At 71.5% G+C, this 55,322-nt stretch carries 52 protein-coding genes and 1 pseudogene (1 of these 53 running past the window's edge); 34 read left to right on the forward strand and 19 right to left on the reverse strand.

Translation table 11 applies throughout. The features are described 5' to 3' along the window. Positions 1–936, reverse strand: a pseudogene (locus ACILR4_RS16910) (helicase); the annotation flags it as partial. A 115-nt stretch (positions 937–1,051) separates the two neighbouring features. Here ACILR4_RS16910 and ACILR4_RS16915 point away from each other — a divergent pair. The 4 genes from ACILR4_RS16915 (at position 1,052) to ACILR4_RS16930 (ending at position 4,757) form a co-directional block, all read left to right on the forward strand. Continuing rightward, positions 1,052–2,476 (forward strand): diguanylate cyclase domain-containing protein, encoded by a 1,425-nt coding sequence (locus tag ACILR4_RS16915; protein WP_395702083.1) that lies wholly within the window; start codon positions 1,052–1,054, stop codon positions 2,474–2,476. Positions 2,477–2,678: 202 nt separating this feature from the next. Beyond that, positions 2,679–3,281 (forward strand): PEP-CTERM sorting domain-containing protein, encoded by a 603-nt coding sequence (locus ACILR4_RS16920; RefSeq protein ID WP_395702029.1) that lies wholly within the window; start codon positions 2,679–2,681, stop codon positions 3,279–3,281. After that, the gene (locus ACILR4_RS16925) at positions 3,253–4,107 is read left to right on the forward strand and encodes a DUF429 domain-containing protein (protein WP_395702030.1); all 855 of its coding nucleotides are present in this window, start codon (positions 3,253–3,255) and stop codon (positions 4,105–4,107) included. Before ACILR4_RS16920 ends, ACILR4_RS16925 begins: the two co-directional genes overlap by 29 nt. A gap of 29 nt (positions 4,108–4,136) precedes the next feature. Further along, positions 4,137–4,757 (forward strand): GNAT family N-acetyltransferase, encoded by a 621-nt coding sequence (locus tag ACILR4_RS16930; protein WP_395702031.1) that lies wholly within the window; start codon positions 4,137–4,139, stop codon positions 4,755–4,757. 22 nt (positions 4,758–4,779) lie between these two features. On the opposite strand, the gene ACILR4_RS16935 is transcribed toward ACILR4_RS16930, so the two are convergent. Then, positions 4,780–5,376: a 2-hydroxychromene-2-carboxylate isomerase gene (locus tag ACILR4_RS16935; RefSeq protein ID WP_395702032.1), complete on the reverse strand. Its 597-nt coding sequence runs from the start codon at positions 5,374–5,376 to the stop codon at positions 4,780–4,782. Then, positions 5,376–6,218 carry a CmcJ/NvfI family oxidoreductase gene (locus ACILR4_RS16940; protein WP_395702033.1) on the reverse strand — a complete coding sequence of 281 codons (843 nt, stop codon included), beginning with the start codon at positions 6,216–6,218 and terminating at the stop codon, positions 5,376–5,378. Before ACILR4_RS16940 ends, ACILR4_RS16935 begins: the two co-directional genes overlap by 1 nt. 160 nt (positions 6,219–6,378) lie before the next feature. On the opposite strand from ACILR4_RS16940, the gene ACILR4_RS16945 reads away from it, so the two are divergent. From ACILR4_RS16945 to ACILR4_RS16965, 5 genes are read left to right on the forward strand one after another with little or no spacing between them, the layout of a single operon-like run. Continuing rightward, entirely contained in the window at positions 6,379–8,943 is a 2,565-nt protein-coding gene (locus ACILR4_RS16945; RefSeq protein ID WP_395702034.1) for a ligase-associated DNA damage response DEXH box helicase, read from the forward strand. Between the two features lie 34 nt (positions 8,944–8,977). Then, complete coding sequence (locus ACILR4_RS16950; protein ID WP_395702035.1) at positions 8,978–9,940, forward strand: TRAP transporter substrate-binding protein; 963 nt, start codon at positions 8,978–8,980, stop codon at positions 9,938–9,940. Between the two features lie 6 nt (positions 9,941–9,946). Further along, positions 9,947–10,438, forward strand: a complete 492-nt coding sequence (locus ACILR4_RS16955; RefSeq protein WP_395702036.1) for a TRAP transporter small permease — start codon at positions 9,947–9,949, stop codon at positions 10,436–10,438. 3 nt (positions 10,439–10,441) lie between these two features. Continuing rightward, positions 10,442–11,770 (forward strand): TRAP transporter large permease, encoded by a 1,329-nt coding sequence (locus ACILR4_RS16960; RefSeq protein WP_395702037.1) that lies wholly within the window; start codon positions 10,442–10,444, stop codon positions 11,768–11,770. A gap of 4 nt (positions 11,771–11,774) precedes the next feature. Further along, on the forward strand, positions 11,775–12,194 hold the full coding sequence (locus ACILR4_RS16965) for a YkvA family protein (protein WP_395702038.1): 420 nt from the start codon (positions 11,775–11,777) through the stop codon (positions 12,192–12,194). A gap of 28 nt (positions 12,195–12,222) precedes the next feature. On the opposite strand, the gene ACILR4_RS16970 is transcribed toward ACILR4_RS16965, so the two are convergent. The 8 genes from ACILR4_RS16970 to ACILR4_RS17005 are packed head-to-tail and all read right to left on the reverse strand — an operon-like array spanning position 12,223 to position 20,589. Next, positions 12,223–12,654 (reverse strand): MerR family DNA-binding transcriptional regulator, encoded by a 432-nt coding sequence (locus ACILR4_RS16970; protein WP_395702039.1) that lies wholly within the window; start codon positions 12,652–12,654, stop codon positions 12,223–12,225. Continuing rightward, a complete protein-coding gene (locus ACILR4_RS16975; RefSeq protein WP_395702040.1) occupies positions 12,651–13,550 on the reverse strand; it encodes a M48 family metallopeptidase in 900 nt (299 codons plus the stop codon). The genes ACILR4_RS16970 and ACILR4_RS16975 overlap by 4 nt, the downstream gene beginning before the upstream one ends. An 11-nt stretch (positions 13,551–13,561) precedes the next feature. Beyond that, positions 13,562–14,335 (reverse strand): lysophospholipid acyltransferase family protein, encoded by a 774-nt coding sequence (locus tag ACILR4_RS16980; protein WP_395702084.1) that lies wholly within the window; start codon positions 14,333–14,335, stop codon positions 13,562–13,564. A gap of 5 nt (positions 14,336–14,340) precedes the next feature. Next, entirely contained in the window at positions 14,341–14,940 is a 600-nt protein-coding gene (gene gmhB / locus ACILR4_RS16985) for a D-glycero-beta-D-manno-heptose 1,7-bisphosphate 7-phosphatase (protein WP_395702041.1), read from the reverse strand. Positions 14,941–14,977: 37 nt separating this feature from the next. Beyond that, positions 14,978–17,116 (reverse strand): glycine--tRNA ligase subunit beta, encoded by a 2,139-nt coding sequence (gene glyS / locus ACILR4_RS16990; protein ID WP_395702042.1) that lies wholly within the window; start codon positions 17,114–17,116, stop codon positions 14,978–14,980. 3 nt (positions 17,117–17,119) lie between these two features. Next, entirely contained in the window at positions 17,120–18,049 is a 930-nt protein-coding gene (gene glyQ / locus ACILR4_RS16995) for a glycine--tRNA ligase subunit alpha (protein ID WP_395702043.1), read from the reverse strand. Positions 18,050–18,109: 60 nt separating this feature from the next. Continuing rightward, on the reverse strand, positions 18,110–19,708 hold the full coding sequence (gene lnt, locus ACILR4_RS17000; protein ID WP_395702044.1) for an apolipoprotein N-acyltransferase: 1,599 nt from the start codon (positions 19,706–19,708) through the stop codon (positions 18,110–18,112). Next, positions 19,705–20,589, reverse strand: a complete 885-nt coding sequence (locus ACILR4_RS17005) for an HlyC/CorC family transporter (protein ID WP_395702045.1) — start codon at positions 20,587–20,589, stop codon at positions 19,705–19,707. Before ACILR4_RS17005 ends, lnt begins: the two co-directional genes overlap by 4 nt. Before the next feature lie 199 nt (positions 20,590–20,788). Here ACILR4_RS17005 and ACILR4_RS17010 point away from each other — a divergent pair, with 199 nt between their 5' ends. The 6 genes from ACILR4_RS17010 to ACILR4_RS17035 all read left to right on the forward strand — a co-directional run bounded on the left by ACILR4_RS17010 (position 20,789) and on the right by ACILR4_RS17035 (position 27,494). Then, the gene (locus ACILR4_RS17010; RefSeq protein ID WP_395702046.1) at positions 20,789–21,844 is read left to right on the forward strand and encodes a CobW family GTP-binding protein; all 1,056 of its coding nucleotides are present in this window, start codon (positions 20,789–20,791) and stop codon (positions 21,842–21,844) included. Positions 21,845–21,980: 136 nt separating this feature from the next. Further along, entirely contained in the window at positions 21,981–22,763 is a 783-nt protein-coding gene (gene dksA, locus ACILR4_RS17015; RefSeq protein ID WP_395702047.1) for an RNA polymerase-binding protein DksA, read from the forward strand. Positions 22,764–22,788: 25 nt separating this feature from the next. Beyond that, positions 22,789–24,615, forward strand: a complete 1,827-nt coding sequence (locus tag ACILR4_RS17020; protein ID WP_395702048.1) for a hypothetical protein — start codon at positions 22,789–22,791, stop codon at positions 24,613–24,615. Between the two features lie 78 nt (positions 24,616–24,693). Further along, positions 24,694–25,242 carry an ATP-dependent protease subunit HslV gene (gene hslV / locus ACILR4_RS17025; RefSeq protein ID WP_395702049.1) on the forward strand — a complete coding sequence of 183 codons (549 nt, stop codon included), beginning with the start codon at positions 24,694–24,696 and terminating at the stop codon, positions 25,240–25,242. Beyond that, positions 25,239–26,573 (forward strand): ATP-dependent protease ATPase subunit HslU, encoded by a 1,335-nt coding sequence (gene hslU / locus ACILR4_RS17030; protein WP_395702050.1) that lies wholly within the window; start codon positions 25,239–25,241, stop codon positions 26,571–26,573. The genes hslV and hslU overlap by 4 nt, the downstream gene beginning before the upstream one ends. 63 nt (positions 26,574–26,636) lie before the next feature. Beyond that, a complete protein-coding gene (locus ACILR4_RS17035; protein WP_395702051.1) occupies positions 26,637–27,494 on the forward strand; it encodes a potassium channel family protein in 858 nt (285 codons plus the stop codon). Here ACILR4_RS17035 and ACILR4_RS17040 read toward each other — a convergent pair. Then, positions 27,474–28,247 (reverse strand): type III pantothenate kinase, encoded by a 774-nt coding sequence (locus ACILR4_RS17040; RefSeq protein ID WP_395702052.1) that lies wholly within the window; start codon positions 28,245–28,247, stop codon positions 27,474–27,476. The genes ACILR4_RS17035 and ACILR4_RS17040 overlap by 21 nt on opposite strands. 152 nt (positions 28,248–28,399) lie before the next feature. Between ACILR4_RS17040 and ACILR4_RS17045 the strand changes: the two genes are divergently transcribed. The 9 genes from ACILR4_RS17045 to ACILR4_RS17085 all read left to right on the forward strand — a co-directional run bounded on the left by ACILR4_RS17045 (position 28,400) and on the right by ACILR4_RS17085 (position 36,563). Continuing rightward, positions 28,400–29,191, forward strand: a complete 792-nt coding sequence (locus ACILR4_RS17045) for a GntR family transcriptional regulator (protein ID WP_395702053.1) — start codon at positions 28,400–28,402, stop codon at positions 29,189–29,191. Positions 29,192–29,196: 5 nt separating this feature from the next. Continuing rightward, positions 29,197–29,994 (forward strand): transporter substrate-binding domain-containing protein, encoded by a 798-nt coding sequence (locus ACILR4_RS17050; protein WP_395702054.1) that lies wholly within the window; start codon positions 29,197–29,199, stop codon positions 29,992–29,994. Between the two features lie 16 nt (positions 29,995–30,010). Beyond that, positions 30,011–30,673 carry an amino acid ABC transporter permease gene (locus ACILR4_RS17055; protein WP_395702055.1) on the forward strand — a complete coding sequence of 221 codons (663 nt, stop codon included), beginning with the start codon at positions 30,011–30,013 and terminating at the stop codon, positions 30,671–30,673. A gap of 19 nt (positions 30,674–30,692) precedes the next feature. Further along, a complete protein-coding gene (locus tag ACILR4_RS17060; RefSeq protein ID WP_395702056.1) occupies positions 30,693–31,346 on the forward strand; it encodes an amino acid ABC transporter permease in 654 nt (217 codons plus the stop codon). Positions 31,347–31,354: 8 nt separating this feature from the next. Beyond that, complete coding sequence (locus ACILR4_RS17065) at positions 31,355–32,089, forward strand: amino acid ABC transporter ATP-binding protein (protein WP_395702057.1); 735 nt, start codon at positions 31,355–31,357, stop codon at positions 32,087–32,089. Positions 32,090–32,152: 63 nt separating this feature from the next. After that, positions 32,153–33,682, forward strand: coding sequence for an AMP nucleosidase (locus tag ACILR4_RS17070; RefSeq protein ID WP_395702058.1), 1,530 nt, complete (start codon positions 32,153–32,155; stop codon positions 33,680–33,682). Beyond that, entirely contained in the window at positions 33,679–34,344 is a 666-nt protein-coding gene (locus tag ACILR4_RS17075) for an SDR family oxidoreductase (protein WP_395702059.1), read from the forward strand. Before ACILR4_RS17070 ends, ACILR4_RS17075 begins: the two co-directional genes overlap by 4 nt. Positions 34,345–34,354: 10 nt before the next feature. Beyond that, on the forward strand, positions 34,355–35,440 hold the full coding sequence (gene hisC, locus ACILR4_RS17080; RefSeq protein WP_395702060.1) for a histidinol-phosphate transaminase: 1,086 nt from the start codon (positions 34,355–34,357) through the stop codon (positions 35,438–35,440). Beyond that, positions 35,427–36,563, forward strand: a complete 1,137-nt coding sequence (locus ACILR4_RS17085; RefSeq protein WP_395702061.1) for an acyl-CoA dehydrogenase family protein — start codon at positions 35,427–35,429, stop codon at positions 36,561–36,563. The genes hisC and ACILR4_RS17085 overlap by 14 nt, the downstream gene beginning before the upstream one ends. A 12-nt stretch (positions 36,564–36,575) precedes the next feature. Here the strand turns inward: ACILR4_RS17085 and ACILR4_RS17090 are convergent, their stop codons facing one another. Beyond that, positions 36,576–37,721: a diguanylate cyclase gene (locus ACILR4_RS17090; protein WP_395702062.1), complete on the reverse strand. Its 1,146-nt coding sequence runs from the start codon at positions 37,719–37,721 to the stop codon at positions 36,576–36,578. 169 nt (positions 37,722–37,890) lie between these two features. Here ACILR4_RS17090 and ACILR4_RS17095 point away from each other — a divergent pair, with 169 nt between their 5' ends. Beyond that, positions 37,891–38,496, forward strand: a complete 606-nt coding sequence (locus ACILR4_RS17095) for a 2-hydroxychromene-2-carboxylate isomerase (protein WP_395702063.1) — start codon at positions 37,891–37,893, stop codon at positions 38,494–38,496. Positions 38,497–38,599: 103 nt separating this feature from the next. Beyond that, a complete protein-coding gene (locus ACILR4_RS17100) occupies positions 38,600–39,829 on the forward strand; it encodes a methyltransferase (protein ID WP_395702064.1) in 1,230 nt (409 codons plus the stop codon). On the opposite strand, the gene ACILR4_RS17105 is transcribed toward ACILR4_RS17100, so the two are convergent. After that, positions 39,807–40,793, reverse strand: a complete 987-nt coding sequence (locus tag ACILR4_RS17105; protein WP_395702065.1) for a GlxA family transcriptional regulator — start codon at positions 40,791–40,793, stop codon at positions 39,807–39,809. The genes ACILR4_RS17100 and ACILR4_RS17105 overlap by 23 nt on opposite strands. Before the next feature lie 109 nt (positions 40,794–40,902). Between ACILR4_RS17105 and ACILR4_RS17110 the strand changes: the two genes are divergently transcribed. The 4 genes from ACILR4_RS17110 to ACILR4_RS17125 all read left to right on the forward strand — a co-directional run bounded on the left by ACILR4_RS17110 (position 40,903) and on the right by ACILR4_RS17125 (position 44,960). After that, positions 40,903–41,373, forward strand: coding sequence for a nuclear transport factor 2 family protein (locus tag ACILR4_RS17110; RefSeq protein WP_395702066.1), 471 nt, complete (start codon positions 40,903–40,905; stop codon positions 41,371–41,373). 52 nt (positions 41,374–41,425) lie between these two features. Further along, a complete protein-coding gene (locus ACILR4_RS17115) occupies positions 41,426–43,243 on the forward strand; it encodes a DUF885 domain-containing protein (RefSeq protein WP_395702067.1) in 1,818 nt (605 codons plus the stop codon). Between the two features lie 5 nt (positions 43,244–43,248). After that, positions 43,249–43,824 carry a DinB family protein gene (locus ACILR4_RS17120; protein ID WP_395702068.1) on the forward strand — a complete coding sequence of 192 codons (576 nt, stop codon included), beginning with the start codon at positions 43,249–43,251 and terminating at the stop codon, positions 43,822–43,824. 65 nt (positions 43,825–43,889) lie between these two features. Beyond that, the gene (locus ACILR4_RS17125) at positions 43,890–44,960 is read left to right on the forward strand and encodes an NADP-dependent oxidoreductase (RefSeq protein WP_395702069.1); all 1,071 of its coding nucleotides are present in this window, start codon (positions 43,890–43,892) and stop codon (positions 44,958–44,960) included. A 15-nt stretch (positions 44,961–44,975) separates the two neighbouring features. Here ACILR4_RS17125 and ACILR4_RS17130 read toward each other — a convergent pair whose 3' ends face one another. Then, complete coding sequence (locus ACILR4_RS17130; protein WP_395702070.1) at positions 44,976–47,642, reverse strand: LuxR C-terminal-related transcriptional regulator; 2,667 nt, start codon at positions 47,640–47,642, stop codon at positions 44,976–44,978. A gap of 71 nt (positions 47,643–47,713) precedes the next feature. Between ACILR4_RS17130 and ACILR4_RS17135 the strand changes: the two genes are divergently transcribed. After that, positions 47,714–48,649 carry a DMT family transporter gene (locus tag ACILR4_RS17135; RefSeq protein WP_395702071.1) on the forward strand — a complete coding sequence of 312 codons (936 nt, stop codon included), beginning with the start codon at positions 47,714–47,716 and terminating at the stop codon, positions 48,647–48,649. 39 nt (positions 48,650–48,688) lie between these two features. On the opposite strand, the gene ACILR4_RS17140 is transcribed toward ACILR4_RS17135, so the two are convergent. Further along, positions 48,689–49,264, reverse strand: coding sequence for a diheme cytochrome c-553 (locus tag ACILR4_RS17140; RefSeq protein ID WP_395702072.1), 576 nt, complete (start codon positions 49,262–49,264; stop codon positions 48,689–48,691). Further along, on the reverse strand, positions 49,261–50,334 hold the full coding sequence (locus ACILR4_RS17145) for a hypothetical protein (protein WP_395702073.1): 1,074 nt from the start codon (positions 50,332–50,334) through the stop codon (positions 49,261–49,263). Before ACILR4_RS17145 ends, ACILR4_RS17140 begins: the two co-directional genes overlap by 4 nt. 201 nt (positions 50,335–50,535) lie before the next feature. Here ACILR4_RS17145 and ACILR4_RS17150 point away from each other — a divergent pair, with 201 nt between their 5' ends. Continuing rightward, the gene (locus ACILR4_RS17150) at positions 50,536–51,393 is read left to right on the forward strand and encodes an EF-hand domain-containing protein (protein WP_395702074.1); all 858 of its coding nucleotides are present in this window, start codon (positions 50,536–50,538) and stop codon (positions 51,391–51,393) included. 85 nt (positions 51,394–51,478) lie between these two features. Here the strand turns inward: ACILR4_RS17150 and ACILR4_RS17155 are convergent, their stop codons facing one another. Further along, entirely contained in the window at positions 51,479–53,239 is a 1,761-nt protein-coding gene (locus ACILR4_RS17155; RefSeq protein WP_395702075.1) for a SulP family inorganic anion transporter, read from the reverse strand. Between the two features lie 90 nt (positions 53,240–53,329). Here ACILR4_RS17155 and ACILR4_RS17160 point away from each other — a divergent pair, with 90 nt between their 5' ends. Next, entirely contained in the window at positions 53,330–53,911 is a 582-nt protein-coding gene (locus tag ACILR4_RS17160; RefSeq protein WP_395702076.1) for a ferritin-like domain-containing protein, read from the forward strand. Here ACILR4_RS17160 and ACILR4_RS17165 read toward each other — a convergent pair whose 3' ends face one another. After that, a complete protein-coding gene (locus tag ACILR4_RS17165) occupies positions 53,912–55,069 on the reverse strand; it encodes an ABC transporter substrate-binding protein (RefSeq protein ID WP_395702077.1) in 1,158 nt (385 codons plus the stop codon). It abuts the gene before it with no gap. A gap of 219 nt (positions 55,070–55,288) precedes the next feature. On the opposite strand from ACILR4_RS17165, the gene ACILR4_RS17170 reads away from it, so the two are divergent. Next, a protein-coding gene (locus tag ACILR4_RS17170; protein WP_395702078.1) for an ABC transporter substrate-binding protein crosses the window boundary here: on the forward strand, positions 55,289–55,322 show its 5' portion. Its footprint extends 1,547 nt past the window's final position; only the first 34 of its 1,581 coding nucleotides appear in the window; the start codon lies at positions 55,289–55,291; the stop codon falls past the right edge of the window.

Genomic DNA, 55,322 nt, shown 5'->3' on the forward strand with positions numbered 1-55,322 from the left:
GGGCGCCAGGTAGGCGCCGTCGCGCGCCTGGGCCAGGCGTTCGAAGGCGGCGTGGGTCTTGCCGCTGTTGGGCGGCCCGACGTAGAGCGTGACGCTGCGCTGCAGCGTGCGCGCGGCGGTGAAGCTGTCCGGGTAGCCGTGGAAGGCCAGGTCGCTGCTCAGGCCCTTCAGCGCCAGCAACTCGCCGACCTGGTGTTCCCAGCGGTCCTGGGCCCGGGTGCAGGCTTCGAGCAGCGCTTCCAGGGCCTGGGGTTGCGCGCATTCGGCGCGCAGCCGCGGCAGCAGCGATTCCAGGTGCTCGGGGTAGCCCGAGCGGCTGCGCGCCAGCAGGCGTTCGAGGTGGCCGCGCACCGCGGCGGCCTGCGGGCAGGCCGGTGCCACGCCCAGTGCGGCCTGCAGCGCGGGCAGGTCGCCGGTGCGGAAGAAGGCCCACACAGCGTCGGCCGCCACCGGCTGGCGCCAGGCCAGCGCGATGGTGTCGCCGTCGGCCAGCGCCAGCGGCTCGCTCAGCTGGCGCAACCACTGCGTGCCCTGGCGCACCAGTCCCAGGCCGTCGAGCTGCAGCGCGCGCTCGTGCATCAGCACGCGCACCGCGGGGCCGTTGCGCAGCACGTCGACCACCGCGTCCAGCTGCTGCAGCGCGGCCGGCAGGTCCTCCGGCGCGATCCAGCGGCTGGGCTTGGCGCCGGGACCGGCGCGCTGCAGCTGGATCAGGCCCAGGCCGTCGAGCAGCTTGTCGGTGCCGGGATGCTCGTCGGTGCTGAAGTCGTCGGGCTGCAGCACCTGCGGCAGCAGTGCGGCGGCCTGGCGGATGCGCGCCACCTGCAGCGCGCTGATGCCCGCCGGCACGCGGCGCGCATGCTGCGGGTGCGGCAGCTTGATCTGGCTGTCGGGGGCCGTCGGGGCGGCGGGAGTATCGTGCAGGCTTTCGGACATGGACCGGGGCCCAGCGGCCGCACCGTGTTCGTGATTCGTCAACCCGCATTGTCCGCCAGCTGCCGTGAGCCATCCCGCCCTGCCCCTGTCCCTCGACGAACGCGACCTGAGCCAGATGTTCGAGCTGGCGCCGGTCTCGCTGTGGCTGGAGGACTTCAGCGGCCTGGCCGAGCTGTTCGCGCGCTGGCGCGCCGAGGGCGTGCAGGACCTGCGCGCGCACCTGCGGGCCGACCGCTCGCGCATCGCGCAGTGCACGCGGCAGCTGAAGGTGCTGCAGGTGAACCGCCGCACGCTGGAGCTGTTCGGCGCGGCCGACCTGCCGCAGCTGCTGGCCAACCTGGACAAGGTGTTCCGCGACGACATGCTGGACCACCATGTCGAGGAGCTGGTGCAGCTGTGGAGCGGCGCGCTGGCCTACGGCAGCCAGACCGTGAACTACACGCTCGACGGCCGGCGCCTGGACGTGGCGCTGCAGGTGCGCGTGCTGCCCGGCCATGAGGCGCGCTGGGACCGCGTGCTGCTGTCGCTGGAAGACCTGAGCGGCCGCGAGCAGGCGCGCCGCGCGCTGCAGCGCAGCGAGCGCTACGCGCAAGGGCTGTTCGAGCATTCGCCGGTGTCGCTGTGGGTCGAGGACTTCTCCGGCGTCAAGCGCCTGATCGACGAGGTGCGGCTGCAGGGCATCACCGACTTCCGCGTGTTCACCGACGTGCACCCCGAGTTCGTCGAGCGCTGCATGGCCGAGATCCGCGTCGTCGACGTCAACCGCCAGACCTTGACGATGTTCCGCGCACCGGACAAGCCCACGCTGCTGAAGCGCCTGCCCGACATCTTCCGCGACGAGATGCGGCGCCCCTTCACCGAGCAGCTGATCGAGCTGTGGAGCGGCAAGCTCTACCAGCAGCGCGAGACGGTGAACTACGCGCTCGATGGCGAGACGCTGCATGTGCACCTGCAGTTCGCGGTGCTGCCGGGGCATGAGGAGGACTGGTCGCTGGTGCAGGTGTCGCTGACCGACATCACCGCGCGGCGCAAGGCCGAGGCCTACCTCGAATTCCTCGGCAAGCACGATGCGCTGACCAAACTGCGCAACCGCTCGTACTTCGACGACGAGCTGAACCGGCTGGAGCGCAAGGGCACGCAGCCGGTGGCGCTGCTGGTGATCGACCTGAACGGCCTGAAGCAGGTGAACGACGAGCGCGGCCACCGCGCCGGCGACGCGCTGCTGCGCCGCATGGGCGAGGTGCTGGCCAAAGCGGTGGAGGCGCCGGCCACCGCAGCGCGCATCGGCGGCGACGAGTTCGCACTGCTGCTGCCTGCGGTCGACCAGGCACAGGCCGAGCAGGTGGTGGCGCAGATCCACGCACTGGTCGAGCTGAACAACCAGTTCCACAGCGGCGACCCGCTGCGCCTGGCCATCGGCCTGGCGATCTCGCAGCCCGGCGAGCGGCTGGAAGCGGCGCTGCACCGTGCCGACAAGCTGATGTACGCGCAGAAGAAGGCCTTCCACGCGCAGAGCGAGCACGACCGGCGCCAGGGCTGAGCACGTGCTGGCGCAACGCCAGCCCGCATGACCTTTGGCCCTGCCGGCCACGCCGGTTGCGGTACTTCCGTCACGCCTGCCCGGACTCCTTTCAGCACGCCGGAACCGGTGCCGCTGGCGGGCCACAGAAGCGTTGTCCGGCCGATGCGGCCCGAATCCTTCCGAGACCCGCCTTCCCCCTCTTGCCGACTGGAGTTCGACCATGAAACGCATCCTCTTCCTGCTGCTGAACTGGCTGCTGGCCGGCCTGGCCTGCGCCGTGCCGACAACGCTGCACTTCCACGCCGACGGCTTCGAGAATGCCGGCACGCAGTACCCGGGCTTCAGCGGCCCGATCGACGGCTCGATCAGCTGGAATGGCAGCGGCAACGCCTACGACCCGATCGGCGCGCTGACCGCGATCGACCTGACCATCGCCGGCCACCAGTACGGCCTGAACGAGATCGGCATCGCCAACCAGGGCTCGACACAGACCGCGCTCGGCGGCCTGTTTCGCGGTGCCAACGCCGTGGTCGGCGACGGCGCCGGCGACGACTTCCTGCTGGTCTTCGACCGCGTCAACCCGCTGATCAACGCCTTCGCGTTCTCGATCGCCGGCAAGACCAATGCGATCTGGTGGTCACCGACCACCACCAGCGCGACGATCGACGTCAACAACGTGCCCGAGCCCGGCTCGCTGCTGCTGGTGGCCGCGGCGATCGGCGGGCTGATGCTGGCCGCGCGGCGTCGTAAGCTGCAGCCCAACGATGACACGACCCGCAGCCCCTCCCCCTTCGGTGCCCCCGGCGTCCCGACCCACGCCTGAACCCCGCGCCGACGCCCCGCGGCTGGGGGGCGTCGACTTCGCCAGCGCGCCGAGCCGGCGCAAGCCCATCGTCGTCGCGCTCGGCCAGCCGCGCGGCGCGCTGGTGCAACTGCAGGGCCTGCAGCGCTTCGAGACGCTGCAGGCCTTCGGTCTCTGGCTGCAGGCCACGCCGGCGTGGACCGGCGGCTTCGACCTGCCCTTCGGCCTGCCGCGCGAGCTGGTGCAGGCACTGGGCTGGCCGACCGACTGGCCGGCCTGCATCGATCATTACGTACAAATGACGCGGCCATCGATCCGCGACCGCTTCGCCGCGTTCTGCGACGCGCGGCCGGCCGGATCGAAGTTCGCGCACCGCGCCTGCGACGGACCCGCCGGCTCCAGCCCGTCGATGAAATGGGTCAACCCGCCGGTGGCCTGGATGCTGCACGCCGGCGTGCCGCTGCTGCGCGCGGCCGGCGCGCATTTCCCGGCGCACGAGCCGGCGCGGCCCGCCGCGACCCGGGTGGCGCTGGAGGCCTACCCCGGCCTGCTGGCACGCGAAGTGATCGGCCGCCGCTCGTACAAGAGCGACGACGCCGCGAAGCAGACGCCCGATCGGCTGATCGCGCGCAAGGACATCACCGAGGCGCTGGAGCAGGGCCGCACGCGCCTGGGCCTGCGCCTGAAGCTGAGCGCCGCGCAGCACGACAGCCTGGTGGCCGATGCCTCGGGCGATGCGCTGGACGCGGTGCTGTGCCTGCTGCAGGCGGCCTGGGCCGCGCGCCAGCCCGGCTGGGGGCTGCCGGCGGGCGTCGATGCGCTGGAGGGCTGGATCCTCAGTGCCTGAGCGCCCTGGCCTTGCGCTAAGGTTGGCGCATGACATCGCCCGACACCCCCGCCTGGCCCCCCGCACTGCCCGCGGTGCTGGAGATCGACACCCCGCGGCTGCGCCTGCGCCGCTGGACCGATGCCGACCGCGCGCCCTTCGCGGCGCTGAATGCCGACCCCGCGGTGATGCGCTTCTTCCCGGCGCTGATCCCGCGCGAGGCCAGCGACCGCAGCATCGACGCCTGGCTGGCCGACTTCGATGCGCGCGGCTGGAGCAACTGGGCGGTCGAGACGCGCGAGTCCCATGCGGAAGGCCGCTTCATCGGCTTCGTCGGCTTGAGCGTGCCGCGCCGCACGCTGCCCTGCTCGCCCTGCGTGGAGATCGGCTGGCGCCTGGCCCGCGCGGCCCATGGCCAGGGCTATGCCACCGAGGCGGCGCGGGCCGCGCTGCGCGCCGGCTTCGTCGACATCGGCCTGGACGAGATCGTCTCGATGACCGCGGTGCTGAACACGCCCTCGGAAGCGGTGATGAAACGCCTGGGCATGGTCGACAGCGGCGAGAACTTCGACCACCCCGGCGTGCCCGAAGGCAGTCCGCTGCGGCCGCATGTGCTGTACCGGCTGACGCGGGCGCAGTGGCTGGCCGGCCAGCAGGCCACCCGCGCCTGAGCCGCACGCGCGCGGCCGCGCTTCAGCACGCGGCGGCGCAGGCCAGTGCCTCCTCGAGCCGGTCGTTGCCCCAGAACAGCTGATCGCCGACGAGGAAGCTGGGCGCGCCGAACAGCCCGCGGGCGCGCGCTGCTTCGGTCTGCGCCCGCAGCCGCGGCCGCTGCGTCGGCGACAGCGCCTGCGCGACCAGCGCCTCGGCGGGCTGCCCCAGCGCGCGCAGCGCCTCGGCCACCGCCTCGGGCGTGTCGATCTCGCGGTCCTCGGCGAAGTTCATCGCCATCAGCCGACGGCAGAACGCGCCGGCCCAGGGCTCGGCCGCCACCAGCAGGGCCACCCGCGCCGGCAGCACCGAGCTGCGCGGAAAGCGGCTGGGCCGCTGCCACGGCAGGCCCAGGCGGCGGCACTGCCGCGGCATGTCCTGCGCGAACACCCAAGCGCCCTTCTCGGGCTGCAGCACGAAGGGCGAGTTGTCCCAGCCGAAGGCCTGGAACAGCGGCCCCAGCAGGAACGGCCGCCACGCCACGGCCACGCCGGCCCGCGCGGCCTCGGCTTCCAGCCGCATCACCGCCAGGTAGCTGTAGTTGCTGGCGAAGTCGAACCAGCATTCGAGCGTGGCCATCAGTCCTGCTCCAGCACCACCAGGCAGCGCAGCTCGATGCTTTCGCGCAGCGGCGCATCGGGCGGCACCGCCGGCAGGTCGAAGGCCGCGTGCGGCGTGAAGCGCGTGGTGCCGCTGAGCTGCGAGTCGTACTGCTTGAACACCAGCGCCTCGTGGCGGTCCATCGCCGGGAAGTAGTGCCAGCGGTGGCGCGGCGAATGAGTCGCCAGGTAGATCTCGCCCACGCGCTGCGGGTAGCGCACCTCGGCTTCCACCAGGTCGGTGGCCGACACCGAGCGCGCGTCGCACAGTGCCAGCGGCGTGTCCAGCACCGGGCCGCGGATCGAGCGCCAGACGTTCAGGATGCAGTAACGCCTGATGCGAGCGGCCTGCTCCGGCGGCAGCACCAGGCCCAGGCGGCGCCGGCCGGAGGCCTCGGTGTAGTCGTTGTGGATGCGGCCGTTCGCCGCGGCGCGGCCGTCGGCGCCGCGGCGGCCGAAGCTCAGCGCCGCGCGGTCGGCTTCGCGCCGGCGCACCAGGTGGTCGAACACGCGGGCGCGGCGGCCGCCGGTCAGGGCCAGCGCCAGCGCCTCGACCTCGGGGTAGAGCCGCGCGCGCACCGCGTCGGCATCGTCGACATCGCCCAGCGCTGCCGGCGCGTCGCACAGCACGAAGCCCTCGCGCTCCAGCGCCGGCGGCTGCGCGGCCAGGCGGGCGTCGGCGATGGTCGTCTCCTGCGCGGCGTACTGCGCGTTCTCCCAGGGCACGCCCTCGGGCGGCGGGCAGGCGTAGCTGCAGGGCCTGTCGGTACCCGGCAGCAGGTAGCTCAGCGGGGCGCGCACGTCGCGGCGGATCGGCATCATCGAACCAGGTCTCCGGCCGCCGCGGGCCGGGAGATCCGGCCACCGCGCGGCGGCATGCCCCCATTGCAGCCTGCGGCGCGCCGCGGTTCAAACGACTTCGTGGCACGCTCGCATGCCTGCGGCGCATGCGAGGCGACGCACCCGCCCCAATAATCGGCGCATGCAAGCAGCGCCCTGGCCGCCGGCCGACGCCTGGTTCCAGTCGCGCGGCTGGACGCCGTTTCCGTTCCAGCACGAGGTCTGGGCCGCGATGGCCGAGGGCCGCAGCGGCCTGCTGCATGCCACCACCGGCGCGGGCAAGACCTATGCGGTGTGGATCGGCGCGCTGGCGCGGGCCGCGCGCACCGGCGTGCCGCTGGCCGGCCGCCAGTCCCCGCCGCTGACCGTGCTGTGGGTGACGCCGATGCGCGCGCTGGCGGCCGACACCGACCGTGCCCTGGCGCTGCCACTGCCGGCGCTGGCACCGGCCTGGACCCACGGACTGCGCAGCGGCGACACGCCCGGCGCCGAAAGGGCGCGGCAGGACAAGCGCCTGCCCACGGTGCTGGTGACCACGCCCGAATCGCTGACCCTGCTGCTGACCCACGCGCAGGCCCGCGAGCGGCTGGCGGCGGTGCAGACGGTGATCGTCGACGAATGGCATGAGCTGGTCGGCAACAAGCGCGGCGTGCAGCTGCAGCTGGCGCTGGCGCGCCTGTCGGGCTGGAACCCGAAGCTGGTGACCTGGGGCCTGTCGGCCACCCTGGGCAACCTGGACCAGGCGATGGCGATGCTGCTGGGCCCGGCGCGCCGCCGCCCGGCCGCACGCCTGGTGCGCGGCGCGACGCCGAAGGCGCTGCGCGTGGACACGCTGCTGCCGCGCGAGCCCGGCCGCTTCTCGTGGGGCGGGCACCTGGGCCAGCAGATGCTGCAGCCGGTGGTCGAGGAGATCGCGCGCAGCGGCACCACGCTGGTCTTCACCAACGTGCGTTCGCAGGCCGAGGCCTGGTACCAGATGCTGCTGGACGCGCGGCCCGACTGGGCCGGCGAGATCGCGCTGCACCATGGCTCGCTGGACAAGGGCGTGCGCGAATGGGTCGAGGCGGGCCTGAAGGCCGGCAGCCTGCGCGCGGTGGTGGCCACCTCGTCGCTGGACCTGGGCGTGGACTTCCTGCCGGTCGAGCGCGTGCTGCAGATCGGCTCGGCCAAGGGCGTGGCGCGGCTGCTGCAGCGTGCCGGCCGCTCAGGCCACCAGCCCGGGCGCGAGAGCCGCATCACGCTGGTGCCGACCAACACGCTGGAGCTGATCGAGGCGGTGGCCGCCCGCCGCGCGGTGGCGGCTCGCCGCGTCGAGGCCCGGCACGCGCCGGACAAGCCGCTGGACGTGCTGGTGCAGCACCTGGTGTCGATAGCGCTGGGCGGCGGCTTCACCGCCGAGGCCTTGTACGAGGAGGTCTGCCGCACGCACAGCTACCGCGAGCTGACGCGCGAGGAATTCCAGTGGGCGCTGGACTTCGTCTGCCGCGGCGGCGATTCGCTGCGCGCCTACCCCGAGTACCACCGCGTGGCCGAGCGTGATGGACGTTATGTCGTCGAGGACCGCGGCATCGCGCTGCGCCACCGGCTGCAGGTGGGCACCATCGTCGCCGAGTCCTCGATGCTGGTGAAGTGGCTCTCGGGCGGCACGCTGGGGCAGATCGAGGAAAGCTTCATCGCGCGGCTCAACAAGGGCGACTGCTTCGTGTTCGGCGGCCGCGTGCTGGAGTACGTGCGCACGCAGGACATGGCGGCCTACGTGCGCAAGGCGTCGGGCCGGCGCGGCATCGTGCCCAGCTGGGCCGGCGGCAAGATGCCCTTGTCCAGCGAGCTGGCCGACGCCACGCTGGAGGTGCTGGACGACGCGCGGCAGACCGACTGGCTGCGCGCCGACATCGACCCCGAGCTGCAGGCCGCGCAGCCGATGCTCGACGCGCAGTTGCGCCTGTCGCGCCTGCCGACGCCGGACACGCTGCTGGTGGAGCAGTTCCGTTCGCGCGAAGGGCACCACCTGTTCGTCTACCCCTTCGCCGGCCGGCACGTCCACCTGGGCCTGGCCAGCCTGCTGGGCTGGCGCCTGGCGCAGGCGCGGCCCAACACCTTCAGCATCAGCATCAACGACTACGGCTTCGAGCTGCTGGCCGCCGAAGCCGTGGACATCGCGGCCCTGCTGGACCACAGCGCCTTCGAGGCCGGCGACGCCCTGCTGCAGCATGTGCTGGCCAGCCTGAACAGCAGCGAGCTGGCGCTGCGGCGCTTCCGCGAGATCGCCCGCGTGGCCGGCCTGGTGTTCACCGGCTACCCCAGCGCGCCCAAGAGCACCAAGCAGCTGCAAGCCTCGTCGAGCCTGTTCTACGAGGTGTTCCGCAAGTACGACCCGGCCAACCGGCTGCTCGGCCAGGCCGATGCAGAGGTGCTGGCGCAGGAGCTCGACCTGCGCCGACTGCGCGCCGCGCTGCAGCGCATGCAGCGCCAGCGCCTCGCGCATGTGCAGCTGCGCGCGCCCAGCCCCTTCGCGCTGGCGCTGATGGTCGAGCGCTTCCGCGAGCAGCTGACGACCGAGAAGCTGGCCGACCGGCTGGCGCGCATCGTCGCCGATGCCGAGCGGGTGCTGGCCGAACCCGCCGAGCCCGCCGCCCCTGCCGCCAGCCCCCCGCGCCGCAGGAAAACCCCGCGTCCGCGGCCGGCCGCGCATTTGTATGATGATTGACGCCCCCCCGAAAACCTACGAGATGGAGACCCCGATGAAGCAAGCCCTGATCGCCGCCGCCCTGCTGAGCCTGGTGGCCGGCGCCTCCGCCCAGACCGTGCTGAAGATCGGCTACGCCACCAGCAAGGAATCGCACTACGGCGTGGGCGCCACGGTGTTCTGCGACGAGATCGAGAAAGGCACCGCCGGCCGCTACAAGTGCCAGCAGTTCCCGAATTCCGCGCTCGGCGGCGAGCGCGAGCAGATCGAGGCGGTGCAGCTCGGCACACAGGACCTGACCAACACCTCGACCGGTCCGCTGGGCAACTTCCTGCCCGACGTGAAGATCTTCGACATCCCGTTTCTGTTCCGCGACTACGACCACGCGCGCCACACGATGGACGGCCCGATCGGCCAGGACGTGCTGAAGAAGCTGCAGACCAAGGGCCTGGTCGGCCTGGCCTGGACCGAGAACGGCTTCCGCCACATGACCAACAGCAAGCGCGCCATCGTGCACCCGTCCGACGCCGCCGGCCTGAAGCTGCGCACGATGGAGAACAAGGTCCACATGGAAGGCTACAAGAGCTTCGGCCTGCTGCCCACGCCGATGCCCTTCCCCGAGCTGTTCACCGCGCTGCAGCAGGGCACGGTGGACGGCCAGGAGAACCCGATCCCGGTGATCCTGTCGTCGAAGTTCTCGCAGGTGCAGAAGCACCTGTCGCTGACCGGCCACGTCTATTCACCCGCGGTGCTGCTGATGTCGCCCGCGGTCTGGAACAAGCTCTCCGACGCTGACAAGTCCGTGTTCACCGAGGCCGCGAAGAAGGCCGGCGCGGCCCAGCGCAAGAAGGTCAACGACGACGAGGCCAGCGGCATCGCGCAGCTGAAGAAGGAAGGCATGCAGGTGGTCGAGAAGGTCGACGGCGAGGGCTTCCGCAAGGCGGTGGCGCCGGCCTACGCGAACTTCGCGAAGGAGTTCGGTGCCGACAAGATCGCCGCGATCCAGGCGGTGAAGTGAGCGGCCATGCGTGACGCACTGCTGGCGCTGGATCGCCGGCTGAGCGGGCTTGCGCTCGCCGTGGCCTGCGCGCTGCTGGCCATCATCTGCGTCCTCGGCCTGTGGCAGGTGGTCGCGCGCTTCGTGCTGTCGCAGCCCTCGGTCTGGACCGAGGAGGCGATGCGAAGGCTGCTGATCTGGTGCGTGATGCTGGGCGTGGTGGTGGCCTTTCGCCGCGGCGCGCTGGTGTCGGTGGACCTGATGCTGCGGCTGTCGCGCGGGACCTGGCACCGCATGGTGCGCGGGCTGATCACGCTCAGCTCGCTGGCTTTCCTGGGCGTGCTGCTGTGGTTCGGCATCGACCTGGCCTGGCGGGTGCGCTTCCAGACCTTTGCCAGCATGGAGCTCTCGATGGCCTGGGCCTATGCGGCGCTGCCGGTCGGCGCGGCGCTGTCCATCGTCGCGGTGCTCGCGCACCATGTCGACCCGATGAACGAAGAACTCGAGAACGCGCAGTAGACCATGCCGCTCACTTTGCTGATCACGATGCTGCTGGCCTTCGCCTTCAGCATCTCCATCGCGGTGGCCATCGGCGGCTCGGCGATGCTGGGGCTGGCGCTGTTCGACGCGCAGCGCCTGGTGCTGGCGCCCAAGGAGATGTTCACCGCGATCGACAAGTTCCCGCTCGCGGCGGTGCCCTTCTTCATCCTGGCCGGCAACCTGATGGAGACCGGCGGCATCTCGCGCCGGCTGGTCGATTTCGCCAAGAGCCTGGTCGGCGGCGTGCAGGGCGGGCTGCCGATGACCTGCGTGCTGACCTGCATGATCTTCGCGGCGGTGTCGGGCTCGTCGGTGGCCACCACCTTCGCGATCGGCGCGATCCTGATCCCGGCGCTGATCCAGCACGGCTACCCGCGCGACTACGCCGCGGCGCTGCAGGCCACGGCGGCCGAACTCGGCGTGATCATCCCGCCGTCGATCCCGATGATCCTGTTCGGCGTCTCGGCCGAGGTGTCGATCGGCGAGCTGTTCATCGCCGGCTTCGGCCCCGGGCTGCTGATCGGCGGCGCGCTGATGCTGTTCGTGCACCTGTGGTGCCGCTTCAAGGGCTGGGGCCTGAAGGACGGCGACGGCCGACTCGGCGTCGGCCGCGCGGCGCTGCAGGCCGGCTGGGCGCTGCTGATGCCGGTGATCATCCTCGGCGGCATCTACGGCGGCGTGTTCACGCCGACCGAGGCCTCGGTGGTGGCGGTGTTCTATGCGCTCATCGTCGGGCTGCTGATCCACCGCGAGCTCGGCTGGCGCGACCTGCTGCCCGTGCTGCGCAAGTCGGTGATCTCCAGCGCGGTGATCATGTTCATCATCGCCAATGCCGGGCTGTTCGCCTTCATCATCACCCGCGCCGGCGTGCCCGATGCCATCGGCGCCTGGCTCGGCACGGTGCTGCAGTCGCCGGGCTGGTTCCTGCTGGGCGTCAATGCCGCGCTGTTCGTGATCGGCATGTTCATCGAGACCTCGGCGGCCATCATCGTGCTGGCGCCGATCCTGGTGCCCGTGGCGCGCCACTTCGGCATCGACCCGGTGCACTTCGGCACGATCATGGTGGTGAACCTGGCGCTGGGCATGATCACGCCGCCCTTCGGCGTCAACCTGTTCGCGGCCTGCACGGTGGCGCGCATCTCGCTGGACCGCATCGTGCGGCACCTGGTGCCCTTCGTGCTGGTGGTGCTGTCGTGCCTGATGGTGATCACCTACGTGCCGGTGATCTCGCTGGGCCTGCGCGACCTGGTCTATGCGCCGAACGCCGCCGTGCCCGGCCCCACCCCGGCGCCCGCGATCGGCCCACAATGAGCAGGTGAACCTGCCGACACCCCGCCGGCGCTGGACCGGCGCCTTCAGCAAGCTGCAGCTGCGCGTGCGGCTGCTGGCGCTGTGGAAGCTGTTCCGGCACCCGCAGACGCCCTGGCTGCCGAAGCTGATCGCGCTGCTGGTGCTGCTCTATGCCTTGAGCCCGATCGACCTGATCCCGGACTTCATCCCGGTGCTGGGCCAGCTCGACGACCTGGTGCTGGTGCCGCTGGGCATTGCGCTGGCGGTGCGGCTGACGCCCGATCACCTGTGGCAGGCCCGGCTCGCGGAGGCCGAGGCCAGCAGCGAGCGGGCGCCGCGGCTGCTGTGGGGCGCGCTGCTGGTCGTGCTGCTGTGGCTGGCCATCGCGGCCGGCTTCGGCTGGTGGCTGCTGCGCCAGTTCGGCAGCGGCATCGCCGCGAGCTGAAGGCGGCTTGGGGCGGCTTGGGGTGGCTTCAGGCCGCCGCCGCCTTGCGCCGCGGTGCTGCCGGCTTGGCGCCGGCACGCTCGCGCAGCAGCCGGTTGCAGCGGTCCTCGTGCTGGCGGATCTCGGCCAGCGTGATCTGCAGGTCTTCGAGCTGCTGCTCGAGCTGGCGCCGGTGCTGCGCCAGCGCCTGCTGGAAGGCTTCGAGCTGCGGCGTGGTGTCGGCCGGCGATTCGTACATCGTCACCAGCTGCAGGATCTCGGTCAGCGAGAAGCCCAGGCGCTTGCCGCGCAGCGTGAGCTTCAGCCGCGTGCGGTCGCGCTGGCTGTAGACGCGGTTGCGGCCCTGGCGCGCGGGGGCGAGCAGGCCCACGTCCTCGTAGAAGCGGATCGCGCGCGGCGTGATGTCGAACTCTTCGGCGAGCTCCGAGATGGTGAAGCTGCCTTCGGCCTTCTTGTTCATTCGAGCACCGGCAGCACCTCGCTGCGCAGCAGGCCGCGGCTGTGCTCGTAGTCGGGCAGCACCGAGCGCACGACGTCCCAGAACGCCGCGCTGTGGTTCATCTCGCGCAGGTGGGCCAGTTCGTGCGCGACGACGTAGTCGATCACCGGCAGGCCGAAGTGGATCAGCCGCCAGTTCAGCCGCACCGAACCGTCGGCGCTGGCCGAGCCCCAGCGCGTGGAGGCCGAGCTCAGCGTGAGCCGCTTCAGGCGCACGCCCAGGCGCGGCGCGAAGACATTGCAGCGCTCCTCGAACACGCGCCGGGCCTGGCGCTGCAGCCAGCTTTGCACCGCCTCGCGGATCTGCGCCTGCGTGGCCGCCTGCGGCAGGCCCACGTGCAGCGTGAGCCGCGGCACGCCGGGCAGCGTTTGCGCGTCGGCATGCAGCACCGCGCCGGTGGTGCGCGGGTCCAGCACCACGATCACCGTGTCGCCGAGGAAAGGCAGGCTGGTGCCGTCGTGCCACTGCACGCGGTTGGCCTGGATGCGGTCGGCGCGCTCGCGCTGCTCGTGCAGCTTGCGCAGGATCCAGTCGGCCTTGGCCTGCAGCGCCTGCTCGACCTCGCCGACGCCGACCCAGCGCGGCGCGCTGACCGAGAGGCCCTCGGCGCTGACGACGAAGCCGATCGAGCGGCGCCGCGCGCGGCGGAATTCATAGGCCACGCGGTGCTCGCCCAGCAGGATCTGGCGCTGCGCGCGCGGGTGCTGGAAGCGCGGTGGCACGGGCGGTGGCGGCGGCGCGGCCGGCAGGGCCGTCAGCGGCGGCTCAGCGGCGCGCGCTGCGGGCTCGGCCGCGGGCGCCGCGGCGTCGAACAGCGAGAGCTGCTGCGGCTGCGGTGGCTGGACCTGGGACGCCATGACCTGAGATTTTAGGCAGAGCGCTGCGGCGTGGCCGCTGGCGATGGCGGGTAGGCCTCGGGATCGAGGCGGCGCATCTCGGCCTCGATCCAGCGCTCGACCTCGCGCATCAGCTCGTCCGCCTCGCGGCCGACCGACGGAATCGGCCGGCCGATCGAGATGTCGATCACGCCGGGTCGCAGCAGGAAGCTCTTGCGCGGCCAGCATTTCGCCGAGCTCACCGCGATCGGCACGATCGGCGTGCCGGTGGTCACCGCGAGCCGGCTGGCCCCGCTCTTGTACTGCCCCTGGCCGCCACGCGGCGTGCGCGTGCCTTCGGGGAACATGATGACCCAGCTGCCTTCGCTCATCAGCCGCCGGCCCTGCTCGGCCACCTTGTTCCAGGCCTCGGCGCGCTTGCTGCGGTCGATGTGGATCATGTCCAGCCGGCTCATGGCCCAGCCGAAGAACGGGATGTACAGCAGCTCGCGCTTGAACACGTAGGCCAGCGGATGCGGCATCAGCGTGGGGAACGCGAAGGTCTCCCAGGTCGACTGGTGCTTGGGCGCCAGCAGCACCGCGGCCTTGGCATCAGCGGCCGTCGGCACGTTCTCCATGCCCTGGATGCGGTGGCGCACGCCGCAGATCACCCGCGCGCCCCAGATCGCCACGCGCAGCCAGCCCGCGCACATCCAGTACAGCGGCGTGCCGCGCACGAAGATCGAGCTCAGCACCACCGCCAGGCCCCAGGGCACGACGGTGACGGTGAGCCACAGCACGAACAGCAGCGAGCGCAGCGCGTACAGCGCCTTCAACGCAGCTCTCCCGGCGCGGAGATCGGCAGGTGGTCGCGCCGCAGCAGGTACTCGGCGAACGCCGCCAGGTCGGGATGCACCACGGTGCCGGGCACCTGCGCGCAGATCTGCGCCAGTTGCTCGGGATTGAGCGAGGCCGCGCGGCCGGTCAGCACCAGGTGCGGCTCGCAACTGGCGGCGTGCGCGGCCTGCAGGTCGCGCAGCGTGTCGGCCACCATCGGCACCTGGCGCAGGTCGATGCCGTAGCGCTTGCCGATCTCGCGCATCAGCCCCGGCTGCGGCTTGCGGCAGTCGCACTGGTCTTCGGGCGTGTGCGGGCAGAAGAACACCGCGTCGACGCGGCCGCCCACGGCCATCAAGCGCTGGTTCATGAAGGCATGCACCGCGTTGACCGAGGCCATGTCGATCATGCCGCGGCCGATGCCGGACTGGTTGGTGGCCACCACCGTGTGCCAGCCGGCATGGTTGAGCCGCGCCACCGCCTCGAGCGCGCCGTCGATCGGCTGCCATTCGGCCGGTGCCTTGACGTGGTCGTCGCGGTACTCGTTGAGGATGCCGTCGCGGCCCAGGATCACCAGCTTGACCACCGGTTGCATCGCTCGTCCTCCTCGTGCGTCGCGGCGCCGGCGGGGATCAGGCCGCCAGCTTCGACAGATCGGCCACGCGGTTCATCGCGGCATGCAGCGAGCCTAGCAGCGCCAGCCGGTTCTGGCGCAGCGCCGGGTCTTCGGCATTGACCATCACGTCGTCGAAGAAGGCATCGACCGGCGCCTTCAGCGCGGCCAGGGCCTGCAGCGACGCGGTGTAGTCGCCGCGGGCGAAGGCCGCGTCGGCCGCCGGCTGCACCGCCAGCAGCGCCTGCTGCAGCGCGGCCTCGGCGGCTTCCTTCAGCAGCGCGGGCTGCACGGCACCAGGCGCGGCGCCCTCGGACTTCTTCAGGATGTTGCCCACCCGCTTGTTGGCCGCGGCCAGCGAGGCGGCCTCGGGCAGCGTGGCGAACGCGCGAACCGCGGCCAGCCGCTGCGGGAACTCGGCCCAGCGCTCGGGGCGGGCCTCGATCACCGCTTCGACCTCCTGCACGCTGTAGCCCTGCTCGCGCAGGTAGCCGGCCAGGCGCTCGCGCAGGAAGAAGCCGACCTCGGCCTGCGCCTGGCCATGGCCGGCCGGGAAGGCCTCGAACGCACGCTGCACCAGCTGGTGCACGTCCAGCGGCAGGCCGCCTTCGATCAGCATGCGGATCACGCCCAGCGCATGGCGGCGCAGCGCGAACGGGTCCTTGTCGCCGGTGGGAATCTGGCCGATGCCGAACAGGCCGGCCAGCGTCTCGAGCTTGTCGGCCAGCGCCAGCGCCAGGCCTACCGCGTTGCGCGGCAGCGCATCGCCGGCGAAGCGCGGGCGGTAGTGGTCTTCGATCGCCAGCGCGATGTCCTCGTGCTCGCCATCGTGGCGCGCGTAGTAGCCGCCCATCGTGCCCTGCAGCTCGGGGAACTCGCCGACCATGTCGGTCAGCAGGTCGGCCTTGGCCAGCAGCGCGGCGCGCTCCGCGCTCGCCGCGAGCGCAGCGCCGCCCAGCGCCTCGCCGATGCCGCGCGCGATGGCCCGCACCCGCGCCATGCGCTCGCCCTGGGTGCCGAGCTTGTTGTGGTAGACCACCTTGTCGAGGCCGGCGACGCGGGCTTCGAGCGTCTTCTTGCGGTCCTGGTCGAAGAAGAACTTCGCATCAGCCAGGCGCGGGCGCACGACGCGCTCGTTGCCGCCCGTCACCGCCGAGGCATCGGCCGGGCGGATGTTGCTGACGACCAGGAACTGGTTCGTCAGACGGCCTTCGCCATCGAGCAGCGGGAAGTACTTCTGGTTGGCCTTCATCGTCAGGATCAGGCACTCCTGCGGCACGGCCAGGAACTCGGGCTCGAAGCGGCACAGCAGCACGTTGGGCCGCTCGACCAGCGCGGTCACCTCGTCGAGCAGGGCCTCGTCGTCGATCGGCTTCAGGCCCGCGCCGGCCTGCGCGGCCACGGCCTGCAGCTGGCGGACGATCTCGGCGCGGCGCGCCTCGAAGCCGGGGATCACCGCGCCTTCGGCCTGCAGCTGCGCGGCATAGCTGTCGGCATCGCGCAGCGACACCGGGTTCACGCTGGCTTCGAAGCGATGGCCTTGGGTGCTGCGGCCCGACGCGAGGCCCAGCACCGACACCGGCACCACCGCATCGCCGTGCAGCGCGACCAGGCCGTGCGCCGGGCGCACGAAATGCACGGTGGTCCAGCCCGGCTGCACCTGCGGCCCGGCCGATGCGTCCAGCTGGTAGCTCATCACCTTCGGGATCGGCAGCTTGGCCAGCGCTTCATCCAGCGCCTTCTTCAGCCCTTCGGCCAGCGTGGCGCCGGGCACCGTGCTGTCGAGGAACAGTGCCTCGGCCTTGCCATCGGGCGCGCGCTTGAGCTGCGGCAGCACCGAGGCATCGGCGCCCAGCGCGGCCAGCTTCTTCAGCAGCGCGGGAGTCGGCGCGCCGCTGGCGTCCAGCGCCACGGTCACCGGCATCAGCTTCTGCTGCACCGCCTTGTCGGCGGCCTTGGCCGCCACGGCCGTGAGGTGCAGGGCCAGCCGGCGCGGCGACGCGTAGCCGGTGGCAATGCTCTGCTCGGCCGCCAGCCCCAGCGCCTTCAGCTGGGCCGCGAGGGTGGTGGCGAACGCGTCGCCGATCTTCTTCAGCGCCTTGGGCGGGAGCTCCTCGACGAAGAGTTCGACCAGCAGGTTGCGGGTGTCGGTGCTCATGCTTCAGGCCGCCTTCTTGTTGTTCTTCTCGGCCAGGTCGGCCAGCACCTCGGCGCTCCAGGCCTTCGGTGCCATCGGGAAGCCCAGCCGCGCGCGGCTGTCGACATAGCTCTGCGCCACCGCCCGCGCCAGGTTGCGGATGCGGCCGATGTAGGCGGCCCGTTCGGTCACGCTGATCGCGCCACGCGCATCGAGCAGGTTGAAGGTATGGCCTGCCTTCAGCAGCTGCTCGTAGGCCGGCAGCGCGAGCTGCTGGGCCATCAGGTGCTGGCTTTGCTTCTCGTGCGCGCCGAAGGCCTGCAGCAGGAAGTCGACGTCGCTGTGCTCGAAGTTGTAGGCGCTCTGCTCGACCTCGTTCTGGTGGTAGACATCGCCGTAGCTCAGACCCTCCGTCCACTTCAGCTGATAGACACTTTCGACGCCCTGCAGGTACATCGCCAGCCGCTCGAGGCCATAGGTGATCTCGCCGGTGATGGGCTTGCAATCGATGCCGCCGACCTGCTGGAAGTAGGTGAACTGCGTCACCTCCATGCCGTTGAGCCAGACCTCCCAGCCCAGGCCCCAGCAGCCGAGCGTGGGGTTCTCCCAATCGTCCTCGACGAAGCGGACGTCGTTCTTCTTCAGGTCGAAGCCCACCGCTTCGAGCGAACCGAGGTAGAGCTCCAGGATGTTGGCCGGCGCGGGCTTCAGCACCACCTGGTACTGGTAGTAGTGCTGCAGGCGGTTGGGGTTGTCGCCATAGCGGCCGTCCTTCGGGCGACGGCTGGGCTGCACGTAGGCCGCCTTCCAGGGCTCGGGGCCGAGCGCGCGCAGGAAGGTCGCGGTGTGGCTGGTGCCGGCGCCCACTTCCATGTCGTAGGGCTGCAGCAGGGCACAGCCCTGCTCGGCCCAGTACGACTGCAGGCGGAGGATCAGTTGCTGGAAGGTGAGCATCGGCGCCGGTTTCGCGTCAAAAGGTAAACCCGCAAGTTTACCGGGCGACCCGGCAGCCGGTCAGGTCCCTTGCCGGCGCCTTGCGCGCCATGCCAGGCCCGCCAGCGCGGCCCAGCCCAGCAGCAGCAGCGGCCACAGGCCGGTCGTGCCGACCCAGGCGGCATACGGCGTGCGGCCGCGGCGGCCCTGCACCTCACCCACCAGCACGCCGCGCTGGAAGGGCGCCTGGCGCGCCAGCACCCGGGCGCGGTGGTCGATGACGACGGTGGCGCCGGTGTTGGTGGCGCGCAGCATCGGCCGCTGCAGCTCCAGCGTGCGCATGCGCGAGATCTGCAGGTGCTGGTCCACCGCGATGGTGTCGCCGAACCAGCCGATGTTGCTGACATTGGCCAGGATCGTCGGCGCCTGCCCGGCATCGGTGAAGCGCCGCGCCAGCTCTTCGCCGAACAGGTCTTCGTAGCAGATGTTCGGCGCGATGCGCTCGCCGCGCAGCGGGTACGAGGGCGCGTTCACCGGCCCGCGCGCGAAGTCGCCGAGCGGGATGTTCATCATCTCGGTGAACCAGTGGAAGCCGGTGGGGATGAACTCGCCGAAAGGCACCAGGTGCGCCTTGTCGTAGCGGTAGCGCGCGGCGCCGGTGGTGCCGGCGGCGTCGAGCGCGACCACCGAGTTGGTGTAGCCGGCCTCGAAGCTGCCCAGCGGCACACCCAGCAGCGCGACGGGCGCGCCGGCAGCCGCGAAATGCTGCTGCAGCTGGGGCCAGTAGCCGGGGTCGACCTGCGCCAGCTGCTCGGGCAGCAGCGGCACCGCGGTCTCGGGCGCGATCACCAGGTCGCCAGCGGCCGCGCGCAGGCCCTCGGACACCCAGCGCAGGGTGTCGGGCAGGTGCTCGGCGGCGAACTTCTCGTCCTGGGCCACATTGGGCTGAAGCAGCGTCACCGTCAGCCGGCCGGTGGGCTGCGTGAACTCGCCAGGGCCCACCAGGCCGGGCAGCGCCAGGACCAGCGCACTGGCGATCAGCCCGCCCGCCTTCACGCGCCAGCCCGGCGCCGGCAGCGCGAACGCCAGGCCCAGCAGCGCGGCCCAGCCCGCGGCAAGCGCGCCGATGCCGTACACGCCGAGCCAGGGCGCCCAGCCGGCCAGCGGTCCGTCGATCTGGGCGTAGCCGCTGGCGGCCCAGGGAAAGCCGGTGAACAGCAGCCCGCGCGCCAGCTCGGCCGCCGCCCAGGCCAGCGCGAACAGGCCGGCATCGGCCAGCCAGCGGCCGCGCCGGGCGCGTGCCAGCGCCGCCAGGGCCAGGGCCAGGTAGCCCGACAGCGCCAGCGCCAGCAGCGCCACCGCGCCCGCGGCCAGCGGGGCCGGCAGCCCGCCGTAGCGGTACATGCTGATGAAGAGCCACCACACGGCCGCCGCGACCCAGCTGGTGCCGAAGGCCGCGCCCAGCAGCGCTGCGCGCCGCGGCGCCACGGCCTGCACCCGCCAGGCCAGCGCCGCGATGCACAGCAGGGGCAGCGGCCAGGCGGCGGTGGCGACGAAGCTCAGCGTCTGCAGCGCGCCCAGCGCCGCGGCCGCCAGCGTCTCCACGACGGGCCGGCGGTCCAGCCAGCGCCGCAGCCGCAGCGCCAGCAGGCCGCCCTGCGCGGCAAGGTCCGCGCTCAAGCCGCCGTGGCCGCGTCGGGCGCGACGCGCATCACCTTGAACCAGCGCACCGCGCCGCCGCGCGTCAGCATCACCTGGAACGAGAGATCCTCCAGCACCACCGATTCCCCGCGCCGGGGCACCCGGCCCAGCTCATGCGCGACCAGGCCGCCGATGGTGTCGAACTCGTCGTCCGGCAGCGTCACGGCGAAGGCCTGGTTGACCGCGGTGATCAGCGTGTCGCCGGCCACGCGGTGGGTGCCGTCGGCCAGCGTGTAGATGCCGCTCTCGGCATCGTCGTCGTCGAATTCGTCCTCGATCTCGCCGACGATCTCCTCCAGCACGTCCTCGATCGTGATCAGCCCGGCGATGTTGCCGAACTCGTCGACGACGATCGCCAGGTGGTTGCGGTTGGAGCGGAAGTCGCGCAGCAGCTCGTTCAGGTTCTTCGACTCGGGCACGAACACCGCCGGCCGCAGCAGCGTGCGCAGGTTCAGCTCGGGCGCGCGCTGCAGCTTGAGCAGGTCCTTGGCCATCAGGATGCCGATGACGTTGTCGCGCTGGCCGGCGTAGACCGGGAAGCGCGAGTGGCTGGTCTCGATCACCGTGTTCAGCAGGTCCTCGTAGGGCGCGTCGATGTCCAGGAAGTCCATGCGCGGCGCGGCCACCATCACGTCGCCGGCGGTCAGGTCGGCCATGCGGATCACGCCCTCGAGCATGATGCGCGACTCCGGCGCAATCAGTTCGCGGTGCTCGGCGCTGGCCAGCGTCTCGATCAGCTGGTCCTTGGTGTCGGGACCGGGCGAGAGGAACTCGATCAGTCGCTCGAAGAAACTGCGCTTGTCGCCGGGCGCGTGTGCGGCGCCCGCATGGCGCGGCCGACTGGGAGGCGGTTCGGACACGATGGGTGTCGGCAGTGGAAGTGGGCCGAGAATACCCGAAGCTTGATCCTGGGCGGGATGCCCCCAGCTGCAGGGTTTGTCGACCGGCAGCGCGCTGAAGCAGCCTTGCCCGACACAGGTTCTTTGCCGGCTGGTCTATCCTCCCGCCCCTTCCTCGAGCTTGCTCGCCCTTGATCTCCTTCGCCCAGCGGAGCACCCCATGTCCAACGGACTCATCCCCGCCACCATCCTGACCGGCTTCCTCGGCTCGGGCAAGACCACCCTGCTCAAGCGCGTGCTGACCGAGGCCCACGGCCAGAAGATCGCCGTGATCGAGAACGAGTTCGGCGAGGAGAACATCGACAACGACATCCTGGTGGCCGACACCAACGAGCAGGTCATCCAGATGAGCAACGGCTGCGTCTGCTGCACGATCCGCGAGGACCTGCGCTCGACGCTGTCGGAACTGGCCGAGAAGCGCCGCAAGGGCGAGCTGGATTTCGACCGCGTGGTGATCGAGACCACTGGCCTGGCCGACCCCGGCCCGGTGGCGCAGACCTTCTTCATGGACGACGAGATCGCCGAGAGCTACCTGCTCGACTCGGTGCTGACGCTGGTGGACGCCAAGCATGCCGACCAGCAGCTCGACACGCGCCAGGAAGCGCGCCGCCAGATCGGCTTTGCCGACCAGATCTTCATCAGCAAGACCGACCTCGTCGAAGGCCCGGCGGTGGACGCGCTGGCGCACCGCATCAAGCACATGAATCCGCGCGCACCGCAGCAGCGGGTGCACTTCGGCGAGGTGCCGCTGTCCCAGGTGTTCGACCTGCGTGGCTTCAACCTCAATGCCAAGCTCGAGATCGACCCGGAATTCCTCAGCGAGGACGGCCATGGCCACGATCACCATCACCACCACGATCACGACCATGACCACGAGCATGGTGAGCACTGCGACCACCCGCACCACCATGCGCATGACGACGACGTGAAGTCCTTCGCCTTCAAGGCCGACCGTCCGTTCAACCCGGCCAAGCTGGAGGATTTCCTCGGCTCGATCGTCCAGGTCTACGGCCCCAAGATGCTGCGCTACAAGGGCGTGCTGCACATGAAGGGCAGCGATCGCAAGGTGATCTTCCAGGGCGTGCACCAGCTGATGGGCAGCGATCTGGGCCCCAAGTGGTTGCCGAGCGAAAAGAAGCAGAGCAAGCTGGTGTTCATCGGCATCGATCTGCCGCGCGACATCCTGTTGCAGGGCCTCGAAGCCTGCCTCGTCTGATCCCGTTTCGAACGTCAGCGCAGGCAGCAGGGGCCGTGGCTACAATCCGCGCGCCCAAAAAGCTGCAGCCTGCGACGCTTCAAATCCCCAGGGGTGGGCAGTTAACAGGTATAAAGCCACTGCGAGGAGTCCCGAAGTGAGCAAGACCTCGGTCAAGAGCCCTGCCGCCGACAAACCCGCCGCCAGCCGCAAGGCCGCCACGGCGGAAGCGCCGGCTCCTGCAGCTGCCAAGACCAGCAAGCCCGCCCCCGCTGCGAAGACGCCGGCCGCCAAGAGCGCGCCGGCTTCCAAATCGGCTGCCGGCAAGGCCGCGGCGCCCGAGGTGGCCGAGGCCGTGGCGGCCGGCACCTCGGCCGGTGCTGCCACCGCCACCGCCAGCAATCGATTCGCCGAGCGTTTTTCCCCTCCCAAGCCTCCCGCCCGTGGATTCCCCGAACCAATGGAAACTGTGAAGCCCGCCGTCAAGGCGGACCCCAAGCTGGCCAATGCCTGGAAGACCAAGGCCGGCCGCGACCTGAGCGAGCCCGAGCTGCTGGCCATGCCCGAGTCCGAGTACATGAATGAAAAGCAGCTGGAATTCTTCCGCGCGCGTCTTCAGGCGCTGAAGGACGACCTGCTGTCCAACGCCGGCGAGACCACCGAGCACCTGCGCGAAGACACCTCCATCGTGCCCGACCCGGCCGACCGCGCCACGATCGAGGAAGAGCACGCGCTCGAACTGCGCACGCGTGACCGCGAGCGCAAGCTGCTGAAGAAGATCTCGCAATCGCTGGCCCGCATCGAAGCCGGCGACTACGGCTATTGCGACGAGACCGGCGAACCGATCGGCCTGGGCAGGCTTCTTGCTCGGCCCACCGCGACGCTGTCGCTCGAAGCCCAGCAGCGCCGCGAGCTCAAGCAGAAGATGTTCGGCGACTGACGACACACGCGAGACAACCCGATTCATGGCGGATTCCAAGGACGGCGAGAGCTTCCTGCGCAAGGTGGTGCGTTTCGTCGCCAATCCGGCCACGGATTGGTCCGACATCAATTCGCGCCAGGAAGACAGCCGCGACCTGGACATCGAGCGCTCCGAGCTCAAGGCCATGGTCGAGCGCAAGCGGCGCAACGATTTCGTCCGCAAGCGCGAGTTCGACGTGCTGCGCCGCCTGCGCCGCGAAGGCCTGTCGCCCGAGCAGCTGGCCGCGCTCGGCGGATCCTCTCGCATCGACGACTCCGAGGTGCGCCTGCCCGAAGGCGGCGCGCGCCAGGACCAGCAGGTCAAGGCCAAGATCGACGAGATCGAGCAGCAGATGGTCGGCGAGAGCCTGCGCGGCGGCGCACCGCCGCCTCGCCGCTCGCCGGGTTTCTACAGCGCCCCGACGCAGCCGATCGCCTTCCAGTCCAAGGAGCCCGCGGAAGCTGCTGATGGTGGCGACGACGAAGGCGAGCACCTGCCAGCGCTGCCGCCGCTGCCGGAATTCGACGTGCCGCCAGCCGCCGCCCCGGCGCCTGCGGTCATGGGCAGCGGCTTTGCGCCACTGAACCCTCCGGCACCGTCCGGCGCGCGCACACCGGCGGCGGCCCCCGCCAAGCCGGCGCCCGCCGTGGCTGCCGCCGGCGCCGCGCCCAGCCCGGCGCCCAAGCCGGCCGCGGGACGGGCCGGCGACTTCGGTTCGCAGTTCGCCGTCGAGGTCAGCGAGGTCGTGCACGACCCCGAGCTCGATGAAGCGGTGATCGCCTTCGCCAATGCGGATTTCGGTCACTGTGAGGACTCGCTCACGCAGCTGGTGGCCCCCGGCGCCGAGCGCTACCAGCAGGCCGAGACCTGGCTCGTGCTGTTCGACCTGTACCGCGCCACCGGGCAGCAGATGAAGTTCGAAGGGCTGGCGCTGGACTACGCCAACCTGTTCAACAGCTCGTCGCCCCAGTGGTACTCGCTGCCCAAGCGCGTGGCCGAGGCCGCCGCGGCCGACGAAAAGCCGCGCGCCGTGCGCCCGCAGGCCGGTGACGTGGGCTGGGTCTGCGCCGAGGTGCTGGACATCGATGCCGTGGCGCGGCTGCGCTCCACCACCTTGCAGCTGCCGCTGCCCTGGGTGCTGGACTGGTCGGCGCTGCAGCGGGTGGAGGCCGAGGCGGCCTCGCAGCTGACCGAGCTGTTCCGCCAATGGGCCAGGCAGAAGGTCGAGATGCGCTGGCAGGCCGGCGAGCAGTTGCTGAACACGCTGGCTGAAGCCGCGCCCACCGGCGTGCGCGACGCCGACCCGGCCTTCTGGATGGCCCGCATCGAGGCGCTGCGCCTGGCCAACCGGCCCGACCAGTTCGACGAGACGGCCATCGACTACTGCGTCACCTACGAGGTGTCGCCGCCGTCCTGGGAGCGCACCGAATGCATCGTGCGCATGGGCAGTGGCGGACCGTCCACCGCCGCGCCGCCGCTGTCGATCGTCAGCGAGGTGTCCACCGGGTTCATGGAATCGAGCCTGCTGGACGATCCGCAAAGCGGCCAGCAGGTGGCCAGTGTCGACCTGTCGGGCCAGCTGATCGGCGACATCGGCCCGACGCTGGCGCGCATCGACACGCAGTTGGGCGCGGCACCGCTGGTCAGCGTGTCGTGCGCCCGGCTGATCCGCGTCGACTTCATCGCCGCCGGCGACCTGCTGAACTGGGTGCTGGCCAAGCGCAGCCAGAACCGCACCGTCACGTTCACCGACGCGCACCGCCTGGTCGCGCTGTTCTTCGGCGCGATGGGCATCAACGAGCACGCGCGCGTGCAAGTGCTCCGCGACTGAATCCGTCCCGGACCGGCCGAGGGCTTGAGTCGCGCCCGGCCGGCGCCACATTCCCTTTTCCTCGTCCTTCGGATTCCCATGGAACCCTTCCACGGCACCACCATCGTCAGCGTGCGGCGCCAGACGCCCACCGGCTGGCAGGTCGCCCTCGGCGGCGACGGCCAGGTCACGCTGGGCAACATCGTCGTCAAGGCCAGCGCGCGCAAGGTGCGCAAGCTCTACAAGGAGCAGGTGCTGGCCGGCTTTGCCGGCGCCACCGCCGATGCCTTTACCTTGTTCGAGCGCTTCGAGGCCAAGCTCGAGAAACACCAGGGCCAGCTGGTGCGCGCGGCCATCGAGCTGACGAAGGACTGGCGTACCGACCGTGTGCTGCGGCGGCTGGAAGCGATGCTCGCGGTGGCCGACCGCGAGGCCTCGCTGATCATCACCGGCAACGGCGACGTGCTGGAACCCGAGCACGGCATCATCGCGATCGGCTCTGGCGGCGCCTATGCCCAGGCAGCGGCACGAGCGCTGGTGCAGCACACCGAGATGCCGGCTGCGGAAGTCGTGAAGCAGGCGCTCACCATCGCCGGCGACCTGTGCATCTACACGAACCAGAACCACACGATCGAGGTGCTGTCATGAGCATGACGCCGCAGGAGATCGTGTCGGAACTCGACCGCCACATCGTCGGCCAGTCCGCGGCCAAGCGCGCGGTGGCCATCGCGCTGCGCAACCGCTGGCGCCGCCAGCAGGTCGACGAGAAGCTGCGCAGCGAGATCACGCCGAAGAACATCCTGATGATCGGCCCCACCGGGGTCGGCAAGACCGAGATCGCGCGCCGGCTGGCCAAGCTGGCCGATGCGCCCTTCATCAAGGTCGAGGCCACCAAGTTCACCGAGGTCGGCTATGTCGGCAAGGACGTCGACACCATCGTGCGCGACCTGGTCGACATGGCGGTGAAGCAGGAGCGCGAGGCCGCGATGCGGCGCCAGCGCGCCCGCGCCGAAGATGCCGCCGAGGACCGCATCCTCGACGTGCTGGTGCCGCCGCCGCGCCATGAGCTGGGTTTCGGCAGCAGTGCCACGCCACAGGCCGACAACACCGCGCGCCAGGTGATGCGCAAGCGCCTGCGCGAGGGCTCGCTCGACGACAAGGAGATCGAGCTCGAACTCGCCGAGCCCCGCGGCCCGATGGAAATCATGACCCCGCCCGGCATGGAGGAGATGGCCGAGCAGCTGAAGGGCATGTTCTCGCAGCTGGGCGGCGGGCGGAAGAAAACCCGCAAGCTGAAGATCGCCGAGGCGCTGAAGCTGCTGGTCGAGGAAGAAGCGGCCAAGCTGGTGAACGACGAGGACATCAAGACCCAGGCGCTGGCCAATGCCGAGCAGAACGGCATCGTGTTCATCGACGAGATCGACAAGGTCGCCTCGCGCAGCGAACACGGCGGCGCCGAAGTCTCGCGCCAGGGCGTGCAGCGCGACCTGCTGCCGCTGGTCGAGGGCACCACCGTCAGCACCAAGCACGGCATGGTCAAGACCGACCACATCCTGTTCATCGCCTCGGGCGCCTTCCACCTGGCCAAGCCGAGCGACCTGATCCCCGAGCTGCAGGGCCGCTTCCCGATCCGCGTCGAGCTCGGGTCGCTGTCGGTCGACGACTTCGAGGCCATCCTGACCAGCACCCACGCCAGCCTGATCAAGCAGTACCAGGCGCTGCTGGCCACCGAGGGCGTGACGCTGGAGCTGGCGCCCGACGCGATCCGCCGCCTGGCGCAGATCGCCTACGACGTGAACGAGCGCACCGAGAACATCGGTGCGCGCCGCCTGGCCACCGTGATGGAGCGGCTGCTCGACGAAATCAGTTTCGACGCGCCCAGGCTTTCGGGCCAGACCGTGCGCATCGACGCCGCCGCGGTGGATGCCAAGCTCGGCGAGCTGGCGCGCAACGAGGACCTGTCGCGCTACATCCTCTGATCGGGCTGGCTTGACGCGGCGCAAGGCCGCGCCGGGCCGCGGCCGGCTAGTCTGCCGCCCACGATGACCATGGCCGACATCTCGCGCCGTTTTCGCAACAGCGTGCCCTGGGGCCTGCGGCTGGCGCCGGCCGACCGGGTGCGCGCCCGCGTGATCGAGCAGCACTGGCGCTGGCCGACGCTGCTGGCGCTGTGCGCCACCATCCCGGCGTTCTATTCGGAGCTGCTGCACGCGGCCCCACCGCCGCTGTCGGGCGTGGCCTACGCACTGGCCGGGCTGATGGTCGGCGCAGCCCTGCTGCACACCGGCTGGCGCAGCGGCCGGCTGGCGACCCACCTGGCCGGCAATCCGCTGGACCTGCTGCTGGCGGCCGGCCTGGTGCTGAGCATCCTGCTGCCGCCGAGCAGCACCTCCACCACGGCCCTGGTGCTGCGGCTGGTGCTGGCCTTCGTCTCGCTGGTGCGCATGGTCTGGGCGCTGCAGCACCTGATCAGCCGCGGCGGCCTGACCTACCTGCTGCTGCTGGCGGTGCTGGTGCTGGGCGCCTGCGGTGTCGGCTTCTGGCTGCTGGAGCCCCGCACGCCCACGCTCGCCGATGGCCTGTGGCTGGCCTTCACCACGGCCGCCACGGTGGGCTATGGCGACGTGGTGCCCACGACGCCGGCGTCGAAGATCTTCGCGGTGTTCGTCGTGCTGCTCGGCTTCGGCGTGCTGACGCTGGTGACCGCGGCGATCGCGGCGCACTGGATCGAGACCGAGGAACGCACGATCGAGCACGAGATCCTGCGCGACATGCATCGCCAGATCGCCACGCTGCGCCACGAGATCGGTGCCCTGCGCGAGGAACTGGCGGCCCAGCGCGACGCGCCGCCGCCGCAGCCGCCGCCGCCTTTGGGGGGATCAGAGCGCGAGCCGGTGTGACTGCAGGGCCAGCAGCCCGTCGAAGATCAGCGAGTCGACCAGCTCGTGCTCGATGTTGTCGAGGTCGGGCGCCACCTTCCAGCCGGCGCCGCCGCCAATCAGCGTGACCGGCGTCTCCCCGGTGTGCTGCAACAGGTGGCGGTGCATGCGCTCGATCGCGCCGGTGATCGCGTAGGTGCCGCCGCTGGTCAGCGCGTCGCTGGTGTTGGTCGGGAACCTCACCACGTTGCCGGTCGGCACGCGCAGGCCGGCGGTGCCGCTCTCCAGTGCCTTCAGCATGATGCCGTGGCCGGGCAGGATCAGCCCGCCGAGGAAGCGGCCCTCGGCGTCCACCGCATCCACCGTCACCGCGGTGCCGATCATCACCACCAGCACCGGCCGCGACGGGCCGCGCGCCAGCACATGGTGGCGCGCGCCGATCTGCGCCACGAAGCGGTCGGTGCCCAGCCGTGCCGGATGGTCGTAGCCGTTGCTGATGCCCGCGGCATGGGCGCTGGAGACCACCCAGCGCGGCTCCAGCTGCTGCCAGAGCTCCAGCTGCTCCTCGACCCGCATGCGGATGGCATCGCCGGCGACATTGCAGCCCAGCATGCTGGCCGGCTCCGGCAGGGCCTTCCATTCGCCATCCGCCAGCGTGTCGATCGTCTCGAGGAACACCGCGCCATGCGACAGCACCGCGGCGCCCGGCTGCGGCGAACCATACAGCGCCCACTTCAGCCGCGTGTTGCCGATGTCGATGGCGAGGAAGCTCATGGCCGGAGCGTAGCAGGCAGGCACCCTGGGTCCGCCGGTCAATGGCCCTGGGACTTCCCCTGGCATCGCGCTTGCATACAAGCAGTGACGACAGTCCTCGCGCGCAAGCCTGCACCACCAGGCCGCACGACACCGCACCAGGAGCACGCAGCATGGCCCCCGAAAAGGGCAGAACCGCCGCCGGCAGCGACAGCAGCCGTCCCGACCAGATCGCCGACCGCATCGTCGACGCGATCCTGGCCGGCCGCCTGGCGCCCGGCCAGCGGCTGGGCGAACAGGCGCTGGCCGACCTGTTCGGCGTCAGCCGCACGCTGGTGCGCGAGGCGCTGGCGCGGCTGTCGGCACGCGGCATGGTCGAGGTCAATGCGCGGCGTGGCTGGTTCGTCGTGCAGCCTTCGCTGGACGAAGCGCGCGAGGCCTTCGGCGCCCGCCTGGCCATCGAGACCGGCATGCTGCAGGGCCTGCCCGGGCCGCTGCCTGCCGCCAAGATCAAGCGACTGAAAGCCCATGTGGCCAGCGAGCGCGCGGCTATCCGCGCCGGCGAGACCGGCGAGCGCAGCTGGCTGCTCGGCGACTTCCATGTCTGCCTGGCCGAATGCGCGGGCAACGGGCTGCTGGCCGAGATCCTGAAGGACCTGACCGCGCGCACCACGCTGATCGCCACGCTCTACCAGAGCACGCACGCGGCCACCAGCTCGTGCAACGAGCATGCAGCCATCGTCGCCGCGCTCGAAGCCGGTGACCTGGCCCTGGCCACCGCGCGGCTGCGCGAGCACATCGACAGCGTGGCACGCCACCTGCGTCTCGAAGCCACCGCGGAAGACCCTCTCGCACCGCTGCGCGCCGCGCTCTCGCCACTGAAAGCCGGTGCGGCGCCACGCCCACGCGGTGCGCGCCGCACCGGATCCACCACCCTTTTCACCCACCTGCTCACGGAGACCTGATCCCCATGCAACAACGCCGCACCACCCTGGCCTGGATGGCCGCCGCCAGCCTGCTGCCGCTGCTGGCCAGCGCACCGGCCCAGGCCCAGACCGCGCTGGACACCATCCTCGCGAAGAAGCAGATCACGATCGCGATCCCGACCGACTACCCGCCCTACGGCTTCGTCGGCACCGACCTGAAGCCGCAAGGGCTGGACATCGACATGGCCACGCTGATCGCCGCCAGGCTCGGCGTGAAGCTCGAGCTGCTGCCGGTGATCAGCGCCAACCGCATCCCCTACCTGCAGACCAAGAAGGCCGACCTGGTGATCTCGACCCTGGGCAAGAACGCCGAGCGCGAGAAGGTCATCGACTTCTCGATCGCCTACTCGCCGTTCTTCCAGGCCGTGTTCGCGCCCAAGAGCGTGACGGTCAAGGGCCCGGCCGACCTGGTCGGCAAGACCGTGGGCGTGACCCGCGGCGCGATGGAGGACATCGAGCTCGGCAAGGTGGCGCCGCCGAACGTCGACGTCAAGCGCTTCGAGGACAACAACGCCACGGTGGCGGCCTTCGTCTCGGGCCAGGTGCAGGTGATCGCCACCGGCGCGCAGGTGGCCGGCACCATCATGGCGAAGAACCCGCAGATCGGCACCGAGTACAAGTTCCTGCTGAAGGATTCGCCCAACTTCATCGGCATCGCCAAGGGTGAGGACGCGCTGCGCGCCAAGGTCAACGAGATCATCACCGCCGCCAAGGCCTCGGGCGAGATCGACAAGATGGCGGTGAAGTGGCTCGGCCGTCCGGCAGGCGACTTGCCCAATTGATCGGCGGCGACTGGCGATGATCACCTTCGACTTCGGTGCCGTGCTCGTCGATGCGCCGCTGCTGCTGCGCGGCGCGGCGATGACGCTGGGGCTCACCGCCGTCTCGGCCACCGCCGGTCTGGCGCTGGGCGTGGCCTGCGCGTGGGCGCGGCTTTACGGCGCGGCACCGCTGCGGCTGCTGGCCACCACCTACATCGAGCTGATCCGCAACACGCCGTTCATCGTGCAGCTGTTCTTCGTGTTCTTCGGCCTGCCCAGCCTGGGGGTGAAGCTCACGCCCGAGCTGGCGGCGGTGATCGCGATGGTCATCAACCTTGGCGCCTATGCGGCCGAGATCGCGCGCGCCGGCATCCAGGCCACGCCGCGCGGGCAGATCGAGGCCGCGCGCTCGCTGGCGCTGAGCGAGGCCCAGGTGTTCCTGCGCGTGGTGCTGCCGCCCGCGCTGGCCCGCGTGTGGCCGGCGATGGTCGGCCAGATCATCATCGTGATGCTCGGCTCGGCGGTGTGCGGCCAGATCGCCACGCAGGAGCTCAGCTACTACGCCAACCTGATCCACAGCCGCAACTTCCGAGCCTTCGAAGCCACCTTCATCGCCACCGGCATGTACCTGCTGATGGCCATCGCCGTGCGCCAGCTGCTGGTCTGGACCGGGACGCGTCTTTTGAGCGTCAGGCGCTGAAGCGCGGGAGCCCCACACCATGGTCGACTTCAGCCTCTGGGACATCCTGCGCAACCTGCTGCTGGCCGCGCGCTGGACGGTGCTGCTCTCGCTGGTGGCCTTCATCGGCGGCGGGCTGGTCGGCGGCGCGCTGCTGATCGCGCGCATCGCCAAGGTGCCGGGCGCCGCCCGCGGCGTGGCCCTGTATGTGCAGCTGTTCCAGGGCACGCCGCTGCTGATGCAGCTGTTCCTGGCCTACTTCGGCCTGGCGCTGCTGGGGCTGGACGTGCCGGCCTGGGCGGCCGCCGGGGTGGCGCTCACCTTGTACAGCAGCGCCTACCTCACCGAGATCTGGCGCGGCTGCGTCGACGCAGTGCCCAAGGGCCAGTGGGAAGCCGCCGACAGCCTGGCGCTGAACCTGCGCGAGAAGCTGCAGCACGTGATCGGCCCGCAGGCACTGCGCATCGCGGTGCCGCCCACCGTCGGCTTCGCGGTGCAGGTGATCAAGGGCACCGCGCTGGCCTCGGTGCTGGGCTTCATCGAACTGACCAAGGCCGGCACGATGATCAGCAACGCCACCTTCCGCCCATTCACGGTCTACGCCTGCGTGGCCCTGCTGTACTTCCTGCAGTGCTTCCCGGTGTCGGCCTGGGCCCACCGGCTCGAGCGGCGCATGCTCACCCAAGGACGCTGAACCCCATCATGAATGCCATCGTGCAGATCGACGCGCTGCGCAAGCGCTACGGCGACAACGAAGTGCTCAAGGGCGTGGACCTCGCGGTCGAACGCGGCGAGGTCATCGCGATCATCGGCAAGAGCGGCTCGGGCAAGAGCACGCTGCTGCGTTGCATCAACGGCCTCGAGTCCTTCCAGCACGGCAGCCTGACGGTCGACGGCCAGCCGCTGAAGCACGGCGACGCGAAAGCGATGCGCGCGCTGCGCCAGCACGTGGGCATGATCTTCCAGAGCTTCAACCTGTTCCCGCACCTGAGCGTAGGCCGCAACGTGATGCTCGCGCCGACGCTGGTGAAGCAGCGCGACAAGCCGGCCGCCGAGACCCAGGCGCGCGCACTGCTGCAGCGCGTGGGCCTGGGCGAGAAGTTCGACGCGGCACCCGACCAGCTCTCCGGCGGCCAGCAGCAGCGCGTGGCCATCGCCCGCGCGCTGGCGATGGAGCCGGCAGTGCTGCTGTGCGACGAGATCACCTCGGCGCTGGACCCCGAACTGGTCGGCGAGGTGCTGCGCGTCGTCGAGTCGCTGGCCGACGAAGGCATGACCTTGCTGATGGTCACGCACGAGATGAACTTCGCCCGCAAGGTGGCCGACCGCGTGGTGTTCATGCACGCCGGCCGCATCCACGAGATCGGCCCGCCCGAGCAGCTGTTCGGCAGCCCGCAGACGCCCGAGCTGAAGCAATTCCTGTCAGCGTTGCACTGACGGCCCAAGCGGGCACCGCGGATTCGGCCCTGCCGGCCCGCCGGAGGGGTTCTAGAATCCGCCATGACGAGCCCCACGCTGATCACCACCCACAGCTTCACCGACGCCGACGCGGCGCTGCAACACGTCGCCACCATCTACAGCAGCGGCATCGCCCACCTGCGCCAGTCGCTGCAGGACTTCGTCGCCGGCAAGACGCCCGGTGGCCGCATCCGGGCCTGCTACCCCTTCGTGCGCGTGCGCACCGACACCGTCCAGCGCGCCGACTCGCGCCTGTCCTTCGGCTTCGTCGCCGGCCCCGGCGTCTACGAGACCTCGCTGACGCGGCCCGACCTGTTCGCCAACTACTACCGCGAGCAACTGCGCCTGCTGCTGAAGAACCACGGCGGGCCGATCGAGGTGGGCCTGTCGAACCAGCCGATCCCGATCCACTTCTCCTTCGCGCAGCACGACCACATCGAAGGCACGATGCCGCCCGAGCGCCGCATGCTGATGCGCGACCTGTTCGACCTGCCCGACCTGGCGGCGATGGACGACGGCATCGCCAACGGCACGCACGAGCCACGCCCCGGCGAGCCGCAGCCGCTGGCGCTGTTCACCGCGCCGCGGGTCGACTACTCGCTGCACCGGCTGCGCCACTACACCGGCACCGCGCCCGAGCACTTCCAGAACTTCGTGCTGTTCACGAACTACCAGTTCTACATCGACGAGTTCGTACGCATGGGCCACGAGCTGATGGCCAAGCCGCTGGGCGAAGGCGCGCTGCTGGACACCGCCGGCGGCGAAGGCACGCCCGATGGCGATGGTTACGTGGCCTTCGTCGAGCCCGGCAGCGTGGTCACCCGCCGCGTCGGCGTCGCGCCTGAACCCGAGGACGAGCTCGGCGCCCCGCCGCCGCGCCTGCCGCAGATGCCGGCCTACCACCTGGTGCGGCCGGACGGCTCGGGCATCACGATGGTCAACATCGGCGTCGGCCCGGCGAATGCCAAGAACATCAGCGACCACATCGCGGTGCTCAGGCCGCACGCCTGGCTGATGCTCGGCCACTGCGCCGGCCTGCGCAACACCCAGCAGCTGGGCGACTACGTGCTGGCCCATGGCTACGTGCGCGAAGACCACGTGCTCGACGAAGAACTGCCGCTGTGGGTGCCGATCCCGCCGCTGGCCGAGGTGCAGCTGGCGCTGGAACAGGCGGTGGCCGACGTGACGCAGCTCAAGGGCTTCGAGCTCAAGCGCATCCTGCGTACCGGCACCGTGGCCTCCACCGACAACCGCAACTGGGAGCTGCTGCCGCACCCGGGCCCCGAGCGCCGCTTCAGCCAGAGCCGCGCGGTGGCGCTGGACATGGAAAGCGCCACCATCGCCGCCAACGGCTTCCGCTTCCGCGTGCCCTATGGCACCCTGCTGTGCGTCAGCGACAAGCCGCTGCACGGCGAGATCAAGCTGCCCGGCATGGCCAACCAGTTCTACCGCGAACGGGTGGATCAGCACCTGCGCATCGGCATGCGCGCGATCGAGATCCTGCGCCAGCAGCGGCTCGACCAGCTGCACAGCCGCAAGCTGCGCAGCTTCGCCGAGGTGGCCTTCCAGTGAACGTGCTGGTGCTCGGTGCCTCGCGTGGCATCGGCCTGGAACTGGCGCGGCAGTACCGCGCCGAAGGCCACAAGGTCACGGCCACCGCCCGCACGCCGGACGGCCTTGGCGCGCTCGAGGCGCTGGGCGCCAGCGCACTGAAGCTCGACGTGACCGACGCCGCCAGCTGCGCCGGCCTGGCCTGGCAGATCGATGGCGAGGCCTTCGACACCGTGTGGCTGGTGGCCGGCGTCTACGGCCCGCGCTCCAGCGGCCTGCAGGCGCCGACGCAGGCCGAGTTCGACGCGGTGATGCACACCAACGTGCTGGCCGCGATGCGCCTGCTGCCGGTGGTGGCCGAGGCGCTGGCGCCGGGCGCGAGGATCGCGCTGCTGTCCTCGCGCATGGGTTCGATCGGCCTGCGCGCGAACGCCAACGGCTGGCTCTACCGGGCCTCGAAGGCCGCGCTGAACTCGCTGATGAAGGACGCCGCGATCGCGCTCGAGGGCCGCGCCCTTTGCGTGTCATTGCACCCGGGCTGGGTGCGCACCGACATGGGCGGCAGCGGCGCCGACATCGACGTGCAGCACAGTGCCCGCACCTTGCGTGCCACCGTGGCCGCACTCGGGCCGGCGCAGACCGGCAGCTTCCTGAACCATGATGGCCAGCCGCTGAGCTGGTGAGGTGCGCGCGATGAGCCGCTTCTGGAGCCCCGTCGTGCACGGGCTGAGCCCCTACGTGCCCGGCGAGCAGCCGGCCATGGCCGGGCTGCTGAAACTCAACACCAACGAGAACCCCTACCCGCCCAGCCCGCGCGTGCTGCAGGCGCTGCAGCAGCAGGTCGGCGAGGGCCTGCGCCTGTACCCCGAGCCGACCGGCCGCGCGCTGCGCGAGGCGCTTGCGCGGCGGGAAGGGCTGGCGCCCGAGCAGGTCTTCGTCGGCAACGGCTCCGACGAGGTGCTGGCGCTGGCCTTCATGGCGCTGCTGAACCATGCGCCGCGGCCGCTTCTTTTGGCCGATATCGGCTATGCCTTCTACCCGGTGTACTGCGGGCTGTACGGCGTGCCGCAGCGCGTGATCCCGCTGCGCGAAGACTTCGGCCTGGTGATCGATGACTACCTGCACGGCGAGGCCGGCGCGATCGTCATCGCGAACCCGAACGCGCCGACCGGCCGTGCGCTGCCGCGCAGCGAGATCGCCCGCCTGCTGGCCGCGCGGCCGGACGTGCCGGTGCTGGTCGACGAGGCCTATGTCGACTTCGGCGCCGAATCCGCCGTGCCGCTGGTCGCCGAGCACCCGAACCTGCTGGTGGTGCAGACGCTGTCGAAGTCGCGCTCGCTGGCCGGCCTGCGCGTCGGCTGGGCGATGGGCCAGGCGCCGTTGATCGAGGCGCTGGTGCGGGTGAAGGACAGCTTCAACTCCTACCCGCTGGACCGCCTGGCGCAGGCCGGCGCGCTGGCCGCGATCGAGGACGAGCCCTACTTCGAACGCACCAGGCTGCGTGTGATCGCCAGCCGCGAACGCCTGTCGGCCGGGCTGCAGGCGCTGGGCTTCGAGGTGCTGCCCTCGCAGGCCAACTTCGTGTTCGCGCGCCATGCCGCGCGCAGCGGCGCGGCACTGGCGGCTGCGCTGCGCGAACGCGCTATCCTCGTCCGCCGCTTTGCCGAGCCGGCGCGCATTGCCGAATTCCTGCGCATCAGCATCGGCACCGACGCGCAGTGCGACAGCTTGCTCGCCGCGCTGCAGCAGATCCTGGAGACACCCGATGTTGTTGAGTGAAGACCACCGCGCCGTGCAGCAGGCCGTGCGCGATTTCGTGCAGGCCGAGATTGCCCCGCATGCCGCGGCCTGGGACAAGAGCCACCAGTTCCCGGCCGAGCAGCTGAAGGGCCTGGCCGCGCTGGGCTGCTATGGCGTGGCGGTGCCGCCGGAGTACGACGGCGCCGGGCTGGACTACCTGGCGCTGGCGCTGATCCTCGAGGAGATCGGTGCCGGCGACGGCGCCACCAGCACGGTGGTCAGCGTCAACAACTGCCCGGTGTGCTCGATCCTGATGGCCTTCGCGAACGAGGACCAGAAGCAGCGCTTCCTCAAGCCGCTGGCGCGCGGCGACATGCTCGGCGCCTTCTGCCTGACCGAGCCGCATGTCGGCTCGCAGGCCGACGGGCTGCGCACGACCGCCGTGCGCGACGGCGGCGACTACGTGCTCAATGGCGTCAAGCAGTTCATCACCAGCGGCAAGAACGGCGATGTGGCGATCGTGATGGCGGTGACCGACAAAGCGGCCGGCAAGCGCGGCATCAGCGCCTTCCTGGTGCCGACCAAGACACCGGGCTACAGCGTGGCGCGCATCGAGGACAAGATGGGCCAGCATGCCAGCGACACCGCGCAGATCAACTTCGACAACTGCCGCGTGCCGGCCGAGAACCTGCTGGGCGAGGAAGGCCAGGGCCTGAAGATCGCGCTGTCGGGCCTGGAGGGCGGGCGCATCGGCATCGCCAGCCAGAGCGTGGGCATGGCGCGCGCGGCCTTCGAGGCGGCGCTGGCCTATTCGAAGGAGCGCACCGCTTTCGGCACGCCGATCTTCAACCACCAGGCGGTGCAGTTCAAGCTGGCCGAGATGGCGATGAAGATCGAGGCCGCGCGCCAGCTGATCTGGCATGCCGCCAGCCTGAAGGACGCGGGCCTGCCCTGCCTGAAGGAGGCCGCGATGGCCAAGCTCAACGCCAGCGAGATGGCCGAGCAGGTGTGCTCCGCGGCGATCCAGGTCTTCGGTGGCTACGGCTACGTCAGCGACTTCCCGGTCGAGCGCATCTACCGCGACGTGCGGGTGACGCAGATCTACGAAGGCACGTCGGAAGTGCAGAAGATCCTGATCGCGCGGGCCCTCGCCACCGGCTGAGCCCGGGCCGGCTCAATCAGCAACCTCGATCCGGTTGCGACCCGCGTCCTTTGCGCGATAGAGCGCCGCATCGGCGCGTGCGATCACGCTCTCGGCGCTGTCGTCCACCGAGTGGGCGATCGCGATGCCGATGCTGATGGTGGTGCCCAGCGATTCGGCACGCACCAGCACGCGCAGGCGCTCGGCCAGGGCGATCGCGTTCTGCGGCTGGGTGTCGGGCAGCACCAGCAGGAACTCCTCGCCGCCGACGCGGCCGACCACGTCCTCGCCGCGCACGTGGTTCTGCAGCAGCGTGGACAGGTGGATCAGCACGCTGTCGCCCGCCGCATGGCCCAGCGTGTCGTTGATGCGCTTGAAGTGGTCGATGTCGATCACCAGCACCGCCAGCGGCGACTGCGTGCGACGGTGCCGCAGCCACTGGCGTTCCATCGCCTCGGCCATCGCGCGGCGGTTCAGCAGGCCGGTCAGCGGGTCGCGCACCGCGGCCTCGCGCAGGCTGGCCAGCAGGCGCTGCGTGACCATCACGATGAACAGGAAGGTGAACAGCGCCGCGCCGGCCAGGTAGACGTACATCAAGGCCTGGTTGGTGCCGGTGTCCTGCTGCATCTCGGCCGGCGCGCGCCAGGAAAAGGCCTGGTGGCCCGCCAGCGCCACCTGGATCAGCCCGATCAGCAGGCCCGGGCCGCCCACCGCCCACATGGCTGCGCGGCCGAACTCGGCCTTCAGTGCCGGGCCGATCACGGCCATCAGCCGCAGCACGATGAAGGCCTGCACCGCGTAGGACAGCACGATGCGCAGCGGCGCCCACTGCGGGCTGGGGCCGGCCAGGCCGATGACCACCAGGATCGGCAGCAGCACGCCCAGCTGTTCGCGGTCGTGCGACTCCACCCGCATGAAGAGCTGGGTGCCGCGGCGCATCACCGCGAAGGCCAGCACCGTGGCCAGGTTGGCGCCGTTGTAGAAGAGCCACTCCCGCGGCTCATTGCGGGCGCCGGCCAGCGCCAGGCCCGTGCCCAGCAGCAGCATGAACACCGCCCAGTGCAGCACCGCCGCGCGCGCCTCGCGAAGCAGCAGGCTGCAGGCCCCCCACAGCAGCGCATGCAGGCCCATCTGGTAGGCCACCAGCCACAGCAGCGGGGGAAGGTGAAGATCGGTCATCGAGGCAGAGGCAGCGGCCGGCGCGCGGGCGCGACAGCCGCGGACGGGAATGTAGCGCCGGACGGTCCCGCGGCGGCGCCCTGCCCGCCGATTCATGGTGTGACCAACACCAACGCGGTGCGCGGCGTTACCGATGGACACGCCGCGACGGCGCCGCTAGGGTCGGCCCATGCGTTCCCCGATCGACTTCTTCTTCGACTTCTCTTCGCCCTATTCCTACGTCGCCAACGAATGGATCGACGCGCTGGCCGCCCGCCATGGCCGCATGGTGCGGCGCCACGCCATCCTGCTGGGCGTCACCTTCCAGGCCGCGGAACTGAAGAGCCCGGTGGCCTATCCGCTCAAGCGCGAATACAGCCTGCGCGACTTCGCCCGCTCGGCGCGCCACGAGGGCGTGCCCTTCGTGATGCCCGAGCCCTTCCCGATCCCGACCCAGAACGCGGCCCGGGTGTTCTGGTGGCTGCACGACAGCCAGGGGGCCGACGCGGCCGCGCAGTGGACGCGCAGCGCCTTCCGCGCGTACTTCGTGCGCGGCGTGCCGCTGCATGAGCCGGCGGCCCTGAAGGCGCTGGCGGGTGAATCCGGTCTCGATGCCGACGCCGCCGAGCGCGCCTGGAACGACCCGCACTGGAAGGACCGGCTGCGCGCCGCGAACGAACAGGCCATTGCCGCTGGCGTGTTCGGCGCGCCCTTCTTCATCGTCGACGGCGAGCCCTTCTGGGGCAACGACCGCAAGCCGCAGATCGAACGCGTGCTGACCAGCGGGCCGTTCTGACCCCCAGCGGCACCGACAATGCCGCCATGATCGGCTCCCTGCTCACTTCGTTCGCTCCCCCCGCGGGGGGCTCAGTGCCCTACGGGCGGCCGGGCGGGCACTGATGAGCGCCCCCCCGCCCCCGCTGGACCAGGTCCACTGGACCGACGATGACGGCCAGCCGCAGCAGGCGCGCTGGCGCTCGCTGGCCGGCCACCCGCCGCCGGCGCGGCTGCAACTGGTGGGCGACGACCTCGATGCGGACACCGCCTACCGCCTGGCCAGCGAGGGCACGGGCCTGCTCTGGCTGGGCGACTACCACCTGGCGCGCCAGCTGCTGCAGGCGATGGCCCGCCGCTTCGACAGCCGCGCGCAGCGGGCCGCCGCCAGGCGCAGCCCGGCCCAGGCCGCCACCGCGGCGGCACCGGGCGCGGCCTTCCACCGCCACCGCCAGGCCCAGGCGCAGCGCGCCCGCGTGCTGGGCCTGCTGCTGCTGCCCTTCGACGCCGACCACGGCGTGCCGCTGCGCCGCGCGCCCGACGTGCGCCAGGCCGGGCTTGATGCCCACGGCCCGGTGGCCGAGCACTACGTGGCCTCGCTGCGCGAGCTGCATGGCCTGGTCGGCGCCTTCGAGTGGCGCAAGAAGGGCGTCGAGATCCCGGCGCTGAAGGGCCGCATCCATCCGCACCACGGCGTGTTCTCGCCGGTGCGTGGCGAGTACGTCGACCTGGTCGCGCAGGCGCCGCTGCCGGCCGCGGCGCGCCAGGCCGGCGCCTTCGACATCGGCACCGGCACCGGCGTGCTGGCCGCGCTGCTGGCGCGGCGTGGCCTCAAGCCGGTGACCGCCACCGACCTGGATCCGCGCGCGCTGGCCTGCGCGCGCGACAACCTGGCGCGCCTGGGCCTGGGCAAGGCCGTGAAGCTGCTGCAGGCCGACCTGTTCCCGCCCGGCCAGGCCGGGCTGATCGTCTGCAACCCGCCCTGGGTGCCGGCGCGTCCGAGCTCGCCGCTGGAGGCCGCGGTCTACGACCCCGACAGCCGCATGCTGCGCGGCTGGCTGGCCGGGCTGGCGGCGCACCTGGCGCCCGGTGGCGAGGGCTGGCTGATCCTGTCCGACCTGGCCGAGCACCTGGGCCTGCGCAGCCGCGACGAGCTGCTGGGCTGGATCGGCGCCGCCGGGCTGAAGGTGCTGGGCCGGCTCGACACCCGACCGGTGCACCGCAAGGCCGGCGACACCGACGACCCGCTGCATGCGGCGCGCGCGGCCGAGGTCACCTCGCTGTGGCGGCTGGCGGCCCAGCCGGTGAAGGCAGCCCCGCCGGTCAAGGCGGTCAAGGCGGTCGAGCCGGGCTGAACGTGCGCGAGCGCCGGCCGCGCGCCGCCGGGCTCTCGCCGGTGATGCGCTTGAAGGCCTTGGCGAAGGCCGCGCGGTCCTCGTAGCCGACGGCCCAGGCCACCGCCTCCACCGTCTGCTGCCCATCGGCCAGCTGGCCCTCGGCGGCGGCCACGCGCACGCGCTGCAGGTAGGCCATCGGCGTCATGCCGGTGGCCTGGCGGAAACGGCGCAGCAGGCTGCGCGGCGAGCAGTGCACCTGCTCGGCCATGCCGGCCAGGGTCAGCGGCTCGGCATAGCGGGCCTCGATCCACCGCTGCAAGCGGCCGATCGCGCCATCGTCGTGGTCCGGTGCCGGCAGCCGGGGCGCATGCCGGCTCTGCAGGCCGCGCGCATCGTCGAACACCAGCTGGTTGGCCACCTGGCGCGCCAGCGCATCGCCACCGGCCAGCCGCACCAGGTGCAGGCACAGGTCGACACCGGCATAGGCGCCGCCCGAGCAGGCCACCTCGCCATCGTGCGTGAGCATCTGGTCGATCATCAGCCGCGCGGCGGGATAGCGCTGGCGGAAGGCCTGCGCCAGCGACCAGTGCGTGGTGGCGCGCCGGCCGTCCAGCAGGCCGGCCTCGCCCAGCACGAAGGCCGCGCTGCAGATGCTGGCGAAGCGCGGCATCGCCGACCCGCCGCGGCGCGGGCGCCGGCTGCGCAGGAACTCGATCCACGGCGCCACCGACCGCAGCACCGCGGCCTCGGGCCGGCCGATGGCCGGCAGCAGCAGCAGGTCGGCGCGCTCGGCGGCCTCGATCGCGCCGTCCACCGCCAGCTGGCCCAGCGGCGAGGCGATGCCGCGGCCGTCGCTGCTCAGCCGCAGCAGCCGGCACAGCGGGCGCGGCGCGGCGGCATTGGCCGCGCGCAGCACGTCCAGCGCCATCGCCAGGCTGGAAGGCACGGTGCTGGGACCCAGCAGCAAGGCAATCGTGAGCATCGTGGGGCGGATTCCGGGTTGGCGCTATTGGACACGAAGTTGTCGATTTGGCCAACGCCGCGCCGAACCGGCGACCCCCACAATGCCGCATCCAACGAGGAGACTTGCGATGCACCCGAACGCCGAGCTGCTGACCCGCTTCTACAGCGCCTTCCAGCGCCGTGACGCCGAGGCCATGGCCGCCTGCTACCACCCCGAGGTGCGCTTCTCCGACCCGGTGTTCCCGGACCTGAAAGGCCGCGAGGCCGGCGACATGTGGCGCATGCTGACTAGCCGCGCCAAGGACTTCTCGCTGGTGTTCGACGGCATCGCGGCCGACGACACCCAGGGCCGCGCGCACTGGGTGGCCACCTACATCTTCAGCGGCACCGGGCGCCAGGTGGTCAATGACATCCAGGCCACTTTCAGCTTCCGCGACGGGCTGATCGCCGAGCACCACGACCACTTCGACCTCTACCGCTGGTCGCGCCAGGCGCTGGGCCTCAAGGGCCTGCTGCTGGGCTGGACACCGCTGGTGCGCAACGCGGTGCGCGCGCAGGCCGCCAAGGGGCTGGCGGCGTTCCGCCAAGGCGGGCGCTGAACCCGGCCCGCGGGCCTCGGCCGCGGCGCACGCGCTGCGCTAGAGTCTGCCGATGCTGCGAATCCTGAAGTGGGCCGGCGCGCTGCTGCTGGCCCTGCTGATCCTGGCCGGCGCGCTGCTGGCCCATACCTGGTACGCCAAGCCGCTGCGGCTGGACTGGTTCTACACCCGGCTGTTCGCCTCGTTCGCGCTGGACAAGCCCGAGCTGCTGTCCAGCCTGCGCATCCTGCCCGACTGGCTGGACTTCTACAGCAGCGACCTGGACGACGCCTCGCCCGCCGGCGAGGCGCGCGCCTTCGAGCTCGTGCGCCACGGCTACGAGACGCTGCAGCGCTACGACCGCAGCGGACTCGACCGCGAAGGCCAGCTGTCCTACGACGCGCTGAGCTGGTACCTGCGCATCCAGGTCGAGGGCGAGCCCTGGCGGCTGCACGACTTTCCAGTGAACCAGCAGTTCGGCGTGCAGGCCGACCTGCCGAACTTCATGCTCCAGGTGCACCAGGTCACTAACGCCCAAGAGGCGCGTGCCTACATCGCCCGACTGCGCAAGTTCGACACCAAGTTCAGCCAGCTGATCGAGAGCCTGAAGCTGCGCGAAAGCCGCGGCATCATCCCGCCGCGCTTCACCGTCGACCAGGTGCTGGCGCAGATGCAGGGCCTGGTCGCGCCAGCGACGACGGCACACCCGCTGTACACCCACCTGGCGGACACGCTGAAGGCCCTGCCGCCCGGCACTGTCGGCGAGGCCGAGCGCGAGCGCCTGCTGGCCGACGCCGCCGCGGCCATCGAACAGCAGGTGGTGCCGGCCTACCGCCGCCTGATCGCCTACATGACGGCGCTGCGCCCCAAGGCCGACGGCAACTACGGCGCCTGGCACCTGCCCGACGGCGAGCGCTACTACGCCTGGTGCATCCGCCAGCACACCACCACCGACATGACGCCGCAGCAGGCGCACGCGCTCGGCCTGGCCGAGGTGGCGCGCATCAGCGCGGAGATGGACGCCATCCTGCGTGCGCGCGGGCTGACCGAGGGCACCGTCGGCGCGCGCGTGCTCCAGCTCGCCACCGAGTCCGAGCAGCAGTTCCCGAACACGCCCGAGGGCCGGCGCGCGATGCTCGCGCGCTACCAGGCCATCCTCGACGAGGCCAATGGCAAGCTCGGCAGTGCGTTCGACGTGCGGCCGAAGCAGCCGATGGAAGTGAAGGCGGTGCCCGAGTTCGCGCAGGCCACCGCGCCGGCCGCTTACTACCAGAGCGGCGCCTTCGACGGCACGCGGCCCGGTGTGTTCTACGCCAACATGCGCGACACCACCGAGACGCCGAAGTTCAGCATGCGCACGCTGGCCTACCACGAGGGCATTCCGGGCCACCATTTCCAGATCGCCATCGCGCAGGAGCTGCAGGACGTGCCCTTCTTCCGCCGCGTGCTGCCCTTCACCGCCTTCGCCGAAGGCTGGGCCCTGTACGCCGAGCGCCTGGCCTGGGAAATGGGCTTCGAGGCCGACCCGCTGGACAACCTGGGCCGCCTGCGCGACGAGATGCTGCGCGCGGTGCGCCTGGTGGTCGACACCGGCATCCACGCCCAGCGCTGGACCCGCGAGCAGGCCATCCGCTACATGATGGACAACACCGGCATGGCCGAGGCCGACGTCACCACCGAGGTCGAACGCTACTTCGTCAACCCCGGCCAGGCGCTGGCCTACAAGGCCGGCATGCTGAAGATCCTGGCGCTGCGCGAGAAGGCGAAGCAGGCGCTGGGCGACAAGTTCGACCTCAAGCAGTTCCACAACGAGGTGCTGACCCACGGCGCGCTGCCGCTGGTGGTGCTGGAGCGCGTGGTGGACGACTGGATCGCACGGCGCAAGGGCTGACACCGATGAACGACCTGCTGAACTACCTGCGCATCCAGGTCCATGCCAACCGCCTGGCCAACCACCGGCTGCATGCGGCGATGGCGCCGCTGACGCAGGAGGAGTTGAACGCGCCGCGCACCAGCTTCTTCCCCAGCCTGATGGCCACGCTGCAGCACATCCTGGCGGTGGACGTGTACTACATCGCCGCGCTGTACGGCGAGGCCGACATGGTGGCGCAGTACGACGCGCTGCCGCAGCATGCCGAGCTCGCCACGCTGGCGCCGGCCCAGGCCGCCTGCGATGCGCGGCTGATCGACTTCTGCGAGGCGCTGGTGCCCGCCGGCCTGAACGGCGAGGTGCGCCTGCAGCGCCGCGACCATGTGCAGGTCGACCGCGTGCAGCATGTGCTGGCCCACCTGCTGAACCACCAGGTGCACCACCGCGGCCAGGTGCATGCGATGCTGGCCGGCACGCGCGTGGCGCCGCCGCAGCTGGACGAGTTCATGATGCCCAGCGAGGCCGCGCTGCGCTGCGCCGACATGGCGGCGCTGGGCTGGGACGAGGCCTTCGTCTACCGGCGCGGTACGTCGCCGGTGTGACTGTCGCGGCGCGGCCCGCGCGCCTAGCATCGGCGCCTCGGCATTCGCAGCCCCAGGAGACACCGATGACCACCGCCACGCTCGCTTCGCTCGTCAACCACCAGGTACGCCTGGCCGCCCGGCCGGTGGGCCTGCCGACGGCGCAGAACTGGCAGTTCACCGAGGAAGCGGTGGCCGAACCCGCCGACGGCGAGGTGCTGGTGCAGGTGCTGGCGCTGTCCCTGGACCCGGCGATGCGCGGCTGGATGAACGAGGGCAAGAGCTACATCCCGCCGGTGGAGCTGGGCGCGGTGATGCGCGCCGGCGGCATCGGCCGCGTCATCGCCTCGCGCAACCCGGCCTTCACGGTGGGCGACGTGGTCAGCGGCACGCCCGGCGTGCAGGACTACTGGCGCGTCAGCGCCGAGGGCGCCCAGCGTGGCGGGCTGGTCAAGATCGACCTGCGCCTGGGCACGGTCACGCAATGGCTCAACGTGCTGGGCATGCCCGGCATGACCGGCTACTTCGGCCTGATGGACGTGGGCCAGCCCAAGGCCGGCGAGACCGTGCTGGTCTCCGGCGCCGCCGGCGCGGTGGGGCAGACCGTGGGCCAGCTGGCCAAGGTCAAGGGCTGCCGCGTCGTCGGCATCGCCGGCGGCCAGGCCAAGTGCGACTGGGTGGTGAAGGAGTTGGGCTTCGACGCCTGCATCGACTACAAGGCCCGCGCGCCCGAAGGCGTGCAGCGCTGGGACGCGGTGCGCGAAGGCCTGAAGCAGCATTGCCCGAAGGGCGTGGACATCTACTTCGACAACGTCGGCGGCGACATCCTCGACGCCGCGCTCGCGCGCATCAACCGCAAGGCCCGCATCGTGATCTGCGGCGCGATCAGCCAATACAACAACACCGGCGCGATGCAGGGCCCGAAGAACTACATGTCGCTGCTGGTCAACCGCGCCCGCATGGAAGGCATGGTGGTGTTCGACTACGCCGACCGCTACCACCTGGCGGTGGCCGAGATGGCCGGCTACCTGAAGGACGGCCGCATGAAGAGCAAGGAAGACGTGGTCGAAGGCGGCGTGCGCGCGTTCCCGGACACGCTGCTGAAGCTGTTCAACGGCGAGAACTTCGGAAAACTGGTGCTGAAACTGGCCGACTGATCCTAACGGTCTATTTCAGCGGCCAGTGCCCGGCAGACCACCCTGCCCGGCCTGCGCCCGGTACCAGGCCGCGGCCTGGCCGCGCGAGGCGAGCGCGAGCTTGTCGAGGATGTTCGCGACATGGCGCTTGACCGTGTGCGGGCTCAGGTCCAGTGCGCGGGCGATGACCTTGTTGCTGGCGCCCTCGGCGATCTGCGCCAGCACTTCGGCCTCGCGCGGGGACAGGAACTCGTCGGGACTCTCCGGCGTGCCGGCGGCGGCGGGTGAGGCCACCGGCGCGGGGGCGGGCGCGCCACTGGCGGCATTGACCATCGCCGCCCAGCGGCCCAGCGTCGCCGCGTGGTGCGGCGCCAGCGCCGTGCCCCAGGCGGCCGTGGCCAACTGCTGCAGCGCCTCGGCCGCCAGCAGCGCGCCGCCGGGCGTGGCGTCCTGGCCGCCGAGCAGCGGCTTCAGCAGCGCGGCCGCCTCGGCCAGCGCGCGGCGCTGCACCAGCGCGGCGGCCAGGCGCACGCGCAGGTCCGCCGCCTGGCCCAGCAGGTCGATGTGCTCCTCGTGCTGCAGCGCGGCGCGCCATTGCGCGATGGCCTCGTCGGGCCGGCCCTCCAGCCAGGCCAGCGTGCCCAGCGCAGCGTCCCAGGGTCGCAGCCGCGGCGGGTCGGCATCGCGCAAGCCGGGCTGCAGCGCCAGCGCGCGCTGCGACCAGTCGCGCAGCGCCTGCGCATCGCCGCAGGCCGCGGCCACGCGGCCGGCAAAGAACAGCAGGTGCCAGAGGCCCCAGTCGCCATAACCCGCAGGATGCTCGGCCAGGCGGATGCGCAGCGCCGCCAGCGCGGCCTCGCGCTCGCCGCGCAGCGCGGCCAGCATCGCGCGCAGCGCCAGCGAATGGCTGCGCGCCACCACCTGGTGGCCGGTCCATTGCGCGTCGGCCTCGGCACGCTGCAGCAGCGCGGCGGCTTCGTCCAGCCGGCCCTGCCACAGCGCATGCCAGCCCTGCGTCAGCAGCGCCAGCGCGCGCAGCGCCCAGGGCCGGTCGCCGCCCACCGCCAGCGCACCGGTGGCCCAGCGCGCCAGGCCGGGGCCGATGCCGCGGCAGGCGGTCTGGCGCGGCGGCGGCACGGTGAAGAACCACACCTGCAGCGCGGGCCGGTCCTCCAGCGCCTGCACCAGCGATTCGAACAAGGGCGCCACCTGGTGCAGCGCGCCGCTTTCCATCGCGTGCCAGGTGCGCGCCAGGCGGTAGACGATGCGCGCCTCGCCGGCCAGCGGCTGGTCGGCCAGCGAGGCCAGCACCTCGCCGGCATCGTGCAGCCGGCCCAGGCCGATCAAGGTGATGATGCGGTGGCCGCGCGCCAGCAGGGCCGCGCCCAGGTCGCCGCGCGCGGCGAACAGCCGGTCGGCCGCGGCCAGGTGGCGTTCGGCCGCCTGCGCGTCCCACACGGTCCAGTTGGCCATGCCGGCCACCCGGTGCAGCTCGGGGCTCTGCTCGGCGAAGGCGGGCGGGAACTGCTCGCACAGGTTCAGCACCGTCTTCACGCCGCCCTGCGTGATCAGCCCGGTGCCCGCCTCCAGCAGCGCACGCGCGGCGGCCTCGTACTGGCCGGCCGCCAGCAGCAGCGACTGGCGCCGCACCGGGTCGTCTTCCACCGTCGCGGCGCGCGCCAGCAGCTGCGGCCAGGCCGCCGGCTGCTCGAGCTTCAGCCGGTGCTGCAGCGCGTCGCGGAAGAGGTCGTGCAGGCGCAGCGTCGACTGCGCCTCGTCGTCGACGACCGTGGCAAACAGCCCCAGGCGCTCGATCTCCTCGAGCCAGCGCGCGGCCTGCGCGTCGCCGCTGACGGCCTTCGCGCGCGGCGCGTCCAGGTCGTGCAGCACGCTGGTCTGCAGCAGGAACTGGCGCAGCCCGGGCTCGATGCGGCCCAGCACCTCGCTGGCCAGGAAGTCGAAGGCCTGGCGGTCGATGGCGCTGCCGGGCGAGCCGCCGCGCGCGCCGTTCAGCGCCAGCCGCAGGCCGGCGGCCCAGCCGGCGGTGCGCGCATGCAGCGCGTCGGCGGACGCCTCGTCCAGCGTACCGGCCACCAGCTGGCGCACCTCGTCGCGGCCGAACTTCAGCTGCGCCTCGCCGAAGTCCACCAGCTCGCCCGCCGCGCGCAGCCGGCCCAGGCGCAGCGGCGGCTCGTGGCGCGCGGCCAATGCCACGGTCCAGCGGGGGCTCATGCGCTGCAGCCAGCGGTCCAGGAAGCCCAGGCAGGCCGGGTCGCTGATGTGCTGCAGGTCGTCGATCACGATCACGCCGTGCGGCACCTCGCAGGCGTCGAGCGTGTTGACGATCTCGTCGGCCACGTCGTTGAGCGACTGGCCACCGGGCCGCGTGGCCGCGGCGATCAGCCCCTCGGGCGCGGTGCGCCAGGGCGGGTCGAAGGGTTCGAGCGCGGCGATCAGGCAGTCCAGCAGGCGGTGCAGGTCGTCGCCCTCGTCCAGCGAGATCCAGGCCCGCGCCACCGCCGCCGGCAGGCGTTCGAGCGCCTGGCCCAGCAGCGCCGACTTGCCGAAGCCCGCGGCCGCGCACACCAGCACCACGCGGTGGTGCTGCAGCGCGTCGGCCAGCGCCTGCTCGAGCGCCGGGCGCGCGAGCAGCAGGCCGCTGCGCGGCCGCGGCTGCTGGATCTTGGTGCGGGCGAAGGACATCGGCGGCGATGATAGGGGAAGGCCCCCGCGCCGCGTGCGGCGCGACGCGCCCCCTACACTCGCAGCCGCCCATGCCCACGCCCCCTGCCGTCCACCGCCTCGGTGGTGTCGCCTGCATCGTGCTGGCGCTGATCTGCTTCGGCGCGCTGGACACCACCTCGAAGGTGGCCGCCGCGCTGGCCCCGGTGGGGCTGGCGCTGTGGGTGCGCTACCTGGTGCAGACGCTGGCCACCGCCGCGATCCTGTGGCCGCGCCAGCGCCTGCAGCTGCTGCACAGCCGGCGCCCGCTGCTGCAGGGGCTGCGCGCCGTGCTGCTGGTCAGCTGCAACGGCATCGCTTTCGTCAGCCTGGCGCACATGCACGTGGGCGAGTTCTCTGCCATCGTGATGCTGACGCCGCTGCTGCTGACGGTGGTGGCTGCACGGGTACTGCGCGAGCCGGTGTCCTGGCTGCGCTGGGCCTGCCTGCTGGGCGGCTTCGGCGGCACGCTGCTGGTGCTGCGCCCCGGGCGCGAGCTGTTCCAGCCGGCGATGCTGCTGCCGCTGGTGCTGGTGCTGGCCAACACCGGCTTCCAGCTCGTGACCAGTGCGCTGGCCAAGGCCGATGCGCCGGGCACCATCCACTTCTATTCGGGCCTGGGCGGGCTGGCCCTCACCAGCCTCGGGCTGCCGCTGGCCTGGCAGGCGCTGCCCCTCGGCAGCTGGGGCGTGCTGCTGCTGATGGCCGCCTTCGGCGCCTGCGGCCACTTCCTGCTGATCATGGCCTACGCGCGCACGCCGGTGGCCATCCTCACGCCCTACCTCTACCTGCAGATCGGCTTCGGCGCGCTCGGCGGCTGGATCGTGTTCTCGCACGTGCCCGACGGGCCGGCGCTGGCCGGCATCGGGCTGATCTGCGTTTGCGGCGTCTACGGCACCTGGCTGACCGGGCGCGAGATCATCGCGCGGTCGCGGCAGGAAGCCGAGCAGTCCAGCATCGCCGCGATCGCCGGCGCCGACGAGCATTGAGCCGCGCCGGGCCAGGCCGCTGGCCGCGTTTTTCAGGCGTTACTTCTGCACCGGCGGCCGCGGCTCCGGCACGCGGTTGCTCACCGCCGGCACGGTGCGCAGGTAGGCGTAGATCGCCGCCAGGTCGCGGTCGTTGAAGTTGCGGTAGGCCGGGATCGGCATCGGCGGCAGCACCGGGCGGCCGCGGCCCAGGTGCCGGCCGGTGCGGATGGTCTGCTGGAAGTCGCGCAGCGACCAGGCGCCCAGGCCGGTCTGCGCGTCGGGCGTCAGGTTGGCGGTGAAGCTCACGCCCCAGGGGCCCGAGAAGGCGGTGTTGGTGGCCGAGGACACGGCCAGCCAGGGACCTTCGGGCAGCTGCGGCGCCGGCGGCATCTCCAGCTGCTGCGGGTGGCCCGACAGCGCGCGGCTCATGTCCGGCTCCGGGCCGTTCGGGCCCATCTTCATCGGCGTGTGGCAGTCGTGGCAGCCACCGGTGGTGACCAGGTACTGGCCGCGCGCCACCGTGGCGGCATCGGCCGCCGGCGGCGGCGCGGCATAGGTGTCGGTGGCGGCGATCAGCAGCGCGCCCAGCAGGGCGATCGGCATCACGGGCAGGGCGGGCAGGTTCGTCTTCATGGCGTGGTTTCCTTCGGGGTCACGAGGTCGTGCTGGATCCAGCGGGTCAGGAGGGCCAGGCCCTCGGCGTCGGGCACGCGCGTGCCCAGCGGTGGCATCTGCGCCTGCGGCTGGCGCGAGTGCATGCGTTGCAGCAGCGCGCTGGCCTCGGGCCGGCCGGGCAGCACCGGCGGCACGTCGGCTGGCGCGCCGGCCGGGCGCCAGCGCGCCGGTGTCAGCGTCAGGCTGCGCAGCACCTGCTGCGTGGCGGCCTCGGGCGCCGCCACGGTCTGGGCCAGGCGCAGTGCCACCGGCGCCGGTGCGCCGTCGGCGTTGTGGCAATGGCCGCAGTTGGCGTGCAGGTAGCCCAGCGCGGCGCGCTCGTCCGCGCTGGCCGCGGCGATGCGCGGCGGCGTGCGCATCAGCGCCGGCGGCAGGTGGCGCAGCCGGCCCTGCTGGACCAGGCGCGGCAGGTCGACATCCGATGCGGCCGGCGCCGTGCCCTGCACCGCGTTGGGATCGCGCTCGGGCGACAGCTGCAGCGCGCTGAAGCCCAGCACCGGTACCGCGGCGCTCTCGTGGCATGCCTTGCAGTCGTCGCGCGCCGGAATGTCGTAACGTCCATCGGGTGCGTCCTCGCGCGGCAGCGCGGCGATGCCTTCGGCCGGCGCCAGCGTGGCCTGCGTGCCGGCCGCGTTCCAGACATAGGTGGCGAACAGCCAGCGGCCATCGGCCCGGCGTTCGATGTAGCGGGTCTCGATGCGGCGCCCGCCGAACGCGAACTCCTTCCACAGCCGGGTGCCGGGCGGGAACTGCCAGGCGTCGGGCCGGGCGGCGTCGATGGCCCGGCCCGGCGGCAGCGCGATCCAGCGCCGCTTGCTCGCGCCGTCGGACCACAGCGGGTACTGCGGCGTGAACGACAGCAGGCCCGGCCGCGGCACGAAGCCGGCGCCCTCGGCGTACAGGCCGGTGTCGCGCAAATCCCGCGGCGGCTGCGGCTCGGCTGCCGCCACCGGCCGCACGCCGCCCGCGGCCAGCACGGTGGCGGCCGCCAGGGCGGCAAGGCGCAGCAGGGACAGGCGGGACAGCATGGCCGGCAGTCTCGGCCGCCGCGCCGGCGCCGGCATCGCCCATCGGAGCCACTGGCCGGGCCATGACGGGCCATGGCCCGTCGGTCGGGCCACGCCGTGGGCGGCGGCCGATGCGCTTTATGTCAGCCTCGATACACAGGCTCATGCAGGGGCAACAGTGGCGCGCCAGCATCCGGTCCGTCTGATCCTTCGGAGACCGCGATGCCCATGACCGCCCCCCGCGATGCCAGCGACAAGCCCACCGCGCACGATGCCACCAGCCACCCCGAACCCCAGGCCGCCGTGCTGGCGGTGGCGCAGGTGGTGGACGCAGCGTTCCAGCGCTTCGATGCCAATGCCGACGGCGTGATCACCGCGGACGAGCTGGTGGTCGAGGTCGACCCCAGCGGCCGCTTCCCGGACCTGGTGACACACCTGGCCGCCGCGCTGACGCTGGTGGATGGCGACGCCGATGGCGGCGTCGACAAGGATGAGCTGACGGCCGCGGTGCAGCAGGTGGACAGCAACGGCGACGGCACGGTGAGCCGCAGCGAGCTGAGCCAGGCGCGCCAGGACGACAGCCCGGTGACAGCGCTGCTCGACGCCCACCCGGTGCGCGGCGCGCCCGACGACGACCGGCACGACACCGAACCCGATGGCAAGCCGGTGAGCGCGCTGGTCGACCAGCTGTTCACGCTGGACAGCAATGGCGACAACCAGATCTCGCTGAGCGAGCTGCTGACGCTGGCCGACAACGCTGCGCTGGCGCCGGCACCGGCGGACGGCAGCAATGCCGCGACCACGCTGGTCATCGATGCCGGCCAGGCGCCAGCGCACGGCGGCCCGGGCGGCCCACCGATCGACTTCACCGCGCTGGTCACCGCGGTGTTCACCGCGATCGACACCAACCACGACGCCTTCCTCAGCCGCGACGAGGTGACGGTGGCCCTGAACGCGCTGGACACCAACCAGGACGGCCGGATCGACCATGCCGACGAGCCGCTGGCGAACTGGGACCAGCAGTCGATCGAGCTGATCGGCCTGCTGGTGCACGACCAGCTGCACGGCGACCACGGCTGAGACGGCGCCTCGGCCCGATCCGGGTTTCCCGGTCGGGCTGATCCCCTCGGGAGACCGGCCCGCGGGACCGCAGGGGCCGGTCGCTTCAGATCATCGGTGCCAGCGGCGCACCCGGCCGCTCGCCGCATTCCTCGAACAGCCGCACGCTGCAGCCGGCGCAGATGGCCGGGTCGAGCTTCGGCACGATGGCGGCGATGGCGCTGCGCTTGTCGGCGAACAGGTGGTCGGCGCCCAGGCGCTCGACGAAGCCGGTCGCCTCCCAGGTCGCCAGCACCGAGGGCCGCGGGCGGTGGAAGTACAGGTCGCCCCCCATGGCCCGGCGCTGTGCGCGCTCGTCGTCCCACAGGTCGGCGGCGGCCAGGTCGATGAAGTTCATGCTCTTGCTCATCACGAGCAGGTGGCGCTGCGGCTCGGGGTGCTTGCGCCACTGGCGCAGCTGGTCGGCCACGTGCGGCACCGCGCCGAACCACACCGAGCCTTCCATGCGCAGCAGCTTCAGCTGCGGGCACTCGGGCAGGCCCCGGGCGCCCACCTGTTCCAGCATCACGAAGGGCCGGCCCGGGCGCTGGCTGTCGAAGCCCATCGTGCGCATCGCCGGCCGCGCGCTGCGGTACAGATAGGCCACCAGCGACAGCATCACGCCGGCCAGCACGGCCATCTCCAGCCGCAGCACCAGCGTGGCCAGCATCGTCGCCAGCGCAATGCCGGCCTCGCGCCGGTCGCGCTGCCAGGTGCGGCGCCAGGTCGGCAGATCCATCAGCGAGCTGGCCGTCAGCAGCAGCAGCGCGCCCACGCCCGGCAGCGGAATCCAGGCCAGCAGCGGACTGGCGATGGCCACCAGCAGCAGCAGCCACAGCGCCGCGGCCACGCCGGCCAGCGGCGTGCGCGCGCCGGCCTCGATGTTGGGCATCGAGCGGTTCAGCGAACCGCAGGCGACGAAGCAGCCGGTCAGCGCGCCCACCACGTTGGCCAGGCCCTGGCCGCGGCACTCGCGGTTGGCGTCCAGCGGCTCGCCGGTGCGCGTGGCCAGCAGCTTGGCCAGCGTCATCGCCTGGCCGAGCGCGATGATGGTCAGCGCCAGCGCCATCGGCAGCAGCTGCGGCAGCAGCGCGAGGTCCAGCCCCGGCAGTTGCCAGTGCGGTGCGGCCGAGGGCGGCGTGCCCAGCCGCAGCGCGCCATGGCCCTGGTGCTCGAGCCAGGCGCCGAGCAGGCCGCCCGCCGCCAGCGCCAGCGGCATCGCCAGCCGCTGGCCGCCCATTTTGCGAACTATCAACACCAATCCCAGCGTCAGCCCGCCGACCGCCAGCGCGGGCCATTGCAGGCCCTGCTGCTGCAGCTGATGAATCGGTGTCTCGCGCCCCGCGGCGCCCAGCATCGCGGCCAGCGCATACCAGCCGATCAGCCAGGCCGCGCCGGTGGTGAAGCCCAGCATCACCGAGGGCGAGATGAAGTTGGCCAGCGTGCCCAGCCGCGCGAAGGCCAGCGCCAGCTGCATCAGGCCCACCAGCAGGGTGACGACGATCGTCAGCGTCACCAGCCGGGTGAGGTCGCCGGCGGCCAGCGGCAGCAGCATCGCCCCCAGCGCCAGCGCGGTGGCATTGCTGGGGCCGGACACCATGTAGCGGCTGGACCCCGCCAGCGCCGCCACCGCGCAGGGCAGCACCGCGGTGGCCAGGCCCATCGCCGGCGGCACGCCGACCAGCGCGGCGAACGCAATGCCCTGCGGCAGCACCAGCACCGCGCCCAGCAGCCCGGCGATGAGGTCGGCGCGCCAGCTGTCGGCATCGACTTCATGCACCCAGGGGCCGAACCAGCGGGCGGCCAGGTCTCTCAACGCAACGGGCATCGTGGCGCGGGATTGTAGGGATGCATCCACGGCGTGCGGCGGCGCGTAAGGCTGCTCGTGACCCCACCCCATCATCCTCAGGAGTTCCGCATGTCCACCCCCTTCGTCGTTCCGAACCGCCGCCTGTTCCTCTCGCGCTCGGGCCAGCTCACGCTGTCGGCCGCGGCCGTCGGCCTGCTGGCCGGCCAGTCGACCGGCGCGCTGGCGCAAGCGTCCGACGCCGCGCGCGATGTCGGCATCCTCAACGTCGCGCTCGGCCTCGAGCACGAGGCGATCAACGCCTACCAGCTGGGTGCCGGCAGCGGGCTGCTGCAGAAGCCGGTGCTCGACGTGGCGGTGCTGTTCCAGTCGCACCACAAGGCGCACCGCGACGCGCTGATCGCCACCATCGAGAAGATGGGCGGCCAGCCGGTGGCCGAGAAGCGCCTGGACGACTATGCCCAGGCACTGGGCGCGGCGTCGCTGAAGAACCAGGCCGACGTGCTGGCGCTGGCCGCGAAGCTCGAGTTGGGCGCGACCAACGCCTACCTGGGCGTGATCCCGGCCTTCAAGGAGAACAAGCTAGGCCAGGTGGCCGCGCGCCTGGCGGCCGACGAGACCATGCACTGGACCGCGCTGTCCAGCGCGCTGGGCCGCATGCTGCCGAGCGGCGCGCTGACCTTCGGCGCCTGATCAGCTGCGACGCCCGTCCGCGCCCAGCACCGCCAGTTCGACGAAGCGCGAAGCGACGAAAGGCCCGGCGCCGCTGAAGCCGAGGCTGTAGTCGCCCAGGTCGATGCGGCGCGCACTGGCCAGCGCCTGGCGCAGCTTGTCGCGCGTCAGGTCGCGGCCGGCGCGGCGCAGGCCTTCGATCATCACCTGCGCATTGACCCAGCCTTCGAAGCTGGAGCCGCCGATGCGCGCCTCCTCGCCGGCGGCCTTCATCGCCGCCTGGTAGGCGCGCACCGCGGCGATCTTCGGCTTGTCGGCGTCGGGGAAGACCTGCACCATCGCCATGCCCTGCGCGGCCTTGCCGAGCTTGGCCAGCTCCGAGCTGATGACCGAGACCGACAGCCCCGCCAGCGGCAGCACGCCACTCTGCGCGCGCAGCGCCAGCATCACCGCGGTGTTGGCGGTGCCGGTGGTGCCCAGCACCACCGCACCGGGCCGCGCCTCGGCCACCTGGCGCGCCACGTCCTTCGCGTTGCTGCCGTCCACCGCCAGCGCAAAGCTGCCGACGGCCTTGACGCCGCGGGCCTGCAGCGTGGCCTGCGCGTCGCGCAGCACCTCCTGGCCGTAGGGGTTGTCGAGGTAGACGATGGCGATGTCCTTCAGCCCCATCGTGACGATCTGGTCGACCAGGCGCACGGCCTCGTCGCGGTAGCTGGCGCGCACGAAGAACACCTGCTTCAGCTGCGGCTGGCGCAGCGAGGCCGCGCCGGTGACCGGCCCGACCAGCGGCACGCCGGCCGCCTCCACCAGCGGCAGCACCTTCGCGGTGTTGGCGGTGCCCATGGTCGAGATCAGCGCGAAGGCGGCATTGCGGTCGAGCAGCTTCTTGACGTTGTCGACCGTGCGCTCGGGCACGTAGGCATCGTCCAGCGTGATCAGGCGCAGCTCGCGGCCATTGACGCCGCCCGTGGCATTGGCGGCCTTGAAGGCGGCCAGGATGCCGGCGGTGTTGTCGCTGCCGGCGCCGCCCAGCGGACCGGTCAGCGCCAGGCTGCTGCCGAAGGTGACGTGGTTCGCACCCAGCCCCTCGTCGGCCGCCAGCGCCGGGGCCGTGGACAGCGCCAGCCCGCCACCGGCCAGGGTGCAGGCGAGCCTGTCGAGGAAGTGACGTCGTTGCATGGGCATGGGTCTCCGGGCAGCCGGCCTGAGGGCCGGTCGGTGGTGGTGGGGGGTGGGCGCTTCGGGCAGCGGGGTCGCAGCGTAAGCAGCGGCCGTTCGCCCGTGGGTCGCTTGGGCGACAGTTCGCGCCTCGCATCCCCGCGGGTCGCGCCAAAATGGTCACGCCCGGCCCGCTTTGCCGGTGTTCCACCGGGCGCCTTTGAACGGAGTCGCGTGCCCATGGCCATTGCCCGTTATTGCCTTCGCCTGCTGC

Source organism: Aquabacterium sp. (assembly GCF_044226965.1).
Classification (GTDB): Bacteria; Pseudomonadota; Gammaproteobacteria; order Burkholderiales; family Burkholderiaceae_C; genus Pseudaquabacterium.

What these genes read in the sequence shown, in the direction of transcription:
- ACILR4_RS17120 (WP_395702068.1), top strand. Translation starts at nt 43,249, where the DNA reads ATGAACGACCTGCTGAACTACCTGCGCATCCAGGTCCATGCCAACCGC.
- ACILR4_RS17125 (WP_395702069.1), top strand. Translation starts at nt 43,890, where the DNA reads ATGACCACCGCCACGCTCGCTTCGCTCGTCAACCACCAGGTACGCCTG.
- ACILR4_RS17090 (WP_395702062.1), bottom strand. Translation starts at nt 37,721, where the DNA reads ATGACCGATCTTCACCTTCCCCCGCTGCTGTGGCTGGTGGCCTACCAG.
- ACILR4_RS17110 (WP_395702066.1), top strand. Translation starts at nt 40,903, where the DNA reads ATGCACCCGAACGCCGAGCTGCTGACCCGCTTCTACAGCGCCTTCCAG.
- ACILR4_RS17155 (WP_395702075.1), bottom strand. Translation starts at nt 53,239, where the DNA reads ATGCCCGTTGCGTTGAGAGACCTGGCCGCCCGCTGGTTCGGCCCCTGG.
- ACILR4_RS17150 (WP_395702074.1), top strand. Translation starts at nt 50,536, where the DNA reads ATGCCCATGACCGCCCCCCGCGATGCCAGCGACAAGCCCACCGCGCAC.
- ACILR4_RS17130 (WP_395702070.1), bottom strand. Translation starts at nt 47,642, where the DNA reads ATGTCCTTCGCCCGCACCAAGATCCAGCAGCCGCGGCCGCGCAGCGGC.
- ACILR4_RS17135 (WP_395702071.1), top strand. Translation starts at nt 47,714, where the DNA reads ATGCCCACGCCCCCTGCCGTCCACCGCCTCGGTGGTGTCGCCTGCATC.
- ACILR4_RS16970 (WP_395702039.1), bottom strand. Translation starts at nt 12,654, where the DNA reads ATGAACAAGAAGGCCGAAGGCAGCTTCACCATCTCGGAGCTCGCCGAA.
- ACILR4_RS16935 (WP_395702032.1), bottom strand. Translation starts at nt 5,376, where the DNA reads ATGGCCACGCTCGAATGCTGGTTCGACTTCGCCAGCAACTACAGCTAC.
- ACILR4_RS17100 (WP_395702064.1), top strand. Translation starts at nt 38,600, where the DNA reads ATGAGCGCCCCCCCGCCCCCGCTGGACCAGGTCCACTGGACCGACGAT.
- ACILR4_RS16920 (WP_395702029.1), top strand. Translation starts at nt 2,679, where the DNA reads ATGAAACGCATCCTCTTCCTGCTGCTGAACTGGCTGCTGGCCGGCCTG.
- ACILR4_RS16960 (WP_395702037.1), top strand. Translation starts at nt 10,442, where the DNA reads ATGCCGCTCACTTTGCTGATCACGATGCTGCTGGCCTTCGCCTTCAGC.
- ACILR4_RS17060 (WP_395702056.1), top strand. Translation starts at nt 30,693, where the DNA reads ATGGTCGACTTCAGCCTCTGGGACATCCTGCGCAACCTGCTGCTGGCC.
- ACILR4_RS17105 (WP_395702065.1), bottom strand. Translation starts at nt 40,793, where the DNA reads ATGCTCACGATTGCCTTGCTGCTGGGTCCCAGCACCGTGCCTTCCAGC.
- ACILR4_RS17050 (WP_395702054.1), top strand. Translation starts at nt 29,197, where the DNA reads ATGCAACAACGCCGCACCACCCTGGCCTGGATGGCCGCCGCCAGCCTG.
- ACILR4_RS17115 (WP_395702067.1), top strand. Translation starts at nt 41,426, where the DNA reads ATGCTGCGAATCCTGAAGTGGGCCGGCGCGCTGCTGCTGGCCCTGCTG.
- ACILR4_RS17055 (WP_395702055.1), top strand. Translation starts at nt 30,011, where the DNA reads ATGATCACCTTCGACTTCGGTGCCGTGCTCGTCGATGCGCCGCTGCTG.
- ACILR4_RS17020 (WP_395702048.1), top strand. Translation starts at nt 22,789, where the DNA reads ATGGCGGATTCCAAGGACGGCGAGAGCTTCCTGCGCAAGGTGGTGCGT.
- glyQ (WP_395702043.1), bottom strand. Translation starts at nt 18,049, where the DNA reads ATGCTCACCTTCCAGCAACTGATCCTCCGCCTGCAGTCGTACTGGGCC.
- ACILR4_RS17070 (WP_395702058.1), top strand. Translation starts at nt 32,153, where the DNA reads ATGACGAGCCCCACGCTGATCACCACCCACAGCTTCACCGACGCCGAC.
- ACILR4_RS16955 (WP_395702036.1), top strand. Translation starts at nt 9,947, where the DNA reads ATGCGTGACGCACTGCTGGCGCTGGATCGCCGGCTGAGCGGGCTTGCG.
- ACILR4_RS17065 (WP_395702057.1), top strand. Translation starts at nt 31,355, where the DNA reads ATGAATGCCATCGTGCAGATCGACGCGCTGCGCAAGCGCTACGGCGAC.
- ACILR4_RS17160 (WP_395702076.1), top strand. Translation starts at nt 53,330, where the DNA reads ATGTCCACCCCCTTCGTCGTTCCGAACCGCCGCCTGTTCCTCTCGCGC.
- ACILR4_RS17095 (WP_395702063.1), top strand. Translation starts at nt 37,891, where the DNA reads ATGCGTTCCCCGATCGACTTCTTCTTCGACTTCTCTTCGCCCTATTCC.
- hslU (WP_395702050.1), top strand. Translation starts at nt 25,239, where the DNA reads ATGAGCATGACGCCGCAGGAGATCGTGTCGGAACTCGACCGCCACATC.
- ACILR4_RS17040 (WP_395702052.1), bottom strand. Translation starts at nt 28,247, where the DNA reads ATGAGCTTCCTCGCCATCGACATCGGCAACACGCGGCTGAAGTGGGCG.
- gmhB (WP_395702041.1), bottom strand. Translation starts at nt 14,940, where the DNA reads ATGCAACCGGTGGTCAAGCTGGTGATCCTGGGCCGCGACGGCATCCTC.
- glyS (WP_395702042.1), bottom strand. Translation starts at nt 17,116, where the DNA reads ATGAGCACCGACACCCGCAACCTGCTGGTCGAACTCTTCGTCGAGGAG.
- ACILR4_RS16940 (WP_395702033.1), bottom strand. Translation starts at nt 6,218, where the DNA reads ATGATGCCGATCCGCCGCGACGTGCGCGCCCCGCTGAGCTACCTGCTG.
- ACILR4_RS17165 (WP_395702077.1), bottom strand. Translation starts at nt 55,069, where the DNA reads ATGCAACGACGTCACTTCCTCGACAGGCTCGCCTGCACCCTGGCCGGT.
- hisC (WP_395702060.1), top strand. Translation starts at nt 34,355, where the DNA reads ATGAGCCGCTTCTGGAGCCCCGTCGTGCACGGGCTGAGCCCCTACGTG.
- ACILR4_RS16915 (WP_395702083.1), top strand. Translation starts at nt 1,052, where the DNA reads ATGTTCGAGCTGGCGCCGGTCTCGCTGTGGCTGGAGGACTTCAGCGGC.
- ACILR4_RS17010 (WP_395702046.1), top strand. Translation starts at nt 20,789, where the DNA reads ATGTCCAACGGACTCATCCCCGCCACCATCCTGACCGGCTTCCTCGGC.
- ACILR4_RS17140 (WP_395702072.1), bottom strand. Translation starts at nt 49,264, where the DNA reads ATGAAGACGAACCTGCCCGCCCTGCCCGTGATGCCGATCGCCCTGCTG.
- ACILR4_RS17085 (WP_395702061.1), top strand. Translation starts at nt 35,427, where the DNA reads ATGTTGTTGAGTGAAGACCACCGCGCCGTGCAGCAGGCCGTGCGCGAT.
- ACILR4_RS17035 (WP_395702051.1), top strand. Translation starts at nt 26,637, where the DNA reads ATGACCATGGCCGACATCTCGCGCCGTTTTCGCAACAGCGTGCCCTGG.
- ACILR4_RS17145 (WP_395702073.1), bottom strand. Translation starts at nt 50,334, where the DNA reads ATGCTGTCCCGCCTGTCCCTGCTGCGCCTTGCCGCCCTGGCGGCCGCC.
- ACILR4_RS16950 (WP_395702035.1), top strand. Translation starts at nt 8,978, where the DNA reads ATGAAGCAAGCCCTGATCGCCGCCGCCCTGCTGAGCCTGGTGGCCGGC.
- ACILR4_RS16930 (WP_395702031.1), top strand. Translation starts at nt 4,137, where the DNA reads ATGACATCGCCCGACACCCCCGCCTGGCCCCCCGCACTGCCCGCGGTG.
- ACILR4_RS16945 (WP_395702034.1), top strand. Translation starts at nt 6,379, where the DNA reads ATGCAAGCAGCGCCCTGGCCGCCGGCCGACGCCTGGTTCCAGTCGCGC.
- hslV (WP_395702049.1), top strand. Translation starts at nt 24,694, where the DNA reads ATGGAACCCTTCCACGGCACCACCATCGTCAGCGTGCGGCGCCAGACG.
- ACILR4_RS17045 (WP_395702053.1), top strand. Translation starts at nt 28,400, where the DNA reads ATGGCCCCCGAAAAGGGCAGAACCGCCGCCGGCAGCGACAGCAGCCGT.
- ACILR4_RS16975 (WP_395702040.1), bottom strand. Translation starts at nt 13,550, where the DNA reads ATGGCGTCCCAGGTCCAGCCACCGCAGCCGCAGCAGCTCTCGCTGTTC.